This window comes from Glutamicibacter endophyticus (genome assembly GCF_048457885.1).
Taxonomy (GTDB): Bacteria; Actinomycetota; Actinomycetes; order Actinomycetales; family Micrococcaceae; genus Glutamicibacter; species Glutamicibacter endophyticus.
The window spans coordinates 1713864-1771308 of sequence record NZ_CP174200.1; the positions used below are offsets into that span (position 1 = coordinate 1713864).

Sequence of the window (57445 nt, forward strand, 5' to 3'; positions counted from 1 at the left end):
TGATGGCCGAGGGGCTGAGCAAGTCCTACGGGTCCCTGGAGATCTTCACCGACGTGTCGCTGGCCATCGACCGCGGCTCGAAGGTCGTGATCTTGGGCCTGAACGGTGCCGGTAAGACCACGTTGCTGCGCATGCTGGCCGGGGTGGCCGAACCCGATAGCGGCCAGATCGTTCCCGGGCACGGCCTGAAGATTGGCTACTTCGCCCAGGAGCACGACACCTTGGATCCGGAGAAGACGGTCCTGGAGAATATGCGGGCCACCGCCCCGGCCTCGCTGGGCGATGCCGATGTGCGTTCCATCCTTGGATCCTTCCTCTTCGTCGGCGACGATGTCGCTAAGCCGGCCGGGGTGCTCTCCGGTGGTGAGAAGACCCGTCTGGCGTTGGCCACGATCGTGGCCTCCAGCGCGAATGTGCTGCTGCTCGATGAGCCGACCAACAACCTGGACCCGGCGTCGCGTGCCGAGGTGCTCGGCGCGCTGTCCACCTTCCCCGGCGCCGTGGTGATGGTCTCGCACGACGAGGGCGCCGTGACCTCGCTGAACCCCGAGCGTGTGGTCATCCTGCCCGATGGCGATGAGGACCTGTTCAGCGAGGACTACCTCGAACTGGTGTCGCTGACCTAGATCGGCTCCATGCACTCGGGCCGGCCTTCCCTTCCCTGGGATGGCCGGCCTGTTGCGTTAAGCGAGCGGGGACCGAACGGGTGGCATTGCCTTCGGCGTGGTGGCGGCGCATACTCGGCACATGAGTACTTCACTTCACTGGCGGTACCTGGCCGAGGATGACCCATTCGGCCTCGGCGTTCCCAAGGGGGAAGCCAGCACAAGCCTGGAATTGGGTGCTGCATGGTGCGATGAGGCTGCGGTGGCTTGCATTATCGAGGTCGACGACGCCGATTAGCAGCTCGGCGGCACCTGTGCGGCTCTGGCACGTGAATTGCTGCCGGAGCATAATGGGGGACGTCCAGACCGATGACCTCGCGCAACCCCGGAGGGCGAATGCAGTACGAGAATGAGTTCTTGAGCAGAAGCAGGCAGATTCAGGCCTCGCCACACGAGGTCTTTGAACTGTTGCGGCACCCCGAGCGCCACCACGAAACCGAACCGGGGGACTGGGTGCGCGCGGCGATCGACCCGGAGCCGATTAGCCAGGTCGGCCAGATTTTCGCGGTTCATATGTATGCCGAAGGCTCCGGCGGTCCCTATATCATGCACAACAGGGTCACTGTCTTCGAGCCGGACCAGGTTATCGCGTGGGATCCCGGGCAACCCGACGAGCACGGCGTGGTGCGGCCCGGAGGATGGCGGTGGCGCTACGAGCTCACGCCGGCCGAGGGCGGAACCATGGTCACACTCATTTACGACTGGAGCGCGGTCAGTGCGGAAGTCCGCGAGTTATTCGGTGGGTTCCCCGTGGTCGACGAGGAATTTCTCGATCGCTCCCTAGCCGCACTGGAACGCGCCGTCCTGTCCGAGGACTGAGAGTCGGCGCACCACGTTTGCTAGCTAGGTTCGCTTAGCGAGGCTCGTGCTCGTCGAGCATCGCATCCTCATAGGCCTCGTCGGTCAGCGTGCCGTCTCGTCGCAGCCGTCGCACCTGCTTGGCCTGTACCTTGCGCACCCGGTGGATTGGTGCGTCGAAGCCTTGGGCCTGTGCCTCGGCTAGCTCGGCGGCCTCTTGGGCATTGAGGCGTTTTTGTTGCCGTGCGGCGTACCAGAAGCCCACGAACGCCAGCGCGCCGAACATGAACCACTGGTACGAGTAGGACAGGTGCGGCCCCTCGTCGGTATCCGGTCGGTCCAGCGGCTGTGGTGCGGATGCCGGGGCCGGGCTCTCCTCATAGCTGATGCCATAGGCGCCCTGCGCGATCGGGTAGTTCAGTGCCGCGGCCAAGTCTGGAAGATGAATTGAGGCGATCTGGCCCGCGGGCGCGCCGCGCTGCAGTTTGGCTTCGCCCGGCTTCAAATGCGCCTTCACGGTGACGGTGCCGCTCGGTGGCGCGGGAATATCGTCGGGCTCACCGGCCCGCTGATTGCCGATGGGCAGGTAGCCGCGGTCGATCACCACTGTTTTGCCCTCGGTGGTGCGGAAGGGGACCAACACCTCGTAGCCTGGGCGTCCGGCCTTCACCCGGTTGCGCACCAGCACCGTGTCCTCGCTGAGGTAGCGGCCGGTAAGCTGCACGGTCAGCCACGTGTCATCCTCGGGCAGGGACTCAAACTTGCCGTAGACGGCATCGCCGGTGAGCGGTTCGGCGAAGTAGTTCGTGTTGACCTTGGCGATTTCGGCCAGCACTTCGGTGCGCCGATCCATCTGCCACTTGCCGAGTCCGACGCAGGCTGCGGCGAAAATCACGACGAGGAGCAACCAACCCACCCAACGGGTACTGGCCAAAAAACGATACATCTAGCCTTCCGTCCCTTCGCCGGTGACGAGCGGTTCGGTTTCCCGGTAGAGCAGGCGTTGACGCAGGTAGTCTTCAAGCCACTGCTCGTGCTCCGGGCAGGCCAACCAGACTTTACGGCGTTCGGGGGTATGGATTTTGGGGTTGTTCCACAGCAGCTTCACGTGCGCGCGGTTGCGGCATCCCTTGCGTGAGCAAATAACTTCCTCGGCGTTTGGCTGTTGGCCGGCGCCGAGCGAACCCAGCAAATCCATTTAGTGCTCCTGCGTATGGCGATCATGCGGTGTGGTGGACGTGTCGGTACCATCCTGTGGTTCCTCCACGAAGCTTCCCTCGATCACGGTGTCTTCGGCGTCCTCATCACCCGGCTCCGGCGCCGCGGGGGCTGCGTCGAGCTGCGGGGCATCCCGGTCGTGGTAGAACTCGGCCGGCGGCTGGCGTTTGGTCACGTCGGCGCCGCCATTTGCGATCACTACGGCGATATAGGGCAGCACGATGGCCGCGGCCAGCAAGGTCCACCGTAACCACCCGTCGACGAAAAACGCCAACACGAAGCACACCACGCGGGTGAGCATGGAGATGGTGTATTTGCGCACACGGGTATCGCGTTCCACGGTGTGCGATTCACGAGCTTCGGTAATGCGGTGTACCGCGGGATGCTCGGCTTTACGATGCGACATGAGGCGCCGGTTTCATTAGATCGAGGGCTTGGGTGTTCAGCTCCATTGTCTCACTTCGGGCGGTCAGCACGTAATTTCTACACGCTGTCGAATCTTGGATACTCTTCGGTAGCTAATAGGATGAAGTGAACACGCTTTTAGAATCCATGGCCACTACCGCTAGGTAGCCGTGCCATGCGGCGCATTTGAATGGAGACCTATTGTGAGTAGCGAAGCACCCACCGGCCGTAGCGTACTGGTGACCGGCGGCAACCGCGGTATCGGCCTGGCCATTGCCCGGGCGTTTGAAGCCAATGGCGACAAGGTCGCCATCACCTACCGCAGCGGTGAGGTCCCCGAGGGACTGCTTGGCGTCAAGGCCGATGTCACCGATGCGGCCTCCATTGACGCGGCATTCAGCGAGGTCGAGGCCGCCCACGGTCCGGTCGAGGTGCTCGTGGCCAACGCCGGGGTGACCAAGGACACCCTGTTGCTGCGCATGAGCGAAGACGACTTCACCTCGGTGATCGACACGAACCTCACCGGGGCCTTCCGTGTGATCAAGCGGGCCTCGAAGGGCATGCTGCGCCTCAAGCGCGGCCGTGTGGTGCTGATTTCTTCCGTGGTGGGTCTCTACGGCTCGCCCGGCCAGATCAACTACGCGGCCTCCAAGTCGGGCCTGGTGGGTATTGCCCGCTCGCTGACCCGCGAGCTCGGTTCGCGCGGTATTACCGCCAATGTGGTGGCCCCAGGGTTCATCAATACCGATATGACCGCCGCCCTGCCGGAAGACACCCAGAAGAGCTACCTGGCCAGCATCCCCGCCAACCGCTTCGCCGAGCCCGAAGAGGTCGCCAATGTGGTGCGTTGGGTCGCCAGCGAGGAAGCCGCCTACATCTCCGGGGCCGTCATCCCGGTCGATGGCGGTCTGGGCATGGGCCACTAACGTCAACGTACGAGTATCGACGAGAAATTAGGAGTACAAGCAAGTGAGTGAATACAAGGGTGCCATCGTCACCGGTTCGTCCCGTGGAATCGGGTCGGTCACCGCGCAGCTGCTAGCCGAACAGGGCATCGGCGTGGTGGTCAACTACCGTGCCAAGGCGCCGCGCGCCAACAAGGTTGTTGCCGGAATCGAAGAAAAGGGCGGCAAGGCCGTTGCCGTCGGCGCGGATCTGACCACCGCCGAGGGACCCCAGGCCCTGGTGGATGCAGCCGTGGAGAACTTCGGCTCGCTGGATGTGCTCGTGCTGAACGCCTCCGGCGGGATGGAGACGAGCATGGGCGAGGACTACGCGCTGCGCCTGAACCGTGACGCTCAGGTCGCCATGCTCACCGCCGCCCTGCCCAAGATGAGCGAGGGTGCCCGTGTGGTCTTCGTGACCAGCCACCAGGCGCACTTCATCAACCAGGTCGAAACCATGGACGCCTACGACGCGGTGGCGCGTTCCAAGCGTGCCGGTGAAGACGCCCTGCGTGCCATGATTCCGCAGCTGTCCGAGAAGAACATTGACTTCGTGGTCGTCTCCGGCGACATGATCGAAGGCACCATTACCGCCACGCTGCTCAACCGCGTGGAGCCCGGAGCGATTGAGGCACGCCGTGAGGCCGCCGGCAAGCTCTACACCGTCGAGGAGTTCGGTGCCGAGGTCGCCAAGATGGTCTTCGCCGACGTGCCGACCGGTCACACCGAACTGGTCGGCGGCGCCGGAGACTTCTTGGAGCAGTCCGAGCAGTAAGGCACTGCCGCGACCGACGGCATAACGCAGAAGGGCCGCTGGTTCCTTCCCGTGAGGGAAAGAACCAGCGGCCTTTCTGTTGTCGCGGCGACTACGGCTTGGTGCCGCAGACGACCTTATGCCATGGCTGGTAGGTCCAAGTCTTCGTCTCGGCCGGTAGCTTCTTCGAACCGTCGATGGCTTCCCGGTAACGGGTGATGTCGATGGTGAAGCCCGGCTTGCCGCCACGCTCCGGAACACACTGGTCGGCCGGGTTGTACTTGGTTTCCGGCTTGGTCTGGTGATGCTTGCCCGAGCTGTCCTGCGAAACCTTCCAGTACTTGGTGCTCCACAGGCGGGTGTGTACACGGTCGGAGGACACCCAGGCTTCGATCAGCACGCCGTAGGGCGTGTTGTTCTTCCACTGCATATCCACCTGTCCCTCCCAGAGGGTGGCTTCGCGTCCGGCCGGGTAGCGTTCGAACCAGCGGCTGTGCGGCTTGTGGGTGATGTCGTCGTAGCCGGCCAGGAAGCCGGCGTTATACATTTGCGTGGAGATCTGCGACAAGCCGCCGCCGACCGCCTCGGAGCTAAAGCCGTCGACCACGACGCCCGAGCCGTAGTAACCATTGGCGGTGGTGATCGGCCCCAGCGCCTTCAGCAGCGAGAACGTCTCGCCCGGCTTAATGACCAAGCCATTGAGTCGTTTCGAGCCGGCCTTCAGGTTCTTGGTGCGCACCGTATCGCTGGTGGGGTAGGGGGTGGAGAAGTGTACGATCTCTTCCTTGATGCCCAGCTTCTTCGCATCGGCCGTGGTGAATTCGGCGTCCTTCGCCACCAGCTCTACCGTCGCGGTACGCGAGTCGGTAGCCGCGGCCTCAAGCACCTTTTGTCCAAGGCCCTTGGTCTCGAGGGCAATGCCTTCCTTCGACTCAACGATGCTGGGCTTGCCGCCCTTGAGCACGACTTTGGCGTTCTTAGCGGTGCTACTGAAATCAGAGTTTTTCGTGGCGGCCTTGGCCAGCTTCTCATCGTCGAGGCTCAGGCTCGGCGCATCCTTAGAGAGGTCCACCGAGGCGGCGGCGGCGATGGATGCGGGGGAGACCTCGACCTTCTTGTCGCCGGATTGCAAGGTCACCGGCGCAGAAAGCAGCTTGGTCACCTCACCGTCGTAGAAGTCCTTGAGCTGCTCCGCGGAGAATTTCGGATCGACGCGGTGGGCCGGGAGCTCGATGGTAGCCCCGCTAAAATCCCATTGCTCCTCGAGGGTCTCGGCGGCCTGAGGCTGGTCAAGTTCCACCCCGGCCACCGGTTCGGTCAACTTTGCCTGACCCTCGGTGAACTTGATCGTACCCTCGGCAACCTTAGCGTCGGTTTTCTTCGCCAGTGACTTCAGTGCGGCGTCGAGCTTGTCATGATCCACGTTTACCGCCGGATCGATGGCGTAGCTGCCGGTGAGTCGCTCGTAGAGCTTCACCGGGTTGACCTCGTACTGGGTCAGCCCCTCAAGGGTTGCATCCACATCGAAAGACAGGCCGGCCTTGGCCGGATCCAAGGTGTAGTCCTGACCATCGACCTGCACCTTGATTGGTTCGCTGGCCTTGGCGGTCACCTGGTCCGCGAGGACTTCCCGTGCCTGGTCCGGCGACATCGAACCGATGCTCACCCCAGCCACTGCGGCGTTGGCCGGCAGCTGCGAGCTGATCCACGCCGCGGAACCAAAGTAGGCACCACCGGCGGCGACCACACAGGCACCGGCAATGATCCAGCCCTTGGCCTTGGAGGGGCGCTGGTTCTCGGCACGCGAGGTCTTCGGTGATTCGTTCGGAGGATTATGCACGGTGGGTGAGCTCTTTCGACAACGGTTAGGGGTGGGGTGGGCTCAACGGTCACAGACCGCCGGAGCTAAACCCCCTAGAAATACTAGTGCGTTGGTCAACGCATCCGCTGTGAAATGCCCGACGAATGGCCCAAATCGTTATCTAGTTGTTGGATTTGAGCTCGGCAAGGTCCTGCAAAACCAGATCGGCGATCACGTCCAGCTCGCCGAAATCGATGGCGACCGATGCCCGTTCGCGCAGTGCCGGTTTGGCGTTGAAAGCGACGCCGAGCCCGGCGGCGCAGACCATGTCTAGATCATTGGCACCATCACCGGCGGCGATGGTGGCCCCGAGCGGAATCTGGTGTTCCGCGGCCCAGCTACGCAACATACGCTCCTTGGTGGCGCGATCGACAATGTCCCCATGCACTGTGCCATCCAGGATTCCGTCCTTGATGCCCAGGGTGTTGGCCAGCGCGTGGTCAAGACCCAGCTCCGTTGCGAGTGGATCGAGGATCTGCTGGAAACCTCCGGAAACTACCGCGACCACATGCCCCGCGGCATGCATGCGGCGCACCAGTGCCTCGGCCCCGGCGGAGAACTCGATACGGTCGATCACCTCGGCCAGCACCTGCTCGGGAAGTCCCTTCAGTGTGGCCACACGTTGAATCAACGACTGGGCGAAATCCAACTCGCCACGCATTGCCGCCTCGGTGACGGCGGCGACTTCGGCTTCGCGACCGGCATGTGCGGCCAGAAGCTCAATAACCTCCTGACGGATCAGGGTGGAATCCACGTCCATGATCAGCAGCAGCCGCTCGGCCGCGGTCAGTTCGGCGGGCACGACGGCTACACATAACTTATCGGCGGCCGGCAGATCCAGCCCCTCCACTAGGTTCAGCACGTCCGCACGTAGCTGGACGGTGGATTCACCAGGCAACTGAATCTTGGCTAGCTGACGATTCTGGCTCACCGCACGCCATACCGTGCCGGGGTCTACGTGAGAGAGATGCGGTAGCAGCTGCGACAGCAGATCGGTGAAGTCATCAGCGGAAACGTCGGGACGCGAAACGAGGGCCAAAGTGGGATGCATAAGACCATTTTCGGTGAAGCCGTGGTCAAAGCACCAAACCATGACGGTGTTAGTCGAAGCTCACCGACCCGAAATTTAGTGATTGCGCGACGCAAACACTAGGGTTTTATCCATGAGCGAAGTGCTAGATTTCAACGACGTGTCTGTGGTGCGCGCCAATAAGGACCTGCTGAGCGACATTTCGTGGCAGGTACAAGAAGGCGAACGCTGGATCGTGCTGGGCCCGAACGGGGCCGGCAAGTCGACCCTGATGAACATCGCAGCCGCCCGCATGCATCCCACCCGCGGTCGTGCGGGAATCCTCGGCGAACAGCTCGGCCGAGTGGACGTCTTCGAGCTGCGTCCGATGATCGGTCTGAGCTCTTCCCTGATCGCCGCGCAGATCCCGGCCCATGAAACCGCGCTCAACGTGGTGCTCACCGCGGCCTACGGTTACACCGGCCGGTGGCGCGAACTCTATGAGAAGCCCGATGAGCGTCGCGCCTTTGCGCTGCTACACGAGTGGGGGATGTCCACCTTCCTCAACCAGCCCTTCGGCAAGCTGTCCGAAGGTGAGCGCAAGCGCGTGCTGATCGCTCGTGCCTTGATGACCGACCCGGAACTTTTGATCCTGGACGAACCGGCCGCAGGTCTGGACCTCGCCGGCCGCGAGAACCTCGTGCGCCAGCTGGGCACCTTCGCGCAGGATGAATTCGCGCCGGCGTTGATTTTGGTCACCCACCACCTCGAGGAAATTCCTGCTGGCTTTACCCACGTTCTGATGCTCAACGGGGGAAAGATCACGGCCGCCGGCGAAATTGGCGCCACGCTGACCGAAGAGAACCTGCGGAAGACCTACGACATGGATCTAGCCCTCCGCGTTGACAACGGCCGGTACTCGGCCTTCGCCCGACACTAGAAAAGAGTCGTAGCTACGTGGCTTTAGATTTTTGGCGTGAAGCGCTGGTATTCCTTGGCGGCCTCTGGGCCGGCACCATCAACACGGTGGTGGGTTCCGGAACACTCGTTACTTTCCCCATCTTGGTTGCCTTAGGGATTGCGCCGGTCAACGCCGTGGTCTCCAACGCAATGGGCTTGGTGGCCGGTGGCTTCTCCGGGGCCTGGGGATACCGGCGCGAGGCCGCCTCGGTGCGCAGTACGCTGCTGAAACTCGTCCCGGTCTCGCTCATTGGTGGTTTGATCGGTTCGCTCCTGCTGCTGAACCTCCCCGAATCCGTCTTCGGTGTAGTGGCACCGATCCTGCTGGTGCTTGCCTTGGTCCTGGTCATTTTCCAGCCACGGCTCGCCGCATGGGCGAAAACCCGGCAGGCGGCCAATAGCCCCGACCCAGACGCTGCAGACCAGGCTCCCATTCCGCCGATCCTCTATGTGCTGGTGTTCCTCATCGGTATCTACGGTGGCTATTTCACCGCCGCCCAGGGCGTGTTGCTCATGGCCGTCTTTGGAGTATTCCTGCAGGCCTCCCTGCAGCAGTCCAATGCCATCAAGGTGATTCTTTCCTTGATCGTGAACCTTGTGGCTGCGGTGATCTACCTAGTGGTGGCGCCCGAACGAATCCACTGGGTGATCGTGCTGCTTATTGCGGTGGGTTCACTGATCGGTGGCCTCGTCGGTGCGAAGATCGGACGCAAACTCTCGCCCGGATGGTTGCGCGCGGTGATTGTGATCCTCGGTCTGATCGCTCTGACGAATATGGTCTACAAGCTGGTTACCGGTGGCTGAGTCAACTTCTTCTGTGGTTAATCCGGGACGGATTTTCAACGTCGCGGACCTCGAGGATCCACGTCTCGACGAGTATCTGCGCTTGTCCGAGGCCCATCTGCGCATGCGCACCGACGTGGAAAACGGCCTCTATATTGCCGAGAGCACCATGGTGGTCCGGCGCGCGCTGAACGCCGGGCACGTACCGCGAAGCTTCCTGCTGGCCGAAAAGTATCTCGACCAACTTACCGAGGAGTTCGCGCGGTACCCCGAGGTTCCGATCTTTGTCGGCGATGACCGTCAGCTTGAAGAGCTGGTCGGCTTCCACCTGCACCGTGGGGCCATGGCCTCGATGAACCGCCCCGAGCCACTTGATGTGGATCAGGTGCTGCAAGCCAGCACGCGGGTGGCGGTGCTGGAAGATATCGCGGACCACACCAATCTTGGCGCCATCCTGCGTTCGGCTACTGGTCTTGGAGTCGACGCGGTGCTTTTGACGCCTAAGTGCGTGGATCCTTGGTACCGGCGCAGCGCCCGCGTTTCGATGGGCACCGTCTTCGATCTCCCGTGGGTGCGCTTAGACAGCTGGCCGGATGGACTGGAGATTTTAGCGCGTCACGGTTTCCGCACCCTGGCCATGGAGTTGACCGAGGATGCGATCCCACTGGATCGGCTCGAGATTGCCGCGGGGGATAAGGTCGCGATGATCCTAGGCAACGAGGGGCGCGGTGTGCGCGCCGAAACCCTGGGACGCGTCGATGGCACCGTGATGATTCCGATGCACCGAGAGGTGTCGTCGCTCAATGTGGGCGCGGCCAGCGCCATCGCCTTTTGGCATTTGTGCTCCAACCCCCGCTGAGTATCCAGCGGGGGCCTCGACGCGTAGAGCAGGATAAACTTCGAGAAAGCGTCGAGAACTCATGTGTCCTGGCGCTCAAAACTCATGATCATGGTCCCTGGAGCAGCGTAATGACCACGTTCATGATCTGCAGCGACAGAATACCGAGGGCGATCGAGATCACGGCCCAGAGATAGGCGCGCTTTACCATGGCGATGATACCGCCAACTAGTCCGAAGGCTATTGGGAGGAAGAACATCCAGAGGGGCTTCGCAACCCCCGTGCCCGTCCAGTCGACAAGTGCGAGCATGGAGAGTAGTACCAGAGCCATTGAGACCCAAGTGCCAGTCGGACATCCAGGACGTGGTTTCCTTGCAGCTTCGTTCATCTGTCATCCAGCTTTCTGATCGAATCGGCGTCTACTTGAAAGGATTGCAGAACGAGTAGGTGAAGTACACGCTGACGGCACTGGCCATAGCACGTTCGCCACTGCCCATTTTGTATGCATTCTTCTTGATGCCCGAGACTAGATTGCGATCGCACGAGCAAGCGAAATAGCCGCGTGAACCGTAGCAGCGGTCGTGGGTTCGGCAGAGCGAGTCCAGCGTGTCGACGGCACGCCCGCCACCGTGTCCGGGGCCGCACCAATTGCCCCAGACCGGCATGCCGTACGTCGTGACGCCGCCTGAACCACCTGAGGGAGCGCCAAGTGCCGACTGAGCTGAGCTGTATTGGTTCAGCAACCGTCCGATCTCAAGCGTCTTTGCGTCAGCGCCCATAGATTCTGCCTTGTCGGCGTCGAAGTAGACCTCGCCGTCGCGTGTGGTCGTGAACTCCATAGTCGATTCCATGTCCTTGGTGATCTCGCGTTCCGCAGCCTTCTTGGACTGGTCCGACGGTGCCGCGCTAGCCGACGTAGCGAACGCACCAAAGCTGGTGACCAGTAGGGCAAACGAGGCGAGGAATGCAATTCCTGCCCTGTAGGTATTTTTCTTCATGAGATAGATATTCGCTGTCTCTAGATCGGAGAGTCAACTTTGAATCTGACGACGACATGGCAAAAGTATGAGTCGTTTCCCTATCTTTTCATGAATATATGAGAGAACTTGTAGAAAATTCTGAGGAAAACTGGCGGTAATATGACGCGAAATGTGTCGAATGTGACGTCCCCTCCACTTCTCCGCAGAGCACCATGCCCGACTCAGTTAAATTCGGGGTCAAAGAAGATCATCGTCAGCCAACACGGCTGCCCCCGATGAGACACTCCACCGAAGTTATGCGCGCTCATAGGGTAAGCGGTGGAACTTTGAGGTAGGCATCGGTCCAATGGTCACCAATGCCGACGATTTTGGCTACCACAGGGATCAACCCGTGGTTGCAACTATTTTGCTCGTGTCGCACGACTGACGGTCGTCGTCAGTAACGTGCGAACGATCATCGTCGACACGCCGACCGTGTCTCCAATTCAGCTCAACCAGCCGCCGCTCGAGCATTACGTCGCCAGCAACCCCCTCTCGCCAGTTTGTACAAGCTTCGTGAGTTCGGCGAGTGACGTCCTAAGATATCCGTCTGACCTTGAACTTCCCTGCCGACTGGATCGTTCTGTGCATGGCTCCCAGCCAGTGGGTATTGGTGCTTAGAGAAGATGCTGGGCCCATGGACAAGACCTTGCTCAGCGCAGGAGACGTCGCCAATATCCTTGGAGCGTCGAGGCAAGACGTCGTCGCTCAGTGCGACCGAGGAGAGCTTCCCGCCGTCCGCGTGGACTGACATCGTCGCGTCCGCAAAACAGAACTGGATCACTTCAGGTCACCGGAGCTCACCTTTCTCTAGGCGAAGTCGCTCTGGCTCGACCGCGCGATCCTCGGCGCGCTGATGGCCGATCCCGGCCGAGTGGTGGCGATCGTCAAAGAGATCACAGCACGGTGGAGGTCGGTGTACAGGAGTGACAGGCTGAGCCAGGTATATCTCAACGCCTGAAAGGAGATCCTCGACCGAGGCCTTGACTAGGTCATTGCCTTGCTGATGCGCGCCGACGACAAGTCGTACGAGTTGCGTTACAACACACCGTTCGTCGGAGTGCAGTCGGACGTCCAGCGCCAGAAGGTGCAATAGGCCATTCGCAACAACTAGCTGCCGTCCCATCCCGATAATATACACGCGTGAACCGCCAGCAGCTGGCCCACATCCTCCAGTCAGCCGGTCAGATCACCGGTCACCGGTCCGAGAAGTGCATTGGATCTGCTGACTTTTCACGAAGCGCCCCTTAACTTCGTCGCACACAAACTGTGCGCTGGAAGTTCGCTCACACTGATCGAAGAAAATGACGACCTCGAGCTCCAGTCCATCGCCATTGCATCAAGCCGAGCGCGCATAAGGTGAATGCTATACAGCGAGTGCGAAAAGGTTAGAGTGATTTCGCGGAAGTCAAAGTATCGTCGTCCGAGCAAATGATGTTGCCTTCGGTGATGAGCTGGTCGATAGCTTCATTTATATACCGGTCGACGGAAGCTCCCGTTCTAGCCCAGCCGAACACGCGAGCTACGCTTTGGACGACTTCCGAACGACGGGCCGCGCCAGCATCGCGAATAGTCAGGATCGCGGCGGTGGCAAGCTCTTCTCGGTGTACCTGTTCTACCCTGCGGGTGACCCTTTCCGTGGGGGTGCGGACGGATGCGATGTTATTGTCCGAGGTCATGAGGAAGTCACCATCGCGGATGATCAGAGCTCGCTGGACGGCGAGCATGATGTTGTTGCGGATATTGGAGCCGATGCGGCCTACATTCCACCAGTCCCTTAGTCGCTCGTGGGCGACGTCGAGGTGTAAGGGACCTTCGTGTTCGACGAGTGTTTGGATGGCGTCGACCATGTGCAGGTGACTGCCTTCCTCGCCAGGATCGACCCAGCGAGGCAATGTCCGGGCTGGGGCGACGCGGTAGGGAGTTGTCCAAGTTGGAGACACCTCGATGTCTGTACGTTCTGTCTCGATTACTCTTTGCTCGATTGTTGCCGTGATTTTGGTACGACCCTCAATGGGAGCGTTGATGGCGTCTTGGATAGCGGTATGAAGTCGTCCTTCCTCCGTGGTGCGGTCGCGGTACCAAGCAGTGCCCCAGATTCGGTGAAGACGCCAGCCGAGGCCGCTGAGGACCTGGTCCCGGAGCCGGTCTCGGTCTCGGGCGGCGGGCGCTGAGTGGTACTGATATCCGTCACACTCGATGCCTATGGCGAACATCCCGGGGTAGGCGGGGTGGCGTACCCCGATGTCGATACGGTATCCGGCAGCTCCGACCTGCGGTTCTACGGTGTAGCCCCAACTCTTGATGGCACCGATGACGGATTCCTCGAAGGGCGATTCTGGGTCTAGTCCCGTGGACGAGTAAGGGACGGCGAGGGTTTGTGCTCCCCTCTCGGCGTAGTCGAGGTAGGCGCGGAAGTACTCGACGTTCTCATTCGTTGAGGGCGGGATCTGCCCAGCGTGCATGGAAGCAACAACTTCGACGCGTTGCCGAGCGCGGGTGATCGCGACATTAAGGCGTCGCCAGCCCTTATCCTTATTCAACGCACCAAAGTTAGTAGAGATCTTACCTGCCTCGTCAGGCCCATAGCCGACAGAGAAGATGATTACGTCGCGCTCGTCGCCTTGCACCTGTTCCAAGGCACGGATGAAGAAGCCGCTGAGGCGGTCTTCAATGTCGAAGAAACGGTCGAGGTCACGTCGTTGGAGCCGGGCTTCGTCAATAGCGTCCTGAACTGCGTCAGCTTGCGCGACAGAGAATGTCACAACCCCGAGTGTTAGGTTCGGGCGCTTTGTGAAGTGTTCGATTACGCGTTCTGCGACCTTGGCAGCTTCCACAGCGTTGTAAGCTCCACCACCACGACGGTACATCCCATGGGCGTGGAAGAACTCGACACCGACGTCTTCACCTTCGGCGTGGGCAGAAGGGAAGGTGACGAGCTTGCCTTCGTAGAACTTATAGTTAGAGAAAGCGATGAGGTCTTCATGACGTGAGCGGTAGTGCCAACGCAGACCGAGGTTGTTGAAGGCGCCTGACGCTTTAGCGAGTTCGAGGATGGACTGGAAATCCTTGACGTCGGTTTCCTCTTCGTCGTCATCGTCGGTATTGCGCTCGAAGAACGAAGTGGGCGGCAGCTGTTTGTCGTCCCCGGCGAGAATTAGGGACCTGCCCCGGTAGATACAGTTGATGGCGTCGCCGGGGGTGACTTGGGACGCTTCGTCGAAGATCACGATGTCGAACTCCATATCGGAGGGCAGATACTGTGAGACTGCCAGCGGTGACATCATGAAGACCGGCTTGATGCTGGGCGTGACGTTGCAGGTCAATGAGATGAGCTCACGTACCGGCCTGTGTTTTTTCTGCTTGCCACCTTCGCGGCGGATGACGGATGACTCGCCCATTGTGGTATTCACGGGTCGACGCGTGTTGGCGGCGAGGATTATGTCTGAAGTTGACGCCTTGATCAGGTCGCGGTCGAGGGCGCGGTACTCCTCGACGAGCACTTCTCGGTCGGTTGCCAGAAGAGGGCGGAGACGCGCATCGTGTTGGATGACGGCGTCGGACCAGCTGCGGAGAAGAGCTCGCATCACCACGTCGGGCACGTCATGCTCCCGAAGTCGCTGTTCGATACAGAAGTCGACGGCTGTATCGAGCCCCCTCCTGGCGAGGTCATCATAAGCCCGCCTATAGTCGAACCATTCCTGCTGGCCGACAGTGTCGGCCCGAAAGTCGTTAATCAGCTCTACGGCACCGTGGAAGTCGTCGAACTCCTGAGACAGCTCCCTATGACGGGTCCGAGAGAAGGCCTGAACTACGCGATCCTGAGATTGCAACCACCGTTCGTAGGCAGAATTCATCGCGATTACAGGAGTGGAAGCAGCCAGGATATTCACCTGTTCAGAAGTCAGCGGCCCATCGACGAGCGATCGAAGCTCAACAGCCCAAGCGATCGCCTCGTCAAGAGTTTCGATGTCGGTGTCACCGAAATTGAAGTAGTCACCGAACATCGCCCGGTAGTCAGGCTCGGCTACGTGAAGTTCTTCGGTCGCACGCTCGGCGTTCTCCACGAGTGCAAGGAGGTGGTTGGCCTCGGCGAGCGAATGGTTCTTTCCAGTCACGGTCCCCACAGCATTGATGCGTGCTGCGGCCTGGCGCATGGGCTCGACGTGAGCGGTGAGCCAGTCTATGACTTGGCTGATGGGTTCGAGGATGAGTTCAGGACGACCCGCGAGCGCCGGACTTGGTCGGAGCCCCCGCTTCCACTCATCGATGTCCGTACGAGCGGTGGCGGCCACGGTCCGGTGGGCGTCGCTTATCTCGCTTGTGGTCAGGTATGTGACAAGCGCTGCGGGCACGTTATTTTCGGTAAGTGCGAGAACTTCCTCAACCATATTGAAGGCATCATTGAGTGCCTCGAAGTCGGTTTCTCGCCCAGCCCAATGCGTCCCGAGAGTTTCACCGTTTGCGGCAGCGAAGATGTCGAAAGCCTTGCTGGTCTCACCCCAAGCCACGGCCTCCGCGAGCTGGCTGATGCCCGTCCTCACGTCGGCAGCATCGGTCAGCAGTCCAGCGACCGTTTTCTTGTCGGTGCGGTAGCTGCGCGACAGCTTTTTCAGGCCCTTGTGCAGATTTGCGAACCGGTCCTGAAGCTCAGCCAAGGGTGCTTTCAAGGCTTCGGGAACGAATACCGAAGATGCCCTGGCTTCAGCTTCGTTCAGCGCTGTGAGATGTTCGCGGAGCGTTGTCGCGACTGCACGTGCCTCGGCCAGTCCCACTGGGGTAAACCAGCGTCGGTCAGGTCGAGTGTTCTGGGTGCGCAAATCGATGATACGAGTCAGCCGATCTACGTCGGCGAACATCGAGATTGGCGGGAGCCCCAAGCTGCTGGCCAGCGACGACAGGGTTTGCATCCGCTCACCTAGCAGGTGAGCCTGCATCTCGAACTGGTCAGCAGTCTCTTGCAGATCAGTGGCCGAAACATTCTGCAGGTCTACCGGAGATGTCGATACGTTGACCGGGGCAGGGCACGGTGGCGTGGCGTCCGGTTGCGGCAACCTGGTCCACGGTATGCCGGCCGCTTGTGTAATCGCTTCTTCAGCGTCCTTGAGGCGCGCCAGCCGATTGCCAAGATCGGCGCGGGAAGACATGATCGGTTGTGTGGACTCGGCGGTGAGCCATTGCCCCATCATTTCCGTGGGATGTGGCCGATGCTGGTGCTCTATGAGAGCAATCAAGTGTGGCGTGTCGGATGGCTTCCTCAGATCGAATGCGTCGACGATTTGGGCGTTAATCGTAACTGTGCCGCGTAGCTCCTCCAGCGCCAGCTCGGCCTGATAGAGCCGAACCTCGAGTGACAGGTCGTCGATAACGTCGCGCCACAGGAATGACCCACCTTGGGCCGCGGGCCGCCATGCACGAACCAACTTCGACAGGGTTTCCTGGATCCTAGCGTATTCAGCCTCGGTGAGGTCAGTCGGGGCTCTTTCGGGAATAGGCGCGATCGGCGCGTTCGAAAGATTCGCGTATACACCCAGCACTTGGTGCAGGGACATGTTAAGCGGCTTCCGCACTTCGTTCATGGCGGCCGCGTAGTCGTTGAGCTGTTCGCGTCGCTCTTTCACTCCTTGTCGTGCCAAGGTCGGCATGGTCGTTGGAGGCTTGACGAGGGTGTCCAATGTCCTGAGCAGTTCGGTCGCCACTTCCTTACGGCTCGCTTTGTGCGAATGGAGCTCGAGAAGGTACGAGCCGAGTCCGGCGGCGGCGAGCCGATTGCGCACCACATCGAGGGCCGCCATCTTCTCCGATACGAACAAGACTCTCTTACCAGCGTGAAGCAGCGCACCGATCATGTTTGCGATGGTCTGCGACTTGCCGGTGCCCGGAGGACCGTCCATGACAAATGACTTGCCCGCGAGAGCCGCAGCGACCGCCACTCGTTGCGAGGAATCAGCGTCAAGCACAAAGGGCGTCTCCTCTGGAGGTGCCAGTCTGTCGATGTCTGTGGGGTCGATCGGGTCGAATTGGAACTCCGGTGACTGCTGGGTCGGGTCGGAAGTCGCGATTGCCTGGACAATAGGGTGTTCGAGAATCCTCGCCTCATTGTCTAGAAGATCCTTGAACATTGACTCCTTCGCGAACGAGAACGTCGCCAAGTAGGTGGTGTTACGCAGGCTCCAACCGGTGAAGGTCTTGTTCTTTTCTAACACTCCCCGGATCGCTGCGAGCGTCTGGGAAACCGAGAACCCCTCAATGTCCTCGGCGGATGGCAAGTCGATTCCGAATTCTCTGAGGCGGAGAGTCAACGCCGGGTTAAGTACGGGTTCGTCCTCGCCCTCGGTGATCCGAGGCGTTCCCTTCGGACCCTGGGGTCGGAGCTGGACGGGCACTAACAGGATTGGTGAGACCATTGGCGTGTCGTCGACGTCCCGCCAGTCGAGTAGACCGAATGCTATATACAACACGGAGAGACCCCGGTCGAGAAATTCTGCCGAAGCCTTGCGCATAAGGTTGCGGACGACCGGACCGACCTCATTGTCAGGCCGGGGGGAGTGGAAGAACTTGCCCGTCTGGACTGGCTGGGGTGCGTCCGGATCGTCCGGATTAACTTCGCCACGAAATGCGTGGGTCTTGCCTGACTGAAGGAGCGTCAAGACGTCGTCCGGCGGCGGGGCGTCGATTAGAAGCGATGAAGCCTTCGGGGCACGGAATTTTATAAGTGCGCTCTGTCGGGTCAATCCAACTAGCCCGTCACGCCATACTTTGAGCGCCGTCTGGTGCTTCCCCCACTGAGTCATTGTTCCTCTTCTCGACCTTTCCCCGCTGATAATTTGCACAAAAGGCGGGGAACAGAATGCATAAATCGGCGCCATCTTGTCCAAGAAGATTAAGTCGTCAAGCGCGCAAAATATACCCCTCAGGACCGACAATTTTTCTAAATCGCTGTGTGGATTGCCGCATCGGGTAATTATGCATCCGAAACAAGGCCTTGCCATTCGTGACCAGCAGTGCAGCAGGAGGTTTGTCCGACGAAGTAGCCCCGAAACCGCGCAATGTAGGGGCAAGGTGTCACTTATCTGGGGATGATGCCGTCGGTACAACAAATCACACACGTGCGCTGAGACAGCCCTTCGTGGCGGCCCGGCTGTGCTCACGCCCCGGTTGACGTGCGAGCGTGCACAATTGGAGTGTCTATGGCTCGCGTTGGGTTTCTTTCAACGGTGAGTGAGCATTGATAGTAGTCACAGAGGCACGTAACATCATTTCTAAAGTTACTAGGGAGGTATTATGTCCGACCGTGGCGTTGTCTTAAGCTCCGAGGACAATGCTGGTCGTGCAACCGAGGAACTTGTAGACGAAGGCAAAAACGGTACGGCATGCGCCGTTGCGTTCAGGGCATTGGTGGTAGGCGCTACCCGAATCTGGTACGAGCGGGCAGCGGAGCTGGAGGGTACGCTAGGCCTCACGCACTATGCGCAGGCGCGCTTCGAGAAGATCTGGCGCGCGGCATACGTTTCCGTCCGTAAGGACTTCGACGAGGTGCGGGCGGCCTGGGCCAGCCGGTACGAGACCGCTCAGAAAGATGTCGCCGCCCTAGTCAAAAGCGTCGCCGAGCAGGACTCAGCACGCGCGAAGGCAAAGGGCTAAAGACTCGACTGAGTTTTGGGGTGAGCATGGTCAACGACATCAAGGCCGAGTACGTCCGCATTGAGTCCGCTCTGGCCTCGCCGACGCTACGGCTACTAGATCGTAAGTCCGCGGCCGTCGCTATACCCATCTTCGCCGCGGCGTTCCCCGACGACGGGAAGCCGGTGTCCGTCGAGAGGTTCCATAATCGTGTCGAGGCGCTGCTGGCCGAGTTGCGGACGGCAGGCTACGAAGTGCCACCAGGTGACGGGAAGTCTCTGGCCATGCGGTGGGTGCGCGAGCGGTGGCTGTACCGCGATCCTGGCCGGGGCGAGGAGACCTATCAGCTCACCGGTGACGCCCGGGCTGCGATGGAGTACGTAGCGCGGACGGCACGGACGCAGTTAAACGTTTCCGCTTCCCGTATCGAAACGATGCGCCGGGTCATTTCTGAGGCGGCCTTGGCCGCGAACCCAGACCGCGAGGAGCGAAAGCGTCGGCTTAGCGAGGAGATCGCGGTCTTGCAGGCCGAGCTGGACCGTCTCGAGGCTGGCGGCGAACTGCCGCAGGCGACGGAAGACGAGCTGCTCGAGCAGTTCGCGAACGTGTTGCGAGAGATCGACGGTCTACCCTCGGACTTTCGTCGCGTTGAGGAGGCCGTGCGGGACATACACAAGGTCATTACCCGCCGCTTCCGCGAGGAAGAGCACCCAGTAGGCCGGGTACTCGACTACTACCTCGACCAAGCGAGGAACCTCCTGCGGTCGACACCAGAGGGGCGCGCCTTCGCTGGAGCTCAGGACCTATTACGCAACCGGGACGTGCTCGCCCAGCTGCGCGCCGACCTCGAGTGCATCCTCGCTCATGAGTGGGCCGGGGGACTCCTGCCGGAGGAGCAGCGCCAGCTCCGCTCGGCCGTTGACGTGATCCGACGTGGCCGCGACAGCGTGCTCGATCGTCGGCAGCGGCTCTCGGCCACCCTACGCGAGCACATCGAGAATTACGACCACATCAAGAACCGCGAGCTTGACCGGGCGCTCATGGAGATCGACCGCGAGATGCGAATCTGGATGCAGTCTGCACGCCCGCGCGACCACGTTGACGTTGAAATTATGCCTCAGGACCTCGCCCTCGACGGCCTTAAGCTACGCGTCTTCGACCCGGAGAGCGAGCGTGCGCCTGAGCCGCTCGAGGATGTGTCGGCTGATGCCCCGCCTGCACGCTCGCTCGTAGAGATCCGGGCGATGGGTGGGCCGTCTCTACACCGCCTCCAGGAGGAGATCGAGGCGCGACTGACGTCCGGGAAGACGACAACTGCGGCTGCGCTATTCGCGGACCTACCCGAGGATCTCCGTCGTCCGGTCGAGGTGTTCGGGGTGTTGCATCTGCTCGTGCGAATCGACGCGCCAATCGACCTGAAAAACCGTGAACTGGTCACTACCACCCGGCCCGACGGCAGCGAACTACGCCTGCTCGTCCCGACCGTGAAGGTGTGTGGGACCTTCGAGACCACAGAGGAAGCCCATGACTGACCTGTTTTACGACGAGAACCGTGTTTCGGAAACCGAGACCCCAGATCCCGAGGAGGGCTTGTCACTGGGATTGTTCGAGGGCGACACTGGCACGCTCTTCCCCGAGCAACGAAGATGCCTGCACGCACTGCTCAAGCACCGTTACATATCGGCAGAGCAGTATCCCGAGCAGTGGGAGACTCTGCTTAAGGACGAGACGGGCATCATCAAGAGTCGCCTCAACGACCTGTACTTGGATCTGGAGATCGAGTGGGAGCAACGGATCGCCTTCAAGCGCCGGGCGATCAGCGAGACCGGGGATTCTCTGCCTTCGCTACTACGCGAGGCCTCCCACACGAAGGAGGAGACGATCGTGATGATGACGCTGAGGCAGCGGTACTTCGCGCAGCGTCAGGAAGGCGACGAGGCGGTGTTCGTCGACCGTGAAGGGATGCTCGAGGAGATTAGGGAGCGCTGGCCCGAGCATCTGACAAACCGAGCCGCCGCCCTCAAGAAGGCGGGCACAAGCATCGACGGCCTTATCCGGGCGGGAGTGCTCCTCAGGACCACTGACGAGAATCGGTTCCGGATCTCGCCGATCATCGAGGTCTTGCTGCCGGTCGAGAAGCTGCACGAGCTGCTGGCTTGGCTCATGAATCAGAACGGGACCGCTCCTCAGGAGCGGGACGAGCCCGAGGACGAGCTCGACCTCGAGGGTCTCAACACCGTTCAGCAGGAGGACGAGGGATGACCGCAGAGCAGACTTCCCTTCCGATCGCGAAGACCGAGCACGATCGTGCTCAGTGGCGGCTAGAGACCATGCAACTGGTCAACTGGGGAGGCTTCCAAAGTCATCACACCGTGCGCATCGCGCCGGGTTCCACGTTGTTGTCCGGCGCATCGGGCACGGGCAAGTCGACGCTACTCGACGCATGGATCGCACTTATGATGCCATCCAACGTCGACTTTAATGGGGCTTCGAACGACACCGGCGGCGGACGGGCCCGTTCCGGTGAGAAGCGGAACCTGCTCAGCTACCTGCGCGGCAAGAGAGATACGAAGAGCGACGGTTCCGGCAGTACGCACGAGCTTCTCCTTCGCGGACGCGAAGGCCAACCTGTTTGGGGTGCGATTGCCTGCACGTTCGTAAATGACAACGGCCGCAAGTACACCGTCCTGCGTGCCTTTTTCGTCCGGGCCGGGGCGACCGCCAACAGCGACGTGACGACTACATTCGCAGCGATGGAGGGCTTCGTTGACCTCCACAGGCTCATCCCGTTGGCAGCGTCGCGATTCGACAAGCGCGCACTACGCAGCGCAGTGCCGGGGCTCGTTATCTTTCACAGCTTCCGGGAGTTCGAGGAGAACATGCACACCCGGCTGGGCATCGGAGGCGGTGACGGCGGCCGGAAGGCGATGCGGTTGCTCGCTCAGGTGCAGGCAGGGATGCAGATCAGCAGGGTTGACGACCTCTACAAGAGCATGGTCCTCGAGAAGCCGATCACCTACCTGGCCGCTGACGATGCTCTGGCGCACTTCGCTGACCTCAAAGCTTCCTACGTGAAGATGCTCGATGAGGCGAACAAAGAGAAAGCCCTCCGGCGGCTGCCAAACCTGCAGAACGATCTGTCGAGGGCACAGGCACATGCCGACCTCATCGGCGGGATGGGTGTCGACCGGGACGGGCCGACGCCTTTCCAGCTATGGCGGCTGCGAACCGAGCGCGGGCTGCTCGACACGGCCGTGGAGGTCAACCGGAGCGAACACGCACAGATGACGACGACGTACGACCGGGCCCGGAAGGACGAGACGGAACATGAGAGCCGTCTTGCCGAGATTGCCGAGGAGAAGCGCGCCCACGGCGGAGACCTGATCGAGGAACGCCGTCGGCGGATCACCGACCTTGAGAATAGCCGCGATGACGTCTACCGGGCGAACCTCAAGTTCCAGACACGGACCGAAGCCATCGGTCTGGCCGTGCCCGAGTCCGCCGATCAGTTCGCCGGGGCCCAGGCAGAGGCGAAGGACTTCCTCGCGGCGTTCGCTGAACGCGAACTCTCCCTCCAGAACGAGGCAGCGACGATCCAGGAAGAGGAACTCGCACCACTTACCGCCGCGCAGCGCGACCTGTTCGAAGAGAAGCTCTCGCTTCAGGGACGGAGCGGAGCCGTCCCTCGCAGGTTGCATGAGGCTCGGATGCGGATGGCCGAGGCAGCCGGTCTCGACCCTAGCGAAGACCTGCCCTTCGTCGCCGAGCTCATCGATGTCCTACCCGACGAGGAGCACTGGCGCAAAGCCGTCGAGAACACGCTCGGCGGCATCGCACGGACCGTTTTGGTTGACCGACGCACGCGCGATCGGCTTTCCGCGGCGATTGACGGCGTCACGATCCGTCCGCGTATCCGTTTTCAGGCGGTCACGCTTGCCGCGCACGAGGAGTGGCGTGGAGATCCCGACCATGTCTCAGGCAAACTCGCGTTCAAGGACTCTCCCTTCTCTGGCTGGGTACAGGACAGGGTGAGTGCGGACGGCACCGACCATCTCTGCGTGCCCAACGCGACCTCCCTAGGTGGTCGTGGGCCTCGTGTCACTCCGGCGGGCCAGACTCGAGACGGCGACCGCGGGGCGCACGGCGAGTCCGGTGACGGATATATCATTGGCTTCTCAAACGAGCGCCGTCTAGCCGCCATTGACGCGAAGCTAACCGAGCTCGAACCACGCGTCGGCGCGGTCAGGGACCGCATCACCGGGATGCAGAAATGCTTGACTGAGCTGCGCGATCAGAAGGACGCCTACGTCTATGTCCAAGACACCGAATGGGCGACGATCGACCATCTTGGCATCGACCGTCGTATCAACGGACTAAGGAACGAGATTCATCGGCTCCGCGCGACTAACGAGGTCCTCGACTTGCTCGAGAAAGAGGAGGAGAAGATCCGGCCTCTCCATGACAAGGCGAACAATGATCGTGTTCTGGCCCAGCACCGCCTGAAGGGTCTTGAGAAGGAACACGGGGACCTTGTGGACGCCCAGGACTCCGTGCAGGACGCGATCGATGCGATCGAGACCCGGCAGGAAACGGTCGTGAGCGAGGAACAACAGCACCGCCTTGATGGGCTCTACACGAGCATCTGGCGGACCTCGGACCGTAACGCTTTCGGCCGGTGTATCGCGGCGATGCGGAAGCAATTGCTGGACGAAGCCGCCGCCTCGATGAAGACTATCCAGAGCACGCAGCAGGCCATGGAGGACATGTTCACGCAATACAAGGCCCGCTGGACCGAGAACAACCTCGGCACTTCTGTGGAGTCCGCCGGCGAGTACCGCGAAATCCTAGAACGCATCCGTTCCGAGGGGCTCCACGAGCGCCGTGAGCAGTGGCGTCGCGAGTTCACCGCCTGGTCAAGCGACGATCTGTTGCGGCTCAGCGAGGCCTTCGAGATCGCTCTAGAGGATATCGAGGAGCGGCTCCGCCCGGTCAATCGGATCCTTGAGGACCTACCTTTCGGCGGCAAGGGCCACTTGCAGATCAACCTGCGGAGATTGCCTGCGGAGAATGTCAGCAGGTTCCGTCGGGAGCTGCGTCAGCTGTCCTCGAGGCTCGCCGAGGAACTCACCGAGGCGCAGATCGCGAGCCGATTCCAGCGGCTCAGCGCGTTCATGGAACAAATCGCCGTCACGGCGGGATCCACGGTCGAGCGTGATCGTTACCTCGACGTGCGCCAGCACGTCGTCGTCACTGCCCGGTGCATCGACGAGCACGGCACCGAGCTTGCCTCCTACGACCACATTGCCGGCAAGTCTGGAGGCGAGATGCAGGAGCTCGTCGCCTTCATCGTCGGCTCGGCCCTCCGGTACCAGCTCGGGGACGAGGACCGGTCTCGCCCCCGCTTTGCGCCGGTCTTCCTCGACGAGGCGTTCATCAAGGCAGATGGCGAGTTCGCGGGCCGCGCAGTCGCGGCCTGGCAAAACCTTGGGTTCCAGCTCGTCGTCGGTGCTCCCTTCGACAAGGTTACCTCGCTGGAGCAGCCCATGGAGCTGCGCCTCGAGGTCGCGAAGAACTCCCGTGGACACTCTTTCGTGCTTGAGTTGCTTGATGCCGATCAGGGCACCGCATGAAGGATCCGAGGACGGTGACTGCGGACATCGAGCGCCGTATGAAGACCCGTTGGCACGAGCACCTGACTGGCGTATCTGAGGTGTTCCCGCACGCTTTCCCGCTCGGACGCCCCACGACAGCCGAGCTCAGGGCGGACTATGCCACCATCCACGCCGGTACCCTCGAGTGGCGGGACTGGGCTCGCCATCATGGCGTCGAGCTCGTCTACGAAAACCGAGTTGCTAAGGGGGGCAGCACCCAAGTGATCCCTACCCATGTGAAAGTGCCAGGCATCGACCGGGCAGCAGCGATCGTGGGCGGGGACTGGCCCGACCGTCTCGCACGCGGCCGAGAGCGGTTCGCCGTGCTGGGTAGAAGGTATCCCCACGTGAACGCGATCGACCGGGTACTGCGGCACCTTGACCGGTACTCGAACCTCGATTTCACCCTGCTCACCACGGTCGCCGATTGGTTCCTGGCTGATCCCTCGCGCTCGGCGCTTGGCGTGACGCCCCGTCAAGTACCGGTCCCAGGCGTCCACGCGAAGTGGCTGCAGAGCCATTTTGCCGGCGTCCAAGCGCTGACTGGACTCGACGACCTAGGCATCCTGCCCGCGCACCCACCGCGCATTCACTTCACCTATCTCGACCCGGACCACCGGGCCTCGGGAGCACGTGTCCACGACTCAGCCACTGTTGGCGACGCGTTCGAACCTGTCTACATGCCTAAGATTGTCATCATTTCGGAGAACAAAGACACGGCAATTCACTTCCCGCCGCTGGCAGGAGGCATTGCGGTCGAAGGAGTTGGCAAGGGAGGCAAGACCCCTGCTGCCTTTCCATGGATCCGGAGGGCGCCCATCCTCGTGTACTGGGGCGATATTGACCGTGACGGTTACGAGATCCTCGATGGTTACCGCCGGGACTTCAGCCGAGACATCGCATCCATTCTGATGGACCCCAATACCTACGAAACATACGAACAGTTTGGGACCGATCTCGACCCCTACGGACGCTCACTCCCTGTCGGGAACTCGAAATCAGTTGATCTCCTCCACGCCGATGAGCGTTCGGTGTACACACGTTTGCTCGACAAGAACCACTCAGGCCACCGTCGCATCGAGCAGGAGCGGATACCCCTTGACCGAGCACTTGAGGCCGTGATTGAGCTTGGCACAGATTGATGCGACGTAGCCATCGTGACGAGAAGTTCCCTCGGCCGTCGCATCCACGGCCTGTCGTGCTTTGAGTCATCCACGCCTCAGCTGCCTGCGGCGACGATATTTCGTTGTCAGCACCTTCGCCTCAGTACATCAGGACACGCCGACGGCGGCAGGGAGCCTTGTTGATGCCGTTTTTCACGCATCGTCTCGATAAAGTTGTCGTTCATCGAGCTTGGCCGCCCGGTGCGGTCGCCACGCATACGTCCCCGTCATAGTCCGCAGTAGATCGCGGCGCGCCGGACCGCGGTACGGAAATTTTCTAGCTTCCTGAACACACGATCAAGTTTCATTGAGGGGCGCGACTGGCATGCCTGGTAAAGGTCCGAACATGGACATTGCGTTCGAACTGCCTCGCCAGCACAATGTACGTCCGCACACTGCCGCGTTAGAGAGCATTGAGACGTTCGATCTGGAGTTCGTCACCACCATCTGGCCAAACGGACGCGTCCAGCAGTATCGGATGATACTCGATGAGCATGCGTCGGGTGGCGGCTCTTCGAAGACCTTGGAGAAGGGAGGTACTTGCGCTACGAGTTGTAGTGCCACCTCCCTGTGTCTTATTAGCTCGCACTAGGCCGATTCGTGCCACCGCCCTCAACCTAACCAATTCGCCGAGAGGGTCCGCGTGCGTGCTTGTCTTCTCGTTGTCTAAGGCTAAGTTGATCCGCCACTTTGGAGCGCCTAGTGGACCTGGCCCACAACGGGACGGAGCCTGCTTTGTCGGGAGTCGCGCGGCTGACCCAGAAAGACGAAGATACTGCGGTAGTAGTCATGGGGTGCCCGTAGGTAGTCAGTACACCGAACGCCTAGGGTGCAATCCTGTGTTCGGACACCGAACCCGGCTTGGTCCGGTCCTGTTGATGCTCATGCGCGTTGATCCCCGGCATCTGTACAATGCGCGGCTCCCCGTGAGAACCGTCTTCGATCTGCCGTGAGTGTGCCTCGAGTGAGATCCCGTAGCGGCGTGCGTTCCGCAGCCTCGCCTTGACGCCATTGCGCGGCCAGATCCAAATCGCGGAGGGGCAGGGTGGCGATGATTCTGGACAACGAGTAGCACGGGATGCGTGATCGGTACCGTGATGATTCCGATGCACCGAGAGGTGTTTTCACTCAATGTGGGCGCTGCCAGCGCCATCGCTTATTGGTATTTGTGATCCGGTCCTTGCTGAAGCCCGGTGCGCAGAAGGACATTTCTGATATCGACATCGCGACACGATGCTAGTGCCTTGACCTCGTCGGAGAGGTTGCTCACCCGAGTTTCTCGCTGGCAATCTCATGGTGTGTTCCGTCGAGACTGATGGCGTCGAACCCGTCGGCGTGGAGCCGGGCCGGGTCGTTGAGTTCGCCAGACTGAAGGTGAAGCTCGCCCTGCTGATCGAGCAGGCCCTGCCCTTCCTCATCCCAATCGATATTATCGAAAAGCTCGAGCTCGATTTCGAAGCAGCTCTCGGCGTCGATCACCAGTGGATGCTCGGCAGTCCGCCTGTCGAGTGCGCCTGGATCGAAAGTATCCACGAACATGGCGTCGTACCCGCGGCATCCTCATCAAAAATCGAGAGAGTTTCGCCGGTGTCGATGGTGCGAGCCAAGACCAGCGCGGGGGACTGGTCGCCGATGTTCATGTCTCGTCAGATGGTTCCGCAGTAGCTAATGCGGAAGAGGCGTCCACCAGTGGCCGAATGCAACTGAATACGTCGGCCAAAGTCGGGCACGCGAGTGGTCGCATTGCCTTTCCGATACGAGGGAACGGCGGCGTCCATGTCCTGAGATTAACATCTGGCCCTTTCGCAAGCTCGCCGGGCGATGACTGTCCCGTGGCTTGGTGGCTTGAGGCTGGCCGAAGGCCCTATTTTGGCGTACGGCACATTTAGTGGGCCGAAGGCGTCAGGCAACTGATGCCTCGCTCGCGCGTGACGGAGTCGGACATATGCTCCATTCCCGCATGTGGCGTTTTGGGAACTCGGCGAACATGCCAACAACCGGTTAGATTTCTTCTTGCCCGTCTGAGTCAAGTGAGTCGACGTAGCCGGTTGTCCGGGCATAGGTAGGCCTGAAGTTACTCTGGTCCTGACTTTTCTGTCAGGCCCTCGGTCCTGAGCAGCGTTCCAACCAAAGCGGAGCCAGCGTGGTCGTTACCGTCCGCGAACGGCTGAAGCTTATCCATGGTCGCAAGCCCTCTTCTCACGACAAGGTTCGGTAGCATCGGAAGCATGCGGCCATCTGACTTGTGTTAGGCCGGTAGCGATCCGACGCAACGAGTGGTATGCGGTTTTGGGCGGATTAGTCCACGGGCCAAATTCGTGAGGCTTTGGCATGCCGACCTCACCGGAAGCACGTGTTGGTCGCGAGCGACTAAGAAATAAGGAGCGTGCATGTCTCACCTCAAGCGCCAGATGCCGGATGTACCCGAGTTGTTGAAACTCATGAGGTTCAAGACACCGTCCCTGAACCGACGTTCGGCACGGCTGGCTGCGGCCGCCGATCTGTGGGATTTGCGGAGCATTGCCAAGCGGCGCACGCCCAAGGCCGCCTTTGACTATGTGGACGGGGCTGCAGGCCGGGAAATCACGGCGCAGCGAGCGCGGCAGGTCTTCGACGCAGTGGAATTAATTCCCCGGATTCTGCACGGGACAGCCCATTCGGATATGTCCACGAGCATTGCCGGCGTGCGCAGCAACCTACCTTTTGGAATCGCCCCGACGGGATTCACCCGTTTCATGCATTCGGAGGGTGAGATTGGCGGCGTGCGTGCCGCGCAGCGGGCTGGGATTCCCTTCAGTCTGTCGACCATGGGAACGCGTTCCGTCGAGGAGGTCGCCGAGGCTGCTCCACAGGGCCACAAGTGGTTTCAGCTTTATCTCTGGAAGGACCGCGCCAAGTCCAAGGCATTGCTCGAACGGGCGGCCACGGCCGGATACACGAATCTTCTGGTTACCGTCGATACGCCTGTGGCGGGCCAGCGTCTGCGCGATACCCGTAACGGGATGAAGATCCCACCCGAACTGACGTTGAAGACCCTGCTTGACGCCTCATATCGTCCGGAATGGTGGTACAACTTCCTCACCACAGATTCATTGAAGTTCGCTTCACTCTCGGACTCCGCGGCGGACCTTCCGACCATCATCAATTCCATGTTCGATTCGTCACTGGATTTCGAGGACCTGCGCTGGATTCGGGAGCTATGGGACGGGCCGCTGTTCGTCAAGGGAGTGCTCACCGCCGAAGACGCGGCTAAATCGCAGGCCGCCGGCGCCAACGGTCTGGTGGTGTCCAACCATGGCGGTCGTCAACTGGATCGCGCACCGGTGGCCTTCGAAGCCCTGAGTGAGGTTCGTGCCGAAGTTGGTCAAGACATGGAGATCATCCTAGATTCGGGCATCATGTCGGGAGCCGATATTGTTGCTGCGCTCTGTGCTGGCGCTGACTTCGTGCTCATCGGCCGCGCCTACCTGTATGGCCTCATGGCCGGCGGCGAAGAAGGGGTGAGTCGTGCCATTGAACTTCTGGCGAAGGAGATCGAGGTCACCATGCAACTAATGGGGGCCGCGCGCATCGAGGATCTCACCGGGGATTTGATCCGCCGGCGCGCGGATGGGGAGCGGGTTTCGATCTAATTGGCCAGCCTACGACCACGTCCTTGGGGGCGGGTCCGGTTCGCTGAAGCGGGCGCAATGCGATAGCATGGAATGTCTGTGTCGCCCGCGGGAAACCTTTGTGCGCCACGGCAACATTTTCCGAGTACGCGGCCACTGGCAAAATCCAGGGGCCTGACACCTAAGGACATAAGGCTATGAAGGCTGATATCCACCCGAATTACGACTTCGTCGTTTTCAATGACCTCGCATCCGGCGAGAAGATCCTGACCCGTTCGACCGCTACCAGCGACAAGACCATCGAGTGGGAGGACGGCAACACCTACCCGGTGATCGACGTCGAAATCTCGGCCGCATCGCACCCGTTCTACACCGGTAAGCAGCGCATCATGGACACCGCCGGTCGTGTCGAGCGCTTCAACGCCCGCTTCAAGGGCTTCGGCGGCAAGAAGTAGTCTTCTCGTCCCCACAAGTTGTACCGCCATTGGCGCGTCCCGTTCGCGGGGCGCGCCAATGGCATTTTAATGCGCGTCTCGGGCCGGACTAGGATAGAGGTATGCAGCATCACGGTGAATACAAGGTCGTTGGCGGCAAGCTGGTGGTCGTGGATCTGGTCTCCGAACAGGGAATCATTACCCATGCATCCGTTAACGGGGACTTCTTCCTAGAGCCCGATGAGGCGCTGGACGATCTGAACCGCGCGTTGGTGGGACTGCCCACCTCGGCTACACACAGCGCCATTCGGGAGGCAGTGACCTCCGGCCTGCGTGAAGGGGCGGTGATGTTCGGGTTCGATGCCGAGGCCATCGCCCGAGTAACCCGCCGGGCCCTAGGGCATGCGACAAGCTGGACCGACCACGACTGGGAGGTTCTGCCCCCGCAGATCATTCCGGTTGCCGAACAACCAGCGCTCGATGAGATTCTCACCCGGCAGGTCGCGGCCGGAAAACGCAAGCCCACGCTGCGCTTTTGGGACTGGGACCAGTCCGCGGTCATCATCGGTTCCTTCCAGTCGCTGGCCAACGAGGTCGACATGGAACAAGCCAACGCTCATGGGCTACGCGTACTGCGGCGCATCTCCGGCGGCGGGGCCATGTTTATGGAGGCCGGTAACTGCATCACCTATGCGTTGTATACGCCGGATTCTTTGGTCGACGGCATGAGCTTTGCCGATTCCTATCCGTACCTTGATGCCTGGGTGATGCAAGCCCTGGCCGAGTTGGGCATCAGCGCGCATTACAAGCCGCTGAACGATATTGCCACCGACGCAGGGAAGATCGGTGGGGCGGCACAGAAACGATTGGCTAACGGCGGGCTTTTGCATCACGTGACGATGAGCTACGACATCGACGCCCAGAAGATGTCCCAGGTTTTGCGCATCGGTCGGGAGAAGCTATCCGATAAGGGCATTGCCTCGGCGGTTAAGCGGGTGGATCCGCTGAAATCCCAGACTCAGCGCAGTCGCAGCGAAATTATCGACACCATGGTGCGCACCTTCATTGAGCGCACCGGAGCCACCGTGGCCACCCTCGACGAGGAGACCCGGCAGGAAGCCCGTGAACTGGCGGCCAGCAAATTCCTCACCGATAAGTGGACCGCCCGGGTGCCTTAACTCGGCGGTAGTTACAAGTGCGGGCCTTGACCGAAAGGATTCGGTCAAGGCCCGCACTTGTGCTTAACGGGTGAGCTAACCCTTGAGCGCCACGCGTGCCGAGAGTTCTTGGGCGCGCAGACGGCGCAGCAACCCGTCGCGTTCCTCCAACAGAATCCGAACCAGGGCCTTCGGAGCCTGTGGGTGTGCCTCAAGCCAGGCATTGAGAGCAATGACCGAGGGATCCAATTCCACCGGCGTCTGAAGTTGCTGATATCGCGGGAACAGCCCGCGAATCACGCGGGTGGCAAATTCCATACTCATCGAGTCGAAAACCTGGGCAATAGACTGCCAGTAGGTCGTCTCAAAGGGAGCGAGCAGTTCGGCCGAACCCATGGAAAATCCCTCGGCAATGGCCGAGAGCGCATCGTTGGAGAGCGGACCGGAAGCGTCTGCGGCTTCGAGTACCTGATGGAAGGCAGAGGACTTCACCTCTGGTTCTGGGCGTGCGGCCAGTGCGGTTCGCAGCGAATTTTCCGCCACGGCGCTGGGCTTTGCGGCCAAATCCGCGCGCATGCGTTCCTCGGCTGCCGCGTCCAAGCGGCCCGAGGCTGCCAACGCTTGCCAGCACAGCCAGCGCAACTGCTCATCAACGTCGAGCCCGAAGCGGTTCGAAGAGCCTGCCAGTAGTTCCTCGATGACTTCCGTGGCCACCGCGCCGCGGGCCAGGCGTGCCAGCGTGCGTGCGGTTAGAATCTGCTGGTCACCGTTGGCCTCAAAGCGGGTCAGCCAGGTGGTGAGCACCGCCGCGGCCTCGTCGCGGGCTGCCTCGCGGCGTTCGGCGGCCAAATACTGGTTGAGGGTGGCCAGCAGCTGGTCGAGCAAGAAGCCGAATACTCCGGCGTCCCCAATCCGATCGCCATGGCGCAGGATGGCCTCAAGGTAGCGATCGGCACTGAGCCGGGCACCGCGCACCGCATCCCAGAGCGAAGCCCAGCAGGTGGCACGTGGCAGCGAATCGGTGAGCTGGCCAAGATGCTCCAATAGCGTGGCCAGCGACCGGTCATCAAAGTCGATCAACGCGTAGGTTTCATCCCCGTCATTGGGCAATACCAGCTCCGGAGCGGGTTGCCCGAGGAGGAAATCCAGCTCCACGTGCTCGTCGACAAGCTCCACACGATGGCTAGTGGTACGTTCCAGGGTACCGTCGCGCAGGCTGTAGCTACCGACGCTCAACACGTGCGGGCGCACAATCGGCTCGCCGGTCAACGGGTCGGTGCCCTCCTGAACTAGGCGCGCCTCGTTGACGATTCCCTTGTCCGTGGTGCGTAGCTCTACGCGTAGCCGCGGTACTCCGGAGGTCATCAACCACGCTTGAGCCCAAGCGCGCATGTCGCGTCCGCTGGCCTCTTCCAGTGCGATTAAGAAGTCATCCAGCGTGGTGTTGCCGAAGGCATGGGCGACAAAGTACGCCCGGGCGGCCTCACGGAAAGCGTCCTTGCCCACGTAGGCCGCGAGCTGCTTGAGCACGCTGGCGCCCTTGGCGTAGGTGATACCGTCGAAATTCTGGTCCGCGGCTTGCAGATCCACAATGTCCGCCACGATTGGGTGCGTGGTGGGCATCTGGTCGGCCACATAGGCCCAGGCTTTGCGGCGGGCGGCGAAGGTGGTCCATGCGGTGCTGAAGGCGGTGCCTTCGTCGACGGCCAGGGTGCCGATGTAATCCGCAAAGGATTCTTTCAACCACAGATCATCCCACCACTTCATGGTGACGAGGTCGCCGAACCACATGTGCGCCATCTCGTGCATGATCGTATTGGCGCGCTGTTCATGCTGTGCCTCGGTGGCCGCCGAGGTGAACACGTAGCGTTCGGTGAAGGTCACCAGCCCCGGGTTTTCCATCGCCCCGAGGTTATATTCGGGAACGAAGGCCGAGTCGTACTTACCCCACGGGTAGGGGTAATCGAAAAGCTCGTGGAAGTAGCGTAGCCCCTGTTTCGTCAGCTCGAGGATCTGTTCGCCATCGAAATCATCGGCCAGCGAGGCGCGGCAGGTTGCGGCCAGTTCGATGCGCAGTGGCTCATCCTGACCCGCTAGTGGTTGCTCGTGCACGTCGCGGACCACATGGTACGGGCCGGCCAGCACGGCGGTAATGTAGCTGGAAATCGGGGGAGTCGGTGCACAGTGCACGGTCTTGGTGCCGTCCTCGTGCACCTCGGTATTGACCACCGGTTGGTTGCTGGCCAGATGCCAGTCGGCGGGTCCGCGTAGCGTGAAGGTGTACGAGCCTTTAATGTCGGGCTGTTCGAAGCAAGCAAAGACGCGTCGCGCTTCCGAGGGCTCGAACTGGGTGTAAAGGTACGTTTGGGCATCGCTGGGGTCTACGAAGCGGTGCAGTCCCTCACCGGAGCGGGAGTACAGGGCCCGGCCGTGAATGCGCACGGTATTGCGGCCTAGGTTCAGGCCGGTGAGGTAGATCCGGGCGTCGAGGACCGCGTCGGCGACATTCACCGGCTCGTCGTTGAGCCAGATGGAGTCGACGGATTCGTGGATGAAGTCGATGAAGGTTTCGGTGCTTGCACTGTCGAATTCGAGCACCGATTCGCTGGCGAAGCTCGTTGCCTCGCGCTCGGCGGCGTTGCTGACATCGAGGGTGACCTGGATGTTCTGCAGGCTGATTTGGGCCGCGCGCCAGGCGGCCTCGTCGCGGGTCAGGTTCTCGTTAGGGCTGTAGCGTTCAAGTGTGTCCACCCTTACAGCTTAGCTGTGAAATGGTTCTTTGACAGTTTGTTGCCAAGGTATTTCTCGCCAAACTCATGAGCTCTTGGATCCACGGTAGAACAGCGCGGTGCCAGCGCTGGGCCCGGGTTTTCCTCCGGCTACAAGACCCGTGCATGGCATAGGGTTTAAGGAAACAGATTCAACGATGGAAAGAGCATGATGACGGTAGAGGAATTTCTTAAAGGCCCCTCAAAGCGTGACGTGGCGGGGATGAAAGCCGCTTTGAGCGAGGTCTCCGCCGGTGATGTGGTCTCCGTGCTCTATAAATCGGCACGCTATGGCCACTATCTGGTGACCGGCACCGTGCATTGCAGCTTCGCCGACGAACTGATGGTGGGCGGCCAGCCGTTGGCCGGTGTGCCTAAAAGCGTGAAGGTGGGCGAGGACAAGCAGCTCCAGCGCAGCCCCGATAAGGAGGTGCGTGCCTTCCCGGCCGACTACGACGGTGCTCTGGAAGCGACCGCGTGCCCGGTATCCGAAATTTCCCATGGGGACTTGGTGGCTACGAGTATCGAGCAGGCTCCCTACGGCCGCTTCGTGGTCACCGGGGTTGTCACCGCCGCGGAGAACGACGCGCGCTATCTGATGATCGGGCCTTGGATTCTGAACAGCGCCGAAGGGGAGAACCCCCGCATTCTGGAAGTGCAACGCTTGGCATCCGCCGGTGAACACCAGGCTCCGAAGGTCGAGGTTCGTGCCGCGGTCAAGGCCGAAGACCTCTCGTAGCAGAGCAAGCGTCGTAGGTAGCGCTCGACCCGAACCACCGGCGGCGGCACCAAGCATGGGTTCCATGCTTGGTGCCGCCGCCGGCTATGTTGAGTTCAGGGCCACCAATGGCCCAAGGTGGTTCCGCGCAGGAACCGGTCCAGGCCTAGGCGGTAGCCGCGGCCTTGGTCTTTTTCAGGAGCGATTTTTCGCTGATTGGGGCCTGATCGCTAGCCCGCAATGCCGCGAAGTAGGCCATGGCCTCTTCCTGGCGTTCGGCCTCGATACCGCTGGAAATATCGGCACGCAGGTGATCCTGGGTGTATCCGAAGGCATCGACCAGATCCTGGGCGTGTGGACGGAGGCGGGCCAGCAGGCGGTTGATGTACTCGGGAAGAGTACGTGCACGCTGCATCGAAAGCCAGCCGTTGGCCAGGTACCAGCCCAAATCCTGTTCGATCACGCACAGCACAAACACGTCACGCAGCCAGGTCAGCACCTCACGGGTGGTTTCGTCGCTGACTCGCTCCAGAGCTTCGGTGAAGGCTTCGAAACGCAGCAGTTCGCCGTGCGTGCGGGCCGCGGCGATCAGGGTGTCCTGATTTTCGTTGAACGCCTGTGCGGTCTTGACCTTGTCCTTACCGGCCGCGCGGAGATTTCCGGCGACCTCTGCCACCAACGCATTAATGCGTCCGGTGAGCAGTTCGCGCTGATTCTGCGAATCCTTGAAGTAGTTGGCGCTCTTGCGTTCGTCGGAGACATCGACCACGGACTGCACTACCGAACGCAACCCGGAGCGGTGTAGCGCGGCGGTGCCGACCTGCTTGGCCACATACATGGCCATCGCACCGGTATCCAGCTTGCGGAAACCCGAGGCGTAATCGGTGAGCAGGCGCTTGCCGACCAGCTGCAACAGGACGTTGTTATCGCCCTCGAAGGTCACATACACATCGAGGTCCTGGTAGAGCTGGGTGAAGCGGTTCTTGGCGATAAAGCCTGAGCCACCACAAGCCTCACGAGATTCCTGCAGCGTGTCGAGGGCATCCCAGGTGCTGAGCGGCTTCAGCGCAGCGGCCAAGGTTTCGAGATCTTGACGGTCGTCATCGGAATCGGCGCGGCCGGAGAAGACGGCATCGAATTTCTCGAGCAGCCCATCGTGCGCGAAGCTTGCTGCATAGGTGCGGGCCAGGCGCGGCAGGAGGCGACGCTGGTGGCGCTGATAATCCAAGAGCGTGGTCTCTTCGGTTTCCGACACGCTGGTGAACTGGCGCCGCTGGTTGGCGTAGCTCACCGCGATCTGCAACGCAATCTTCGAGGCATTGGTCGCCGCCCCATCCAAGGAAACACGACCCTGAACGAGCGTTCCGAGCATTGTGAAGAAGCGACGGCCCGGCGACGCGATCGGGGAGGAGTAGCTGCCATCCGCGGCCACATCGCCGTAGCGGTTGAGCAGGTTGGTGCGCGGAACGCGTACGTGGTCAAAGTGCAGTCGGCCGTTGTCGATTCCGTTGAGCCCGCCCTTTAGCCCGTCATCCTCGCCGCCCACGCCGGGGAGGAACTGGCCGTTCTCGTCGCGGATCGGCACGTAGAAGCAGTGCACTCCATGGTTCACGCCATTGGTGATCAGCTGGGCGAAGACGGTGGCAGCGGTGCCATGCAGTCCTGCATTGCCAAGGAACTCTTTCCACGCCGCGCGGAAGGGGGTGTGAATGACGAACTCTTCGGTGTCCTTGTCGTAGGTGGCGGTAGTCGCAACGGCCGCAACATCCGAACCGTGACCGATCTCGGTCATGGCAAAGGCTCCGGGAACGGTCAGGTCCATGGCATCCGGCAGCCACTTGGCGTGGTGCTCCTCGGTGCCTAGGTGCAAGATCGCCCCGGCAAAGAGTCCCCATTGCACGCCGGCCTTGATCTGCAGTGACGGGTCGGCGGCGACCAGTTCCTCGAAGGCTGCCAAGGATCCGCCGTGATCGTCATGTCCGCCATAGGTTTTCGGGAACGCGCGCTGTACGGCCTGCTCTTCCACGAGGATCTTCAGCTGTTCCAAGACGCGTTCGCGGTGCTCGTCCATGCCCAGCGCGGGGTCGCGTTGCAGCTCCGGGCGGGCGGCGCGGGCGCGTGAGGCGGTGCGGATCTCCGCGTAATCGCCCAGTAGCTGTTGACCGAGCGCGGCGACGTCGATGCGGTTGGTGCTCATGGATATGACTCCCTTTCGTTGTTCAATGCGTTGCGGCAGCGATGCCGTTGATCAGCCAGGTCGTGAGTGCGTCGGCCAGTTCATCTAGCGGCGGCTTGTTTGGGCCTTCCGGTTGGCTCAGCCAGGATTCTCCCGCGGCGCGCACCATGCCCAGCGCGGCACGCGGCCAGAGCGAGACTGCGTGCGGGTCACTGGAACCGGCCTCGTGCAGATAGCTGGATAGCCGGTCGGTCATTAGCGCGGTGATCTCGGTGAAGAAGGCGTTCAGCGCTGCCGAGGGGCTCTCTTCCTCGCTGTTTGTTGTTGCTTCGAGGTCTCCGCTGGTGACGAAGTAGTAGAGGTTGGGGCTGCGTTGGGCCAACTCCAGGTAGGCGCCGACCATGGCGCGCAGGGCGGCTCGCTCGTCGTCCTTGGCCAGCGCGGCGTCAATCACCCGGTGGCGAAAGTCCGTGATCACCATGGCGCCGAGGGCCCGGCGCAGTCCTTCCTTGTCCCCGAAGTATCGGTAATACACCGGCTTAGAGGTCTGTGCATGCGAGGAGATTTCCTCCATGGATGCCCCCGGGCCGAGCTGATGCACGGCTTTACGGGCCAGCGTCAATAGTTCGGTGCGGCGCTCGGTGCGGTGGTTCTGCCAGCGCGCGGCGCGTCCGTCCTCGGTGACATCATTCATAGGGGTGACGTTCTTCACGTTACTCAGAGTATCATGTACTCTTGGTTACAGTAATACACCCCACAGTTCGAACTTCTCAGGAGTAGCTTCATGGCAACTGCCGCGCCACGCCAAGCCGTCATCATCGGTGGCAATCGCATCCCCTTCGCCCGTGCCAACACCGCTTACACCAACGCCTCGAACCAGGACATGTTTACCGCAGCACTCGAAGGGCTGATCGCCCGCTTCGGACTGCAAGGCCAGCGCATCGGCGCCGTCTCCGGCGGTGCGGTGCTCAAACACTCCAAAGACTTCAACCTGATCCGCGAATGCGTACTCGGTAGCTCGCTGGATCCAGCAACTCCGGCCTATGACGTTCAGATGGCCTGCGCTACCGGCATGGAGTCCATCGGATCGCTGGCCAACAAGATCAAACTCGGCCAGCTTGATTCCGCCATCGGCGGCGGCGTGGACACCACCTCCGATGCTCCGATCGCCGTTTCCGAACCGCTGCGTCGCATTTTGCTCGAACTCTCTCGCGCCCGCAGCACCAAGGACAAGCTCAGCGCCCTAAGCAAACTGCGTCCGGCTCACCTCGCTCCTAGCGCACCGGGCACCGGCGAACCACGCACCGGGCTGTCCATGGGCGAGCACCAGGCGCTCACCACCGAGGCCTGGGGAATCACCCGTACCGCACAGGACGAACTGGCATTGGCCAGCCATCAGAACCTAGCTGCCGCCTATGAGCGCGGGTTCTTCGACGACCTGATCACGCCCTTCCGTGGACTGAGCCGCGACAACAACCTGCGCCCGGACTCCACGCTGGAGAAACTGGGTAAGCTCAAGCCGGCCTTCGGCAAGTCGCTGGGGGAGCGGGCCACCATGACCGCTGGTAACTCCACCCCTCTGACCGACGGAGCCTCGACCGTGCTGCTCGGCAGCGAAGAATATGCCGAGGCCAATGATCTGCCGATGCTGGCGAATTTCGTCGACTTCGAAGCCGCCGCCGTGGACTTTGTGCACGGAGCCGAAGGCCTGTTGATGGCCCCGGCCTACGCCACCGCACGCCTGCTCGAGCGCAACGGGCTGACCTTGCAGGACTTCGACTTCTACGAGATCCATGAAGCCTTTGCCGGTACCGTGCTCTCGACCCTGGCCGCGTGGGAAGACGAGCAGTTCTGCCGCGAGAAGCTCGGGCTCGAAGCGCCGCTGGGCGCGATCGACCGTAGCAAGCTCAACGTCAATGGTTCTTCGCTGGCCGCCGGGCACCCGTTCGCGGCTACTGGTGGCCGTATCGTGGCCAGCACCGCGAAGATGCTGCATGAAAAGGGCTCGGGCCGGGCACTGATTTCCGTTTGTGCCGCCGGCGGACAGGGTGTCGTCGCGATTGTGGAGGCACGCTAATCATGGCTGACAAGTACCTCGAACTGGTCAACAGCGGCTACACCAAAAAGGTTGCCAAACTGCTCGGTCTGCCACGCCCGCCACGCTTGCGTCGCTACGAACCGGGCAGCGCGCTCCTGCCCGGACCGCTATTGGTCCTTGGTGCCAGCGCACGGGCGCAACAACTCTCCGATGAGCTGATCTCCTGGGGGATCGATGTGCGCCGTCACGACGCTCAGGGCGATAAGCTCGGCGGCATCCTGCTATTGCTCGATGAGCTAACCCACCCGGAACAGCTCGGCGAGGTGATGCTCACCGCCGGTGGCGCACTCCGTCAGCTGCTGCCCGGCGGCCGTCTGGTGTCGGTTTCACGGCCGGCGCTGGCCCAAGATGAGCCGGCCGTCGCGGCAGTCCGCCAAGGTATTGACGGTGCCATGCGATCGCTGGGCCGCGAAATGCGCGGCGGAGCCACCGCCAATGGCGTGCTGCTGGCCGACGACACCACCGTGACCAGCCCAAGTGCCTTAGGGGCCCTACGCTTTTTCTTCTCCGGCCGCAGCGCCTACGTCGATGGCCAGTTCCTGACCGTACGCAACGACGAGGGTTCGCTGCCCGCCGACCCGGAGTACCCGTTGGCTGGCAAGGTTGCCGTCGTTACCGGTGCCGCGCGCGGCATCGGCGCCGCAATTGCCCGCGTGCTGCACCGCGACGGTGCGCAGGTCGTCCTCGTGGACATGCCAGCCGCCGGAGAGGCACTAGCCGCCGTCGCCAACGAGGTGCACGGCACGACACTGCAGTTGGATGTCACCGCCGCCGATGCCGGGCAACGCATCATCGACCACGCGGTGAACCGTTACGGTCATCTCGATCTGGTGGTCCACAATGCCGGTATCACTCGCGATAAGCTGTTGGCCAACATGGATCAGGCACGCTGGGATTCGGTGATCGCCGTGAACATCGCCAGCCAGTTGCGTATGAACGAGGCCTTCCTGGCTGCCGACCTGCCGGGCCTGCGAGTGGTTTCGCTCGCGTCAACCTCGGGCATTGCCGGCAACCGCGGGCAGAGCAACTACGCGGCCAGCAAGGGCGGCGTCATCGGGATGGTGCGTGCCAGCGCCGAGCGTTTCGCCGAACGTGGCGGCTCCATCGCCGCGGTGGCACCCGGCTTCATTGAAACGGAAATGACCGCGAAGATCCCGTTGGGCACCCGAACCGTCGCCCGGTTGGTCCTGCCTTCACTCATGCAGGGTGGCTTGCCGCAGGATGTCGCCGAGGCCATTGCCTTCCTCGGCTCCGATGCTGCCGCCGGTCTCAATGGGCAGACCTTGCGGGTATGTGGACAGTCGTTGGTGGGTGCCTAGTGGAAGCCCAACTCGTGACCGAAATACCGGCCCTCGGCGGAGTCTATGCCCGCGCGCTACGAACCATCGGGCGCAAGCCCAAGGCAACGGTCTTGCCGCAGACCACGCTGGTATATTCCGGGGCAACGGTGGACCGGGCGGCACTCGACGCCTACTGCCAGGCGACGGGCGCACCGAATAACGACATCTTGCCCAGCCTGTTCGTACATACCCGGGTCTTTCCACTGGCCATGTCGCTGATGGCGCGCGATGACTTCCCGTTGCCGCTGCTGGGCATGATCCACCTTTCAAGCCAGGTCAGTGTCGCTGAGCCACTTGATGCCGCAGAAAGCTTCGACGTGCAGGTCCGAGCAGAGAACTTGGCCGCGCATCGCAAGGGCACAAGCTGCGAACTAGTGGTCGAGATCCTGGTTGGCTCCAGCACCCGCATGGAGATGCGACATGTCTTCCTAGCCAAGGGCGTTTCGCTGCCCGGAGTCCCCGCGCCTACGGCGTCGGAAGTCCCCGAGCCAGCGGCGGAAACCCCGCGGCGCACCGCACATTGGATGTTGGATGCTGGCACCGGGCGCCGTTGGGCGAAAGTATCCGGGGACTTCAACCCCATTCACCTCAGTGGGCTCAGCGCGAAGGCCTTGGGTATGCCACGGGCGATCGCCCATGGCATCTATCTGGGCGCCCGTGCCTTGGCGGGAATTGAACCGCAGGCGGGTAGCTACCGGTGGCACATCGACTTCAAAACTCCGGTGCTGCTGCCCGGCTCCGTGGACCTAGCCTTCGAGCCGCAGGCTAAGGGGTATCGCGTTTCGGCGTGGAACCCGCGACGCGGCAAGCCACACTTTGAGTTGGTTCTAGAGCGCGAGTCCTAGACGTTACTGACACCGACCGGCCGTCGGACACAACAATTGCTGATAACAGTTCAGCGTGTGTTCGGCGGCCGCGGTCCACGTTAAGCTCCGTGCATGAGCTATCGCGGCCTCGGAGGCGCGCTCAATGGCCTGCGGGTTTTCGGCTAGCCGGATGAGCGCCGTGGCCCACGATTTCACACGTTCCTCGGCTTCAATTAGCCAGCCGGTATGACGGTCGATGACCGCATGGGAGAGCCCGCCCACGCGATTAGCCAGCACCGGAGTGCCACAAGCTTGTGCCTCGGCCGCGACTAAGCCAAAGGTCTCGGAGAGCGATGGCACCGCTACTATGTCCGCTGCAGCGAAGTAAGCTGCCAGTACTTCCGGGGGACAAGGGGCGCAAAGTTCCACAACGTCGCCAAGGTCGAGTTGCTGCACCATTCCGGGGACGTCGTAGGCGTCGGCCCCCGAATTCGCCCCGATCAGTTGGGCGGTCAACCGTAGATCCGGACGCTTTTGCCGTGCCTTGGCTAGTGCCTGCAACAAGATATGCGGGCCCTTGAGCTTTTGCATGCGCCCGGCGTACACCACATGCAGGTCCGACCCTTCGGGAGCACTGACGTGCTTCGCTTGGGCTGCAGGATTGAACCGTACGTGGTCCACGCCCGGGGTAATTACAGATAGCTTGGCTTCGTCCACCGCGTAGTAGCGCACCAGCTGGTCGGCCTCGACCGGTGTATTGGCAATGACGGCGTCGGCCCGAGCAAGTAGCTGGCGTTCTGCCTCGAGGCGTTCGGGTGCCTCGGGAAGGTTCGACTCGTGCATTTTCACCGCGGCGCTGGTGTGTAGCGTCAGCGCGAAGGGTGTGCCCCAGTGGCTGCGCAAGGACTCGGCAACACGCCCAGAAAGCCAATAATGGGCATGGAGCACGTCGAAGCCCTGTCCCGAAGCGAACCACCCGTCGAAATGCGTGGCTATGGCCTCGGCGGCCTCTTCTAATACCTCAGCCAGTTGCTCCTTGCTGAGCTGCTGTCCGGGGCGAATAGGTACTTCGTGATGCCACAGATTGGCGGCAACTTCTTGAACCTGTTCCGTGCCGGCGCCGCGGGTCACCATGTGGACCTCGTGTCCTATACCCGCCAGTGCCATGGCGAGCTGCAACACGTACACATTCATTCCGCCGGCGTCCCCGGTCCCTGGCTGAGACACCGGTGAGGTGTGCAGGGACAGCATGGCGATGCGCATGAATACTCCGTAGCGATGGTGGACGGTTGCATAAAAAGTTTACGCTCCATAGACAGCATCGAATTGCGCGGCCGACTCGCGAGGGAGCTCCCGAACAGACGGTCGCCAGCGGACTGCCGCAGATCCGGCGCGTCGCGAGCGTACTGGAACTACAAAATGAGCGTGATGCTCGACACTTTTCTTCTGATTTTGCTTGTATAGCGACTACTCACAGCCGATTTCCCGCGGAATCACGCGGGATTTGAAGGGTGCTGGGCCGAATTTGCAGCGGGCGGTTTTTCGTGTAAAGTTTTACTTCGTTGCCAGCGATAACAACGCAAACAACAAGTCACCTGCGCGGGTGGCGGAATAGGTAGACGCGCTAGCTTGAGGTGCTAGTCCTCGCTTAGAGGGTGGGGGTTCAAGTCCCCCTCCGCGCACAATGTAATGTCTCGGGACATCGTTCAGAACGATGTCCCGAGACATTAGTTTTTAACCGGTTGCCTCTCAGGCCTTGGAATCGCTTTTTGAGAGTTCCTCGTTAGATCGATTTTGAAGTATCTAAGTATTTCCCCGATTATTTGTTGATCGCCATGCCCTCCCGATCGTTGACCGGCGTGAGTGCCGGAATGCCTGCGTAAGTTTGTACTATTCCTAAGTGCCGTAGCTTCCCGGCATAACGCAACGTGAGCTTTCCGTCGCTGTAGATGGTGTCCTTCCGGAGGAGATGTTCGGCTTTGGAAAACTTGCTGGGCATGGCTCCCTCTGTGTCTGGAGCGGGGCAGATATGCGGCTAGAGACGGGGACCGGTGTTGACCATGTCGATGACGCACAAAGAGAATTAGCGAAGATAGTTCGCCGCAGCCGCTAAGGAGCAGACATGCTTGCGATTTCTAAGTTCAACTGGCTTATCGCCCTCGTAATCAGCCTGACTGCTCTCCTGTGTGGAAGCATCGCATTATTCACTGCCGGTGTAGTGGCTGATGAAAACAATGCGCAGCACGTAATGAGCACGCCGCTTTGGGTGATGTTTGGACTAGGTGTTCTAGGGACCCTCGTAGCCTTACCGGGCTGTGTTGCCGCGAAGCGCAAAAACTCTTGAAGCATCACACGGCGCAAAAAATACCGCACAAGAAGTGCTCTTCTTTTACATGTTGGTGTTCGGTATGTACCTCACCGTGGATAGGTCGATGGTCGAGTCAACTGGCCTTGCGCTTCGAAACTGAAGAACACGTCCTTGGCGGTAATTAAATTCGGAAATCTTCATTGAGCGACGATCCGGCGTCCGATCCATGTCAAGTTTTCTACCGATCTGCTTCTTATGCATAGCGCAAGTGCCACGCCTTTCGCGAATGTTTGCGTTGCGAGGCACGTGGCGATTGGGCCCCTCTAGCGAGAGTAGCGCCGGATTCCAGCCACTTCTCTCCCTCGTTGGTACTCCTATTGTGCTCGCTGTAATTCGGCGAGAGGCTACGCCTCGTAGAGAAGTAGAATGCGAGTCCACCAATAGGTGTTTTGAGGAGACGAAATAGAAGACTTCATATTTCAGATAACGATTTGACTATCCACCTCCCGCTGGTTGAGACTGTGTGAGTCATCACACAAATCCCACCAGGGAGATTTTCATGAGTTTTTATGAGCGACCCCCAAGTTCCCAAGGCAACAGGCGTAAGACCTTATACGTGATCCTCGCAGTCCTAGCGCTGGCATTATTGATCTGGCTACCTGGATTACTCTTGTTTCTCGCGTTTGTAGGACTCATACTCGCGATTATCGGGTGGAGCAAAGGCCGCATACCCGGTCTCAAGATTGCGAATCGACGAGGGATTAAGATTTTCGGTGCCAGTGCGGCGGGACTATTGGTGGCAAGCCTTGTGTCCGGCGGTATTCAGGCGCCAACGGAAGTAGAGCCCACGGCGCAGGACAATCCCATTTCGATTTCGACTGAATCGCCAACCCCCAGTCCGTCGGCTAGCCCCTCTCTCGAAGACTTCGAGGGCGAATCCTGCGAGGGTGACGACCTTGTGATGGATCAAGATGACAAGAGCCTTTACTGCGATAAGAACGACGCCGGAAACCTCGTGTGGTTGAGTGAAACTGACCATGATGCAGTGATTCTGGCTGCCGAGAAGAAAGCCGCTGAAGAAAAGAAGGCGAAAGAAGAGGCGGCGGCTAAAAAACTCGCTGCCGAAAAGGCTGCGGAAGAGAAAGCGGCCGCCGAGAAGAAGGTGGCCGAGAAAAAGGCCGCCGAAAAAGCTGCGGCCAAGCTGCGCGCGGTTGAGCAGGCAGCTGCAGCCAAGGCGGCGGAAGAGGCAGCGGCCAAGGAAGCGGCGGCGCGTGCGCAGGAAGAAAAGGCGTCAGCGAACGTCTACTACAAGAATTGCACGGCAGTTCGCGCCGCAGGTGCGGCGCCGATCTATAAGGGAGAGCCCGGATACTCAAGGAAACTTGACCGCGATGGTGACGGGGTTGGTTGCGAATAAAGGGGCGGTCGCTCACGTTGGCACGTAAGTGAGCCGATCTATGAAGGCGGGTGTTGAGCTCGTAGCTTTAGTTAGGCGTCGTCCTACCTGTCGCACTAACTAGCGTGTCTCGCGCACTTGGGCTTGGCAGGAACGATGGTCAAGTCACCGGCCGCACAAGAAACCCCCGATTGACTCTGGTCAATCGGGGGTTCTTGGTTTGTCGCCGTATACATTGGTTGAACGCAACAGAAATCCTGTGCGGTTTGGGACATAGGTGGGCGGGGATGAAAAGTTTCGCTGAGCGCTTCGAGCTAATGCATTGCATCTTTGGTGGCTATGGCGAAATTACCGTTGTCCCTGCCGCCGGGAATGGAACTGTCTTCTTCAGATACGAGGACACTGGAGAACTCTTTGCGTTTGAAGGGGGCTTCGACGGTCTCTACGAACATGCTCTGGATGGTGCCGGTGCGAGCTTGTGGCCAGATAGGGATCCCGAGACTGCCAATCTATCGCTCTTTTCCGTGCACATCATGGAAACTGTTGAGTTGGCACCGCCTAAGGCTTGCCGAATCTTGTGGAAAGAAGGCGGGCTACAAGCGGTACCCGGCTCCTTGCCGCCGGCAGTCGTAGCATTTCCCGAAACTTTGCATATTTCGTTCCCCAAAAGGCACGGGCACCCAGCGTAGAACGCTGGGTGCCTGTGCGGGTGGGTCGTCGTTGATCGAGTGAACTTGCTATCCGCCAAGCAGCGGGGCGAGCGCCTTGATGAGTTGCTGCACACCCAAGGCGATAAACAGCAGTGCGGTCACACCGAGAGCGATATTGGTGTGCAACTTGTTCGCCCAGGCCTTTTCGATCCGCTTGCCATTGAGCAGCCCCAGCAGGGTCAGCGCCAAGAACGGCATGAACAGGGACCCTAGGACGCCGTAGGCAAGGATGAGTCCCACCGGCTTGCCCAGCATCACCAGAATGATCGGCGGAAAGGTCAGCCACAGCAGGTAGAACTTGAAGTACTTGCCGCCGACCAAGGTATCGGCATGTCCGGCTGCCTTGCCGCGCATGTGGCCCCAGAAATCGGCGAACATCAGCGATACGCCGTTCCAGACACCCAAAATTGAGGAGAAGGACGCAGCCCAGAAACCCACGAGGAATCCGGTGCCGATAAATTGTCCGTATCGATCGGCCAGCACATCGGAGAGGTCCAGCAACCCACGATCGCCGCTGGTCAGGCTAACTCCTGCAGCGCTGACCACCTCGGCACCCACAATCAGCATCGAGATCACAAAGATGCCGGTCATCACGTAAGCCATCGAATTATCGATGCGCATAACACGCATCCACTTCGGGGTAATCCAGCCCTTTTCACGTAGCCAGTAACCATAGGCGGCGAGGGTGATGGTGCCACCGACACCACCGGCCAAGGCCAAGGTGTAGAACAAGCCGCCCTCTGGGATCAACGGCACCAAGCCGCGCAACATCTCGGGAAGATTTGGCGCCGCAATCACCGCAAGGCCGACAACGGTTACGAACATGATGCCAACCAATACGGCCGTTACCTTTTCGAAGAAGGCGTAACGACCCAGCCAGACCAGCGTGAAACCAGCCAGCCCCATCAGGACCGCCCAGATGCGCAAGTCCACCGCCGGCATCAGGGCGGCAAGGGGCAATGCCGCCGAGCTCATGGCCGTGGCACCGTACACGAAGCCCCAGATAATGATGTATGGGCCGAAATACCAGGTGGTCCACTTGCCGAGGGTTCGCCAGCCCTCAAAGATGGTTTTGCCAGTAGCCAACGAGTAGCGACCGGCGCCTTCCACCAGCACGATCTTCATGATCACGCCGACGATCACCGCCCAGAGCAGGCCATAACCGTACTTATTACCAGCCACCAGCGTGGCCACCATATCGGCCGCGCCGACACCGGTGGCCGCGACCACGAGTCCTGGGCCGATCACCTTCCACTTAGGTGGGGTACCGCCGTCTTCATTGACGATTGCGGGTTTAATGCTGTCCGCCATTGGGTTTGTTCCTTAGTGGTAACTCTCATGTGTGGCCGGATACCCGACCATTGAATAGGTGCAGTGCGGTAGCCGGTCTCGAACCGGTCTCCGAATGCGTGAAGAACAGCAATAGCCTATGTGTGAGCTGCGGCATAGCCAACGCGTAGGCAAAGTCCTAACACTCTCTTAAGTTTTCGGAACATGAGAAACTGGTCACAGAGTTTTGGCTAGTCACTGCTGTGGAGGGAAGCGTCGGTGCATTTATTGATCGTCGAAGACGACGACGCCGTGGCCGCGGCGCTGAGCGAGGCGGTCGCCACCGCAGGGCATCAGGTGCAGCGCTTGTCGCGGGGAGCCGACGCCCTGCTAAATCATCAGCAGGCGCAGATGATCTTGTTAGATCTTGGCTTGCCAGATATCGATGGCCTTGAAGTGCTACGCAAACTTAGGCAAGTCACCGAGGTGCCGATCGTGATTCTGAGTGCCCGAGATGACGAACGAAGCATTGTGCGTGGGCTTCGGCTAGGCGCTGACGACTACTTGACCAAACCCGTTGGGCTGGCCGTGCTCTTAGCGCGTATCGAGGCGGTGGCCCGGCGAAGCCGAACTACACGTACCGAAAGCGCGGCGATCACCGTGGGCTCGCTGTCGTTAGATCTGGAACGCCGAACTGCCACACTGGCCAATCGGGAACTGAAACTCACCGCAAAGGAATACGAACTGCTGGCGCTGCTGGCCAGACATGCCGGCACGGTCGTTACCCGCGAGCAGATCCTAGATGCGCTCTGGGGTGACGCCTTCGTGGCCGTATCGCGGTCGCTGGACGTGCACCTCACCGGGCTACGCGCAAAGCTCGAAGTCCCCGGCATGATTGTGAACGTGCGCGGGGTGGGCTACCGGCTGGAAGCCAGCTGACCATGCGGCTACGTGTTTTGGTCATCCTGGGCTCGCTGATGAGCCTGATCGTGCTAATTGTCGGATGGATCGTCTTGCAACAGGCCAGCCGTGACCTCACCCAAGACCTGCAATTAAACAGGCTGACCTCGGTGAACCGCTTCGTCCAACTGGCTTCACATGCCCAGGAGTCTTCGGATCTGACGATGTTGCGAAACTACATGGATCATTATTCGCAGCTCTATGACGAGGGTTTGCTGATCACGATCGGGGAGCGAACCCTGCGCTCGGGTGACATCGACCCCGCACAGCCAGCCGTCGCCGATGCGGTCCGTAACGCCAGCCTGAATCTGGAAACAACGGGAATCTCGGTGTTGACGCCCTTCGATTCTTCGACGGTGGTTATCGCACGACCCTACGGCAATATGGCCCAGGTGCTCGGCTCGGTGGTCATGGAGGTCAACACGGAGGCGGCCCGCGCCAAAGTATTGAGAACGTGGGCCGCGGTCGCCCTGATCTCCTTGCTGCTCCTAGTAGCTCTACTGCTCTTGGCGGATCGATTAACCACATGGATGCTACGGCCCATGCATCGTCTCGAGGACGAAATCCGGGAACTAGCCCGAACTCGGCGAACGCGTCCACTATCGTTGGCGGGCCCTCCCGAGCTAAGGGCGCTGACGGCCTCGGTGCAGACGATGTCCGACGCAATGGACACATCGTTGCGTCAACAGCGAATGCTGATCGCCGAAACATCTCACCAGCTGCGCAATCCGGTCGCCGCGCTGCGTCTTCGCATAGACCTTTTGCGTCACCGGCTGGGAGCGGAATCCGAACGGCTTGGCGCCGACCAGGTAGATAAGGAATTAGACCGGCTTGAGGACATGCTCAATGATGTGTTGCAGTTAGCCAGTGCGGAGCATCGAGTAACACAACAAGAAGCTGGCGGCTCGTTGCCCGAGAGCGAGCCGACGGCCACGAGCTTCGACGCCCGAGAACTGCTCGAGGAAGAATGCGAACGGCAGCGGATGGCCGCCGAACATGCCGGGGTCGACCTACGCGTACATGGCCCGTATGGATTATTCATTCGCGCGAACCCCTTTGAAATACAGCAGATTGTGGCCGAGGCGCTCACCAATGCGTTCAAATATGCTCCCGGTGCACCGGTGGATTTGAGGTGCATAGAGGCTGGAAGCCATGTCCTTCTCAGCCTGCGCGATCATGGAGCGGGACTGTCCCAGCCTGAGTTGGAACAGGCCACCGAGCGTTTCTGGCGCGCCGAGACAGTGCGTAGTGAACGGGGAAGCGGTCTCGGGCTGACAATCGTGGAGCGTCTGACACGAGCCAACGAAGGGACACTAGATTTGCGTCCGGCACCCGGTGGGGGACTCGAGGTCTGCGTGAAACTCCCAGCAGCCGGGCTAGGGGTCGGACAATGACTTGGCCCGCGCCAGAGCCCCGCGAACTGAGTCGGCGGCGGATGCTACGCATGACGCTAGGCCTCACGGCCGGCGCCATGGGTGGTTGCAGTCTTAGCGCCTGCGCCGGTGGGCCGCTGATGCCGCGCATCGATATCGCCGGCGGAGAGAACGGCGGTTTTTACTTCGAGTTCGCCACCGAACTCTCGCGTGCGCTGGTTGCCGCCGGTATTGCCGGTGAAAGCCGGGCATTACGGACCGAGGCCAGTGTTGAAAACCTGCGGCTACTAGGTGAAGGGCGGGCACAGTTAGGGCTCGCACTGGCAGATACCGCCGATGCCGAACGCCACTCACCTACGGCCAAATCCGAGCTACGTGCACTGGGACGGGTCTATCAGAATTACTTTCACTGCATTGTGCCTGCCGATAGCCCCATTACTAAGCTGCACGACTTGGCCGGAGCACGCTTGGGTGTGGGAGCCGCCGGCTCGGGCACGTGGGTGACCGGTCAACGAATCTTGGCCGCCTCAGGCCTCAGTCAAGGTTCCAACCCGCCACGGCAACGGAAACTCGGGTACGTGGATGGGCTGGCCGCGCTGAAGGCTGGAGATATCGATGCTCATTTCCTTTTCGGTGGGATTCCGGTCGCCGCCATTAGCGAGTTGGCCTCCGGTGCACGTCTACGACTATTGGATCTCAGCGATGTTCTGGTTACTCTTCGGGCACAGTTTCCGGGGCTCTATGACCGGGTGGTCATCCCCAAGGACACGTATCCGGCCATCGCGGAAGTCGAAACGGTGGGAGTGGCGAATCTATTAATGTGCCGTACCGACCTGCCCGACCCGGTAGCTGCCGCGGTAGTGCGCTTGCTGGTCGACCGAGCTGCCGAACTCGTGCCACGCCATAGCGCCGGCATTCAATTTCTGACCCCCGAGACCCTGATCGGGACCTCCACCACGCCACTGCATTCGGCGGCGGCCGAAACGTATCGCGACATGCACGGTTAGGCTTGGAGTACGAACCCGAGCCTGGAGGGAAGTGCAATGACTACCGAGCCGACATCTGTCAACGAATCGCTGTCGCTATTGGAGCGCGAAACCGTGGAGATCTGCCAACGGCTGATCCAGATCGACACCTCGAACTATGGCAATAACGACGCGCGAGGCGAACGCGAAGCGGCGGACTATATCGCCGGGCTTCTCGCCGAGGTCGGTCTAGAGTCGGTGATTCATGAATCCTCGCCCGGTCGCGCCAATCTCGTGTGCCGCTTCCGCGGAAGCGACCCGGACCTGCCGGCACTGATCGTTCATGGCCACCTGGACGTGGTGCCGGCCGTCGCCGAAGACTGGAGTGTCGACCCGTTCTCCGGAGCACTGATCGATTCGATGATCTGGGGCCGCGGCGCGGTGGACATGAAAGACATGGACGCCATGATCGTGGCCGCGGTGCGGCACCTACGTCGCGAGAACATCATCCCACGCCGTGACCTGATCATCGCCTTCTTTGCTGACGAAGAAGCCGGCGGCGTGTACGGGGCGGGCTGGATGGTGAAAAACCATCCGGAGCTTTTCGCCGGAGCGACAGAAGCTATCAGCGAGGTTGGTGGATTCTCCGCCGACATCAACGGTCAGCGCGCCTACATGCTACAGACAGCCGAAAAGGGCATCGCCTGGCTGAAACTCACCGCACATGGACGTGCCGGCCACGGCTCCCAGGTCAATGACGAAAATGCGGTCACCCGCCTAGCCTCCGCGGTCGCCCGGATCGGTGAGACCCAGTGGCCGCTGTCGTACACCAAAACCACCCGAGCACTGCTCGAACAAGTTTCGGCGCTCACGGGTCTACCCTTTGACGAGCAGGATCCGCGGCCACTGCTGACGGCCATGGGCAGCGTTTCGCGCTTCGTTGAAGCCACCTTGAAGAACACCTCCAACCCCTCGGTCCTGGCCGCCGGCTACAAACACAACGTGCTACCGGGAACGGCCGAAGCACTGATTGACTGCCGCACGCTACCCGAACAGCATGAGCAGGTCATCAATCAACTTCGTGAGCTCGCTGGGGAGCATGTGGAGCTGTCCATGGTGCATGAGGAAAGTTCACTTGAGGTGCCCTTCGCCGGCGAATTGGTCGAAACCATGGTTGAGGCCCTGCAGGCCGAAGACCCCGACGCAGTGGTGCTGCCCTACATGCTCTCGGGCGGCACCGATAACAAATCGCTGGCGAAGCTGGGGATCACCGGTTACGGCTTCGCCCCGCTACAGCTACCTGCCGACCTCGATTTCACCGGGCTCTTCCACGGGGTCGACGAACGAGTTCCGGTCTCGGCGCTTCACTTTGGCTCCCGTGTACTCGAACGCTTGCTGCGGAGCTACTAGGAGCGGATACAGTGCAGATCAACGAGATACTCGATGACGACCTCCTGACCCGTTTCCGGGGACGGGCCGCTGGCTACGACGAACGGAACGAGTTCTGCACCGAGGACTTCGCCGAACTGACCGAGCGAGGCTATCTCAAGGTCCTACTGCCGCCCGAGCGTGGGGGATCGGGCTGGTCACTGACGCAGCTGGCCTTGGCGCAACGTCGCCTAGCCGGCGCCGCCCCAGCCACCGCCTTGGCGGTCAATATGCACCACGTATGGGGCGCCGTCGCGCACCTCTTGCAGGCGCGCGGTGATCACCGCTTGGACATGGTCCTGGACTGGATCGCCGACGGGGAAGTGATGGCTTTTGGCGTCTCAGAACCGGGCAACGATATGGTGCTCTTCGACTCCTCGACCCGTGCCGAGCGCAAGCCGGACGGATCGGTGCGTTTCACCGGGTTGAAGATTTTCACCTCGCTTTCCGGGGCCTACACTCGGCTCGGTGTGTTCGGTAAGGATCATGAGAGCGACACGCTCATCCACGGTTTCGTGGCCGCCGGTGAGGGCGTCCAGTCCGCGGGGGACTGGAACACCCTAGGGATGCGGGCAAGCCAGTCACACAGCACCCGGCTTCAAGACGCCGAATCCCCGGCGGAGTGGGTGCACTCCACTCTTCCAGTGGGACCAAACGCCGACCCGCTGATCTTCGGGATCTTTGCCGCATTCCTCACGCTCACCGCCAGTGTCTACGTGGGGATTGCCGAACGTGGCATGGAACTTGCCGCCGAGTTCGCGAGCACACGTCGTGACAGCCACGGCCTGGCGCACGCGCAGGACACCCGGGTGCGTTCCATTGTTGCCGATGCCGGGATGGAGCTGCTGGGCCTCGATGCGCTGCAACGGAGCATTGCCGGGGATTTGGATCAACTGGTGGATCACGGTCCGGCATGGTTCCCGAAGCTGGTGACCCTGCGAACCATGGCCGGGAAGGTAGCCCGTGAGAATATCTCTCGAGCCGGGCAACTTGGCGGTGGCGGTCAATACTTCCGCGGCAGCGAATTCGAACGTCTCTACCGCGACGTCCAGGCCAGCTGGTATCACCCATCCAACGCGGCCTCCGCCGCCAACACGGTCGCCACCTGGTTGGTCGGTCCGCGCGAGGAATAGGGAAGCGGGGCACTGGGCCCCGCTGATCTCCCGAAGGTCTACGCGGGAAAAATCAGTGGGTCCAGTGTTCCACGAATACGCATGACGCGACGCCGGAGCCAGTACTTATAGCCTCCACCCTCATAGCGGCACGTACGCATAAGCTCCCACTTACCGTTATCGGCGTGCTCACGTAATACCGCACGCGCCACCGATTTGGGTTCGTTGGGGAACTGGGTGATGACCAAATACTCGTAACGTGAGTCATCTGGCTGATGCAGTGGCGCCTTGATTCGTTCTTGCAGCATTTAACCCCCTACCGTGGCGATGCGTTCGGCTGTAGCTTTATCCCATGAGCACCGATCCAAACTATGCGTTGCACGATCTTATCGCTCGACTGGAAAACCATCTACAGGTGGTTTCATTTAGCCGTAGCGATCAAGACCCCGCGGTCGATGCCGCCTACCGGGCCCTAGCCGATGCCTTCGAATCCTATGAAGATGCCCTCTATGACCGGTACAACGAGTTGCTGCCTTTCACCATTCCGGAGGACGATGACTAGCACTCAACGCGAACAAGAACTCACGTCTCATACCTGAAGGTGATTTTCCCCGCGCTGGTGTTTCCGGGCAGGGTTGACGCACAGCGGTGAAGTACTCTCGGTAGGGTGAACTGGTTAGAAGCAGCTTTTCTCGGCCTAGTCCAGGGCCTGACTGAATTTCTCCCGATTTCTTCCTCGGCGCATCTGCGCATTGTGGGCGAGATCCTGCCCAATGCCCAAGACCCGGGCGCGGCGTTTACCGCGATTACCCAGCTGGGTACGGAGACCGCCGTCATCGTGTTTTTCTGGCGCGATATCGTGCGGATCATCGGCGCCTGGTGCAAGGCCATAACGGGTAAGCTCCCGCATTCGGATCCCGACGCCAAGATGGGCTGGATGATTATCCTTGGTTCCATCCCGATCGGCGTGCTTGGCCTATTGCTCGAAGACTATATTGATACGAACTTCCGCTCACTGTGGATCGTGGCCACCATGCTCGTGGTCTTTGGCCTGCTGCTGGCGGTGGCCGACCACTACGGCAAGCAACAGCGCGGACTGCAGCAGCTGACCGTCAAGCACGGTATTCTCTATGGGTTTGCGCAGGCCATGGCATTGATCCCCGGCGTTTCACGTTCCGGTGGCACAATCACCGCCGGTTTGTTGATGGGCTACACCCGTGAGGCCGCCGCCCGCTACTCGTTCCTGCTGGCCATTCCGGCCGTCTTCCTCTCCGGGCTCTATAAGTTGGCCAAGTCCATCTCCGAGCCCGGGGTGTATTCACTGGGCCAAACCGGACTGGCTACCGTGGTGGCCTTCGTCGTGGGCTTCTTCATCGTTGGGTGGTTCCTGAAGTTCGTCTCGTCGCACTCATACCGAGCCTTTGTTTGGTACCGTATCGCGTTGGGTCTGGCCCTATTCGTTCTCCTCGGCGCCGGAGTCATTAGCGCCTAATAACCAGTCAAATTCGATTCGGCGCGGCCCCCGGGAATAATCCGGGGCCGCGCCGACTTGGCACACATGGAATGTGATCGACCCGCTGTGGGTGAAAGGACAATTATTCGTGCTCGCGTGGACAGCCCCCGAAGTGCCGCATGTACTCGGCTCGGCGCCGATTCTAGAAGTATTCAACACCTCGAGCGGACGCAAGGAGCCCACCGCCCCGGCGGATAAGGCTAACGCCCCGGCGAGCCTCTACGTCTGCGGGATCACCCCCTACGACGCCACCCACATGGGTCACGCCGCGACCTACGTGACCTTCGATCTGATGCATCGCACCTGGTTGGATAACGGACGCGCGGTCAGCTACACCCAAAACATCACCGACGTGGATGACCCGCTACTCGAGCGCGCGAACGCCACCGGGGTGGACTGGCGGGATCTTGCCGCCGATCAGGTCCAGCTCTTCCGCGAAGACATGCAGGCACTGAACGTCATCCCGCCACAGAACTATGTCGGGGCCGTGGAGTCCATCGATTGGCTCGTTCCATTCATCGAGCAGATGCTGGCCGAGGACGTGGCCTACCGGGTGCCCGCCGGTGAAGACGGCGTGGAAGGCGATATTTACTTCGACTCCGCCAAAGCGGCCAATGGGGCATGGGAATTGGGCCGTGTTTCCGGGTATGACCGCAAGACCATGACCGAGTTCTTTGCCGAGCGCGGCGGGGACCCGTGGCGTGAGGGCAAGCGAGATGCGCTGGATCCCTTGCTCTGGCGCGCGGCCCGTGAGGGTGAACCTAGTTGGGATGGCCGAAGCCTCGGCACCGGGCGTCCCGGCTGGCACATTGAGTGTTCGGTGATCGCACGTAAAACCCTGCCTGCGCCCTTCACCGTGCAGGGCGGTGGCTCGGACCTTATCTTCCCGCATCACGAGTTCTCCGCTGGGCACGCAGCCGCCGTTGACGGCAAGGAGCTCGCCACCCTGTACGCGCACACCGGCATGGTGGGCCTCGATGGCGAAAAGATGAGCAAGTCGCTGGGCAACCTCGTGCTGGTGTCAAAGCTTCGCGCCGACGGGGTGGACCCCATGGCCATTCGCGCGGCACTGCTTTCGCAGCACTATCGCAGCGACTGGTTCTGGACCGATGAGCTCTTGGCACGCGCCCAACAACGCATAGCGACCTGGCGTGAACGCATTCATGGCACCGGACTTGCCGAGGCCACCGCACTGCTGACCAGAATCCGTGCCCGGATGGCCGATGATCTCAATGCCCCAGCCGCGCTGGAGGCTATCGATCAGTGGGCCCAGACAGAGGCCGAGGGAAGCGGCGAAGGTGCCGAGCTGATCCGCAACGGACTGGACGCATTGCTGGGCCTGAAGCTCTAGTCCAGCAAAGTACCGCCACCCTTCGCGTCGACTATTGACCGAAGGGTGGTGGACCCTCGGGGTCCTGATCCGGACCCTCGCCGCGATAGCGGCTGCGGCGACGGAGATAGCGTTCGAACTCACGGGCAATCGACTCACCCGAGGCCTCTGGAATGGACTGGGCGTCACTGGCCTCTTCAAGCTGCGTGACGTAGCGGGCAATCTCCGGCTCGCTGGCCGCAAGTTCTTCGACTCCGTGCTGCCACGCCAGGGCATCTTCCCGCAGCTGATCCAGGGACAGCTCCCACGGCAAGAGGTCGTCGATGAGTTCGGCTAACGCCAACTGCACCCGCGGGCTCGGGGACTGCGAGACGTAGTGCGAAAGTTGCGCCCATAGCGACAGGCTCGGAATGCCCGCATCCGAGCATTCATGCCCGAGCACCGAGGGAATCCCCGCCGGGCCCTCGTAGCTCGAGGTGGAGTACCCGAAGTAGTCCTGCAGCACTTTGTCATTGGTGTTCAGCAGGCAAGGCACCGGCCGGGTATGCGGAACATCGGCGAGCAAGGCACCCACACCGAGCATTAACTGCACGTTCTGGTCCTGCGCGACCTCAATAATCTCGGCGCAGAACGCCCGCCAGCTAAAGGTCGGCTCCACCCCGAGAGCTACCACAAGATCGAAATTGCCCTGCGGGTTCGGAACCTTGAACAGATCGGTCTGTGGCCAGCGAATGGTTGTGCCGGTGGTCGTCAGCTCCTGGCGCGGACGAGTGAACTGATAGTCGTAGTAGTCGTCATCGCCGACGGTGGCCAAATGCTCAACCTCGGTATCGCTGACCAAGCGACGCACCGCATCGGTGGCCGCGGAACCGGCATCGTTCCAGCCTTCGAAGGCGGCAACGAGCACGCAGGGACGTGTGGGGTTATCCCCGGTGACCCGCGAGGCTAGAAAAGTCCCGATGGTCTTCGGATGGTCTGTGGAAGCCATGGCACCCTTTCCTCCAGTTTGATCAGTGGCCTGTGGTCGGCGTCTCGGTCGGTGATGCCCACTCTTCCACGTAGAATGTACTCATGCCAACCACCAGTTCCGTGTCCGAAGTAAATACCCAACGCATCTTGCCGCAGGCCGTACTCTGGGACCTCGACGGTACGTTAATCGACACCGAACCGTATTGGATCGCAGCCGAACATGCCCTAGTGACCGCCCATGGCGGAAGCTGGAGTGAAGAGCAAGCACACGCTCTGGTCGGTGCGGCACTTCCAGGCTCGGCGCGTACCCTGCAAGCCGCTGGTGTGAACATGGGGGTGCGAGAAATCATTGACCACCTCACCGGTGAAGTGATCGCCGGACTGCGCCGTGAGATTCCATGGCGCCCGGGCGCTCTGGAATTGCTGCGCGCCAACCGCGAGGCGGGCATCGCCCAGGCCCTAGTGACCATGTCGGAGCGCAGCATCGTGGACATCATTGTTGCTGCCATGCCCGAAGGACTCTTTGACGTCACCGTCGCCGGTGATGAGGTGACCGCCGGTAAACCAAACCCGACGCCCTACCTGCGCGGTTTGCAGCTACTGAGCGAAAAACTTGGGCGGGAGTTCACCGCCGAGCGGTGCATCGGGCTCGAAGATTCGCTGCCCGGGATTACGGCCGCCAGCGGTGCTGGACTGCACGCCGTGCTGATCCCGAACGCCACCGACCCCGGAGCCGGACAGTGGCGTCGGGTACCGACCCTAGCCGGCGTGACCCCCGTAGAGCTGGCAGGCTGGCTCGAAACGGCGGTCGCGTGAGCACCGAACAGGAAAAGCCTCAAGGGCTCAAACTCGGTTCTATTGCCGGTGTCCCGGTGTATCTTGCCTACTCATGGTTTGGGATTACGGCGATCATCACCATCGTGATGGGTCTGCAGTTGCAGCGCGTTGTCGGAATCACGACGCTGGAGGCCTACGCACTGGGTCTGGCCTGTGCGGTAGTGATTGCCTTTGCGGTGCTCGTCCATGAGGTGGCCCACGCCTTGGTTGCCCGGGCGTTCAAGTGGCCCGACGCACATATCGTCCTGACCCTGATGGGCGGTCATACGCAGTTCGGTTCTTTCAAGGCCACCCCCGGAGCCTCGCTGCTGGTGGCTCTGGCGGGTCCGGCGGCGAACTTCGTCCTCGCTGGCCTGGGTTGGGTGATAAATACCCTCTACGCCCCGCCGACGGTACCCGGGCTGCTTTTGAGCTTCCTGATTTACTCCAACGTGCTCTTGGGCATCTTCAACGTCCTGCCCGGGCTACCGCTCGAC

At 61.0% G+C, this 57445-nt stretch carries 51 protein-coding genes and 1 tRNA gene (2 of these 52 only partly in view); 34 read left to right on the forward strand and 18 right to left on the reverse strand.

The window, feature by feature from the left end; genetic code table 11:
- The 3 genes from ACJD00_RS08000 to ACJD00_RS08010 form a co-directional block, all read left to right on the forward strand.
- Positions 1–626, forward strand: the 3' end of a protein-coding gene (locus tag ACJD00_RS08000) for an ABC-F family ATP-binding cassette domain-containing protein (protein ID WP_418909246.1). The gene continues 976 nt to the left of window position 1, outside the view; 626 of the gene's 1602 nt are visible here — the last part of the coding sequence; the start codon falls outside the window, past its left edge; the stop codon is at positions 624–626.
- 121 nt (positions 627–747) lie between these two features.
- Positions 748–903: a hypothetical protein gene (locus ACJD00_RS08005; RefSeq protein WP_418909247.1), complete on the forward strand. Its 156-nt coding sequence runs from the start codon at positions 748–750 to the stop codon at positions 901–903.
- Between the two features lie 119 nt (positions 904–1022).
- Complete coding sequence (locus tag ACJD00_RS08010) at positions 1023–1484, forward strand: SRPBCC family protein (protein WP_418909248.1); 462 nt, start codon at positions 1023–1025, stop codon at positions 1482–1484.
- A gap of 34 nt (positions 1485–1518) precedes the next feature.
- Here the strand turns inward: ACJD00_RS08010 and ACJD00_RS08015 are convergent, their stop codons facing one another.
- The 3 genes from ACJD00_RS08015 to ACJD00_RS08025 are packed head-to-tail and all read right to left on the reverse strand — an operon-like array spanning position 1519 to position 3087.
- Positions 1519–2409 carry an SURF1 family protein gene (locus ACJD00_RS08015; RefSeq protein WP_418909249.1) on the reverse strand — a complete coding sequence of 297 codons (891 nt, stop codon included), beginning with the start codon at positions 2407–2409 and terminating at the stop codon, positions 1519–1521.
- The gene (locus ACJD00_RS08020) at positions 2410–2661 is read right to left on the reverse strand and encodes an acetone carboxylase (RefSeq protein ID WP_418909250.1); all 252 of its coding nucleotides are present in this window, start codon (positions 2659–2661) and stop codon (positions 2410–2412) included.
- Positions 2662–3087: a DUF3099 domain-containing protein gene (locus ACJD00_RS08025; RefSeq protein ID WP_418909251.1), complete on the reverse strand. Its 426-nt coding sequence runs from the start codon at positions 3085–3087 to the stop codon at positions 2662–2664.
- A 202-nt stretch (positions 3088–3289) separates the two neighbouring features.
- Here ACJD00_RS08025 and ACJD00_RS08030 point away from each other — a divergent pair, with 202 nt between their 5' ends.
- Both ACJD00_RS08030 and ACJD00_RS08035 read left to right on the forward strand, forming a co-directional pair.
- Positions 3290–4012 carry a beta-ketoacyl-ACP reductase gene (locus tag ACJD00_RS08030; RefSeq protein ID WP_418909252.1) on the forward strand — a complete coding sequence of 241 codons (723 nt, stop codon included), beginning with the start codon at positions 3290–3292 and terminating at the stop codon, positions 4010–4012.
- 43 nt (positions 4013–4055) lie between these two features.
- On the forward strand, positions 4056–4805 hold the full coding sequence (locus tag ACJD00_RS08035; RefSeq protein ID WP_418909253.1) for an SDR family oxidoreductase: 750 nt from the start codon (positions 4056–4058) through the stop codon (positions 4803–4805).
- Positions 4806–4896: 91 nt separating this feature from the next.
- On the opposite strand, the gene ACJD00_RS08040 is transcribed toward ACJD00_RS08035, so the two are convergent.
- Together ACJD00_RS08040 and serB are read right to left on the reverse strand one after the other, a co-directional pair.
- On the reverse strand, positions 4897–6624 hold the full coding sequence (locus ACJD00_RS08040) for a VanW family protein (protein WP_418909254.1): 1728 nt from the start codon (positions 6622–6624) through the stop codon (positions 4897–4899).
- A 142-nt stretch (positions 6625–6766) separates the two neighbouring features.
- Positions 6767–7696 carry a phosphoserine phosphatase SerB gene (gene serB / locus ACJD00_RS08045; RefSeq protein ID WP_418909255.1) on the reverse strand — a complete coding sequence of 310 codons (930 nt, stop codon included), beginning with the start codon at positions 7694–7696 and terminating at the stop codon, positions 6767–6769.
- A 112-nt stretch (positions 7697–7808) separates the two neighbouring features.
- Between serB and ACJD00_RS08050 the strand changes: the two genes are divergently transcribed.
- The 3 genes from ACJD00_RS08050 to ACJD00_RS08060 are packed head-to-tail and all read left to right on the forward strand — an operon-like array spanning position 7809 to position 10256.
- Complete coding sequence (locus ACJD00_RS08050) at positions 7809–8594, forward strand: ABC transporter ATP-binding protein (protein ID WP_418909256.1); 786 nt, start codon at positions 7809–7811, stop codon at positions 8592–8594.
- 17 nt (positions 8595–8611) lie between these two features.
- A complete protein-coding gene (locus ACJD00_RS08055) occupies positions 8612–9418 on the forward strand; it encodes a sulfite exporter TauE/SafE family protein (RefSeq protein ID WP_418909257.1) in 807 nt (268 codons plus the stop codon).
- A gap of 13 nt (positions 9419–9431) precedes the next feature.
- Positions 9432–10256 (forward strand): TrmH family RNA methyltransferase, encoded by an 825-nt coding sequence (locus tag ACJD00_RS08060; RefSeq protein WP_418909258.1) that lies wholly within the window; start codon positions 9432–9434, stop codon positions 10254–10256.
- An 88-nt stretch (positions 10257–10344) separates the two neighbouring features.
- On the opposite strand, the gene ACJD00_RS08065 is transcribed toward ACJD00_RS08060, so the two are convergent.
- The 3 genes from ACJD00_RS08065 to ACJD00_RS08075 form a co-directional block, all read right to left on the reverse strand.
- Positions 10345–10545: a hypothetical protein gene (locus tag ACJD00_RS08065; protein WP_418909259.1), complete on the reverse strand. Its 201-nt coding sequence runs from the start codon at positions 10543–10545 to the stop codon at positions 10345–10347.
- A 109-nt stretch (positions 10546–10654) separates the two neighbouring features.
- Positions 10655–11233: a hypothetical protein gene (locus ACJD00_RS08070; protein WP_418909260.1), complete on the reverse strand. Its 579-nt coding sequence runs from the start codon at positions 11231–11233 to the stop codon at positions 10655–10657.
- A 1409-nt stretch (positions 11234–12642) separates the two neighbouring features.
- Positions 12643–18048, reverse strand: coding sequence for a DUF3320 domain-containing protein (locus tag ACJD00_RS08075; RefSeq protein WP_418909261.1), 5406 nt, complete (start codon positions 18046–18048; stop codon positions 12643–12645).
- 490 nt (positions 18049–18538) lie between these two features.
- Between ACJD00_RS08075 and ACJD00_RS08080 the strand changes: the two genes are divergently transcribed.
- The 5 genes from ACJD00_RS08080 to ACJD00_RS08100 are packed head-to-tail and all read left to right on the forward strand — an operon-like array spanning position 18539 to position 25670.
- Entirely contained in the window at positions 18539–18898 is a 360-nt protein-coding gene (locus ACJD00_RS08080; protein ID WP_418909262.1) for a hypothetical protein, read from the forward strand.
- A 26-nt stretch (positions 18899–18924) separates the two neighbouring features.
- On the forward strand, positions 18925–20409 hold the full coding sequence (locus tag ACJD00_RS08085) for a DUF3375 family protein (RefSeq protein ID WP_418909263.1): 1485 nt from the start codon (positions 18925–18927) through the stop codon (positions 20407–20409).
- Entirely contained in the window at positions 20402–21139 is a 738-nt protein-coding gene (locus ACJD00_RS08090; protein ID WP_418909264.1) for a DUF4194 domain-containing protein, read from the forward strand. Before ACJD00_RS08085 ends, ACJD00_RS08090 begins: the two co-directional genes overlap by 8 nt.
- Positions 21136–24507, forward strand: coding sequence for an ATP-binding protein (locus ACJD00_RS08095; RefSeq protein ID WP_418909265.1), 3372 nt, complete (start codon positions 21136–21138; stop codon positions 24505–24507). Before ACJD00_RS08090 ends, ACJD00_RS08095 begins: the two co-directional genes overlap by 4 nt.
- Positions 24508–24521: 14 nt before the next feature.
- Positions 24522–25670 (forward strand): Wadjet anti-phage system protein JetD domain-containing protein, encoded by a 1149-nt coding sequence (locus ACJD00_RS08100; protein WP_418909266.1) that lies wholly within the window; start codon positions 24522–24524, stop codon positions 25668–25670.
- Positions 25671–26957: 1287 nt separating this feature from the next.
- Here the strand turns inward: ACJD00_RS08100 and ACJD00_RS08105 are convergent.
- Both ACJD00_RS08105 and ACJD00_RS08110 read right to left on the reverse strand, forming a co-directional pair.
- Positions 26958–27170, reverse strand: coding sequence for a hypothetical protein (locus ACJD00_RS08105; protein ID WP_418909267.1), 213 nt, complete (start codon positions 27168–27170; stop codon positions 26958–26960).
- The gene (locus ACJD00_RS08110; RefSeq protein WP_418909268.1) at positions 27167–27331 is read right to left on the reverse strand and encodes a hypothetical protein; all 165 of its coding nucleotides are present in this window, start codon (positions 27329–27331) and stop codon (positions 27167–27169) included. Before ACJD00_RS08110 ends, ACJD00_RS08105 begins: the two co-directional genes overlap by 4 nt.
- 750 nt (positions 27332–28081) lie before the next feature.
- Here ACJD00_RS08110 and ACJD00_RS08115 point away from each other — a divergent pair.
- The 3 genes from ACJD00_RS08115 (at position 28082) to ACJD00_RS08125 (ending at position 30914) form a co-directional block, all read left to right on the forward strand.
- On the forward strand, positions 28082–29323 hold the full coding sequence (locus tag ACJD00_RS08115; protein WP_418909269.1) for an alpha-hydroxy acid oxidase: 1242 nt from the start codon (positions 28082–28084) through the stop codon (positions 29321–29323).
- A gap of 176 nt (positions 29324–29499) precedes the next feature.
- Positions 29500–29757, forward strand: coding sequence for a type B 50S ribosomal protein L31 (locus tag ACJD00_RS08120; protein WP_309407240.1), 258 nt, complete (start codon positions 29500–29502; stop codon positions 29755–29757).
- Positions 29758–29858: 101 nt separating this feature from the next.
- Positions 29859–30914, forward strand: a complete 1056-nt coding sequence (locus tag ACJD00_RS08125) for a lipoyl protein ligase domain-containing protein (protein WP_418909270.1) — start codon at positions 29859–29861, stop codon at positions 30912–30914.
- A 75-nt stretch (positions 30915–30989) separates the two neighbouring features.
- On the opposite strand, the gene pepN is transcribed toward ACJD00_RS08125, so the two are convergent.
- Entirely contained in the window at positions 30990–33644 is a 2655-nt protein-coding gene (gene pepN, locus ACJD00_RS08130; RefSeq protein ID WP_418909271.1) for an aminopeptidase N, read from the reverse strand.
- A 186-nt stretch (positions 33645–33830) separates the two neighbouring features.
- Between pepN and ACJD00_RS08135 the strand changes: the two genes are divergently transcribed.
- A complete protein-coding gene (locus ACJD00_RS08135; RefSeq protein WP_418909272.1) occupies positions 33831–34400 on the forward strand; it encodes a hypothetical protein in 570 nt (189 codons plus the stop codon).
- A 145-nt stretch (positions 34401–34545) separates the two neighbouring features.
- On the opposite strand, the gene ACJD00_RS08140 is transcribed toward ACJD00_RS08135, so the two are convergent.
- Positions 34546–36576: an acyl-CoA dehydrogenase gene (locus ACJD00_RS08140; RefSeq protein WP_418909273.1), complete on the reverse strand. Its 2031-nt coding sequence runs from the start codon at positions 36574–36576 to the stop codon at positions 34546–34548.
- A gap of 22 nt (positions 36577–36598) precedes the next feature.
- Positions 36599–37249 (reverse strand): TetR/AcrR family transcriptional regulator, encoded by a 651-nt coding sequence (locus tag ACJD00_RS08145; protein WP_418909274.1) that lies wholly within the window; start codon positions 37247–37249, stop codon positions 36599–36601.
- Positions 37250–37339: 90 nt separating this feature from the next.
- Here ACJD00_RS08145 and ACJD00_RS08150 point away from each other — a divergent pair, with 90 nt between their 5' ends.
- From ACJD00_RS08150 to ACJD00_RS08160, 3 genes are read left to right on the forward strand one after another with little or no spacing between them, the layout of a single operon-like run.
- A complete protein-coding gene (locus tag ACJD00_RS08150) occupies positions 37340–38632 on the forward strand; it encodes an acetyl-CoA C-acetyltransferase (protein ID WP_418909275.1) in 1293 nt (430 codons plus the stop codon).
- A 2-nt stretch (positions 38633–38634) separates the two neighbouring features.
- Positions 38635–39972: a 3-oxoacyl-ACP reductase gene (locus tag ACJD00_RS08155; RefSeq protein WP_418909276.1), complete on the forward strand. Its 1338-nt coding sequence runs from the start codon at positions 38635–38637 to the stop codon at positions 39970–39972.
- Between the two features lie 14 nt (positions 39973–39986).
- On the forward strand, positions 39987–40838 hold the full coding sequence (locus tag ACJD00_RS08160; RefSeq protein WP_418909277.1) for a MaoC/PaaZ C-terminal domain-containing protein: 852 nt from the start codon (positions 39987–39989) through the stop codon (positions 40836–40838).
- A 3-nt stretch (positions 40839–40841) separates the two neighbouring features.
- Here the strand turns inward: ACJD00_RS08160 and ACJD00_RS08165 are convergent, their stop codons facing one another.
- A complete protein-coding gene (locus ACJD00_RS08165; protein WP_418909278.1) occupies positions 40842–42062 on the reverse strand; it encodes a glycosyltransferase in 1221 nt (406 codons plus the stop codon).
- Between the two features lie 334 nt (positions 42063–42396).
- On the opposite strand from ACJD00_RS08165, the gene ACJD00_RS08170 reads away from it, so the two are divergent.
- Positions 42397–42481 (forward strand) — tRNA-Leu (locus ACJD00_RS08170).
- Positions 42482–42618: 137 nt separating this feature from the next.
- Here ACJD00_RS08170 and ACJD00_RS08175 read toward each other — a convergent pair.
- Positions 42619–42798, reverse strand: coding sequence for a hypothetical protein (locus tag ACJD00_RS08175; protein ID WP_418909279.1), 180 nt, complete (start codon positions 42796–42798; stop codon positions 42619–42621).
- Between the two features lie 123 nt (positions 42799–42921).
- Between ACJD00_RS08175 and ACJD00_RS08180 the strand changes: the two genes are divergently transcribed.
- From ACJD00_RS08180 to ACJD00_RS08190, 3 genes are all read left to right on the forward strand, one after another.
- Positions 42922–43143 (forward strand): hypothetical protein, encoded by a 222-nt coding sequence (locus ACJD00_RS08180; protein ID WP_418909280.1) that lies wholly within the window; start codon positions 42922–42924, stop codon positions 43141–43143.
- 523 nt (positions 43144–43666) lie between these two features.
- The gene (locus ACJD00_RS08185) at positions 43667–44524 is read left to right on the forward strand and encodes an excalibur calcium-binding domain-containing protein (RefSeq protein ID WP_418909281.1); all 858 of its coding nucleotides are present in this window, start codon (positions 43667–43669) and stop codon (positions 44522–44524) included.
- Between the two features lie 266 nt (positions 44525–44790).
- Positions 44791–45192, forward strand: a complete 402-nt coding sequence (locus tag ACJD00_RS08190) for a hypothetical protein (protein WP_418906609.1) — start codon at positions 44791–44793, stop codon at positions 45190–45192.
- Between the two features lie 48 nt (positions 45193–45240).
- Here ACJD00_RS08190 and ACJD00_RS08195 read toward each other — a convergent pair whose 3' ends face one another.
- Positions 45241–46524 carry an Nramp family divalent metal transporter gene (locus ACJD00_RS08195; protein WP_418906610.1) on the reverse strand — a complete coding sequence of 428 codons (1284 nt, stop codon included), beginning with the start codon at positions 46522–46524 and terminating at the stop codon, positions 45241–45243.
- A 237-nt stretch (positions 46525–46761) separates the two neighbouring features.
- Between ACJD00_RS08195 and ACJD00_RS08200 the strand changes: the two genes are divergently transcribed.
- Genes ACJD00_RS08200 through ACJD00_RS08220 form a run of 5 tightly spaced genes read left to right on the forward strand, consistent with a single transcriptional unit; the run spans position 46762 to position 52341 of the window.
- On the forward strand, positions 46762–47421 hold the full coding sequence (locus ACJD00_RS08200) for a response regulator transcription factor (RefSeq protein ID WP_418906611.1): 660 nt from the start codon (positions 46762–46764) through the stop codon (positions 47419–47421).
- Between the two features lie 2 nt (positions 47422–47423).
- Positions 47424–48836, forward strand: a complete 1413-nt coding sequence (locus ACJD00_RS08205; protein ID WP_418906612.1) for a sensor histidine kinase — start codon at positions 47424–47426, stop codon at positions 48834–48836.
- A gap of 50 nt (positions 48837–48886) precedes the next feature.
- A complete protein-coding gene (locus ACJD00_RS08210) occupies positions 48887–49822 on the forward strand; it encodes a TAXI family TRAP transporter solute-binding subunit (RefSeq protein WP_418906613.1) in 936 nt (311 codons plus the stop codon).
- Positions 49823–49858: 36 nt separating this feature from the next.
- Positions 49859–51190, forward strand: coding sequence for a M20/M25/M40 family metallo-hydrolase (locus tag ACJD00_RS08215; RefSeq protein WP_418906614.1), 1332 nt, complete (start codon positions 49859–49861; stop codon positions 51188–51190).
- An 11-nt stretch (positions 51191–51201) separates the two neighbouring features.
- The gene (locus ACJD00_RS08220; protein WP_418906615.1) at positions 51202–52341 is read left to right on the forward strand and encodes an acyl-CoA dehydrogenase family protein; all 1140 of its coding nucleotides are present in this window, start codon (positions 51202–51204) and stop codon (positions 52339–52341) included.
- 38 nt (positions 52342–52379) lie between these two features.
- Here ACJD00_RS08220 and ACJD00_RS08225 read toward each other — a convergent pair whose 3' ends face one another.
- A complete protein-coding gene (locus ACJD00_RS08225; RefSeq protein WP_418906616.1) occupies positions 52380–52628 on the reverse strand; it encodes a DUF5703 family protein in 249 nt (82 codons plus the stop codon).
- 44 nt (positions 52629–52672) lie between these two features.
- Between ACJD00_RS08225 and ACJD00_RS08230 the strand changes: the two genes are divergently transcribed.
- The 3 genes from ACJD00_RS08230 (at position 52673) to mshC (ending at position 55184) form a co-directional block, all read left to right on the forward strand.
- Positions 52673–52882 (forward strand): hypothetical protein, encoded by a 210-nt coding sequence (locus ACJD00_RS08230; RefSeq protein WP_418906617.1) that lies wholly within the window; start codon positions 52673–52675, stop codon positions 52880–52882.
- 105 nt (positions 52883–52987) lie between these two features.
- Positions 52988–53812 (forward strand): undecaprenyl-diphosphate phosphatase, encoded by an 825-nt coding sequence (locus tag ACJD00_RS08235; protein ID WP_418906618.1) that lies wholly within the window; start codon positions 52988–52990, stop codon positions 53810–53812.
- A 109-nt stretch (positions 53813–53921) separates the two neighbouring features.
- Entirely contained in the window at positions 53922–55184 is a 1263-nt protein-coding gene (mshC, locus tag ACJD00_RS08240) for a cysteine--1-D-myo-inosityl 2-amino-2-deoxy-alpha-D-glucopyranoside ligase (protein ID WP_418906619.1), read from the forward strand.
- 31 nt (positions 55185–55215) lie between these two features.
- Here the strand turns inward: mshC and ACJD00_RS08245 are convergent, their stop codons facing one another.
- Positions 55216–56151, reverse strand: a complete 936-nt coding sequence (locus ACJD00_RS08245; protein WP_418906620.1) for a proteasome assembly chaperone family protein — start codon at positions 56149–56151, stop codon at positions 55216–55218.
- An 83-nt stretch (positions 56152–56234) separates the two neighbouring features.
- Between ACJD00_RS08245 and ACJD00_RS08250 the strand changes: the two genes are divergently transcribed.
- Both ACJD00_RS08250 and ACJD00_RS08255 read left to right on the forward strand, forming a co-directional pair.
- Positions 56235–56948: an HAD family hydrolase gene (locus ACJD00_RS08250; protein ID WP_418906621.1), complete on the forward strand. Its 714-nt coding sequence runs from the start codon at positions 56235–56237 to the stop codon at positions 56946–56948.
- A protein-coding gene (locus ACJD00_RS08255; protein ID WP_418906622.1) for a site-2 protease family protein crosses the window boundary here: on the forward strand, positions 56945–57445 show its start. The gene runs 621 nt beyond the window's last position; 501 of the gene's 1122 nt are visible here — the first part of the coding sequence; the start codon lies at positions 56945–56947; its stop codon lies off the right edge, out of view. The genes ACJD00_RS08250 and ACJD00_RS08255 overlap by 4 nt, the downstream gene beginning before the upstream one ends.

What these genes read in the sequence shown, in the direction of transcription:
- ACJD00_RS08185 (WP_418909281.1), top strand. Translation starts at nt 43,667, where the DNA reads ATGAGTTTTTATGAGCGACCCCCAAGTTCCCAAGGCAACAGGCGTAAG.
- ACJD00_RS08065 (WP_418909259.1), bottom strand. Translation starts at nt 10,545, where the DNA reads ATGCTCGCACTTGTCGACTGGACGGGCACGGGGGTTGCGAAGCCCCTC.
- ACJD00_RS08180 (WP_418909280.1), top strand. Translation starts at nt 42,922, where the DNA reads ATGCTTGCGATTTCTAAGTTCAACTGGCTTATCGCCCTCGTAATCAGC.
- ACJD00_RS08020 (WP_418909250.1), bottom strand. Translation starts at nt 2,661, where the DNA reads ATGGATTTGCTGGGTTCGCTCGGCGCCGGCCAACAGCCAAACGCCGAG.
- ACJD00_RS08205 (WP_418906612.1), top strand. Translation starts at nt 47,424, where the DNA reads ATGCGGCTACGTGTTTTGGTCATCCTGGGCTCGCTGATGAGCCTGATC.
- ACJD00_RS08025 (WP_418909251.1), bottom strand. Translation starts at nt 3,087, where the DNA reads ATGTCGCATCGTAAAGCCGAGCATCCCGCGGTACACCGCATTACCGAA.
- ACJD00_RS08115 (WP_418909269.1), top strand. Translation starts at nt 28,082, where the DNA reads ATGTCTCACCTCAAGCGCCAGATGCCGGATGTACCCGAGTTGTTGAAA.
- ACJD00_RS08195 (WP_418906610.1), bottom strand. Translation starts at nt 46,524, where the DNA reads ATGGCGGACAGCATTAAACCCGCAATCGTCAATGAAGACGGCGGTACC.
- ACJD00_RS08090 (WP_418909264.1), top strand. Translation starts at nt 20,402, where the DNA reads ATGACTGACCTGTTTTACGACGAGAACCGTGTTTCGGAAACCGAGACC.
- ACJD00_RS08080 (WP_418909262.1), top strand. Translation starts at nt 18,539, where the DNA reads ATGTCCGACCGTGGCGTTGTCTTAAGCTCCGAGGACAATGCTGGTCGT.
- ACJD00_RS08075 (WP_418909261.1), bottom strand. Translation starts at nt 18,048, where the DNA reads ATGACTCAGTGGGGGAAGCACCAGACGGCGCTCAAAGTATGGCGTGAC.
- serB (WP_418909255.1), bottom strand. Translation starts at nt 7,696, where the DNA reads ATGCATCCCACTTTGGCCCTCGTTTCGCGTCCCGACGTTTCCGCTGAT.
- ACJD00_RS08120 (WP_309407240.1), top strand. Translation starts at nt 29,500, where the DNA reads ATGAAGGCTGATATCCACCCGAATTACGACTTCGTCGTTTTCAATGAC.
- ACJD00_RS08050 (WP_418909256.1), top strand. Translation starts at nt 7,809, where the DNA reads ATGAGCGAAGTGCTAGATTTCAACGACGTGTCTGTGGTGCGCGCCAAT.
- ACJD00_RS08225 (WP_418906616.1), bottom strand. Translation starts at nt 52,628, where the DNA reads ATGCTGCAAGAACGAATCAAGGCGCCACTGCATCAGCCAGATGACTCA.
- ACJD00_RS08155 (WP_418909276.1), top strand. Translation starts at nt 38,635, where the DNA reads ATGGCTGACAAGTACCTCGAACTGGTCAACAGCGGCTACACCAAAAAG.
- ACJD00_RS08175 (WP_418909279.1), bottom strand. Translation starts at nt 42,798, where the DNA reads ATGCCCAGCAAGTTTTCCAAAGCCGAACATCTCCTCCGGAAGGACACC.
- ACJD00_RS08150 (WP_418909275.1), top strand. Translation starts at nt 37,340, where the DNA reads ATGGCAACTGCCGCGCCACGCCAAGCCGTCATCATCGGTGGCAATCGC.
- ACJD00_RS08165 (WP_418909278.1), bottom strand. Translation starts at nt 42,062, where the DNA reads ATGCGCATCGCCATGCTGTCCCTGCACACCTCACCGGTGTCTCAGCCA.
- ACJD00_RS08190 (WP_418906609.1), top strand. Translation starts at nt 44,791, where the DNA reads ATGAAAAGTTTCGCTGAGCGCTTCGAGCTAATGCATTGCATCTTTGGT.
- ACJD00_RS08215 (WP_418906614.1), top strand. Translation starts at nt 49,859, where the DNA reads ATGACTACCGAGCCGACATCTGTCAACGAATCGCTGTCGCTATTGGAG.
- ACJD00_RS08230 (WP_418906617.1), top strand. Translation starts at nt 52,673, where the DNA reads ATGAGCACCGATCCAAACTATGCGTTGCACGATCTTATCGCTCGACTG.
- ACJD00_RS08250 (WP_418906621.1), top strand. Translation starts at nt 56,235, where the DNA reads ATGCCAACCACCAGTTCCGTGTCCGAAGTAAATACCCAACGCATCTTG.
- ACJD00_RS08145 (WP_418909274.1), bottom strand. Translation starts at nt 37,249, where the DNA reads ATGAATGATGTCACCGAGGACGGACGCGCCGCGCGCTGGCAGAACCAC.
- ACJD00_RS08135 (WP_418909272.1), top strand. Translation starts at nt 33,831, where the DNA reads ATGATGACGGTAGAGGAATTTCTTAAAGGCCCCTCAAAGCGTGACGTG.
- ACJD00_RS08005 (WP_418909247.1), top strand. Translation starts at nt 748, where the DNA reads ATGAGTACTTCACTTCACTGGCGGTACCTGGCCGAGGATGACCCATTC.
- ACJD00_RS08070 (WP_418909260.1), bottom strand. Translation starts at nt 11,233, where the DNA reads ATGAAGAAAAATACCTACAGGGCAGGAATTGCATTCCTCGCCTCGTTT.
- ACJD00_RS08245 (WP_418906620.1), bottom strand. Translation starts at nt 56,151, where the DNA reads ATGGCTTCCACAGACCATCCGAAGACCATCGGGACTTTTCTAGCCTCG.
- ACJD00_RS08095 (WP_418909265.1), top strand. Translation starts at nt 21,136, where the DNA reads ATGACCGCAGAGCAGACTTCCCTTCCGATCGCGAAGACCGAGCACGAT.
- ACJD00_RS08015 (WP_418909249.1), bottom strand. Translation starts at nt 2,409, where the DNA reads ATGTATCGTTTTTTGGCCAGTACCCGTTGGGTGGGTTGGTTGCTCCTC.
- ACJD00_RS08125 (WP_418909270.1), top strand. Translation starts at nt 29,859, where the DNA reads ATGCAGCATCACGGTGAATACAAGGTCGTTGGCGGCAAGCTGGTGGTC.
- ACJD00_RS08085 (WP_418909263.1), top strand. Translation starts at nt 18,925, where the DNA reads ATGGTCAACGACATCAAGGCCGAGTACGTCCGCATTGAGTCCGCTCTG.
- ACJD00_RS08140 (WP_418909273.1), bottom strand. Translation starts at nt 36,576, where the DNA reads ATGAGCACCAACCGCATCGACGTCGCCGCGCTCGGTCAACAGCTACTG.
- ACJD00_RS08110 (WP_418909268.1), bottom strand. Translation starts at nt 27,331, where the DNA reads ATGAACATCGGCGACCAGTCCCCCGCGCTGGTCTTGGCTCGCACCATC.
- ACJD00_RS08210 (WP_418906613.1), top strand. Translation starts at nt 48,887, where the DNA reads ATGACGCTAGGCCTCACGGCCGGCGCCATGGGTGGTTGCAGTCTTAGC.